Here is a 57,671-nt window from a genome sequence, read left to right on the forward strand (position 1 = left end):
GGGGGCAGGTTTGGGATTAGCAATCCATAAGAAACAACCCAAGTTGAATTATGCTAAAATGTAGTAAATGTATAATGTAGATATCCCTCATGAACAAAGGAGAACTGAAAATGAGAAAACTCGTTCTATTTCTGCACGCATCGCTTGACGGTTTTGTAGAAGGGCCGAATGGTGAAATGGACATTRGCTGGGTTTCCTACGATRCTGATTTGGAGAAACACGCGAAAGAAATTCTGAGTACTGCCGACACTGTCATTTGGGGGCGTGGGACTYATCAGATGATGCACAGTTACTGGCCATCTGTGCCTTCGAACCCATCAGCTTCGCAGCATGAACGGAATCATGCCGAGTGGATCGAAAAGACAGCCAAAATCGTTTTTTCCACGACGCTGGAGAAAGTCGAATGGAATAATTCCAGACTCGTGAATGAAGATGTCGAGGAAGAGATCAATAACCTCAAACAGCAGCCAGGCAAGGATATGGTCATCCTCGGCAGTCCTAGGTTCGCACACCACCTTATGCAGCTTGATTTAATTGATGAGTATAAAATTACGGTTTCTCCYGTCCTGATCGGTAAGGGATTGCCGTTATTCCAAGGTCTCAAGGAGAAGATCAATCTTAAGCTAATCGAAAACAAGACCTTTGATTCTGGAGCCATAGGTCTCGTTTACCAGACGGTAAGATGACTTTGTCACTTAAGGTGATTACGCTAACGAGGAACGATAGTTCAATTAACATTCTAGTGAAGACTGTCGAAAGAAAGGTGGACTTATGAAATACACTTGTCCTTGTTGTGGCTACAAATCATTAGACGAAGAACCAACTGATACTTATGAAATCTGTAAGATATGCTTTTGGGAAGATGATGGTGTTCAATTTAGAGACCCTGATTATGAAGGGGGAGCAAACGAAGTTTCTCTAAGACAAGGTCAAGTGAACTTCATAAAGTTTGGTGCTTGTGAGGAACGTTTTATTGAATTTGTAAGAAATCCAACAATCAACGATATAAAAGACCCTGATTGGAGACCGTTATAAAGAATTTGTCGTTCAACTAACGGGAAATGATAACGTAACAACAAAAGCAGGTTTGGTAGAAAAATGCCGATTTACAGTAATTTATTCGCCAAAGCTGGAAAAGCAAGACCATGTATAAAATTGGTTATACAGGGAATTTTAATTCAATCCGTATACGAAGGAGCTGAAGTAAAAATATGATCCATCCCAAAGACGACTACGGGGTATTAGGTAATAAAATCGAAGTTGATTCGGATGTGAACGAGGATCGTAATCGAGAGGAGCAGTTGGATGACTCCTTTGAGGCCTGGTATGGGAATATAAACTACCAGGTGAAGCAAAAGCTAGATCTAACGAGCGTTCCGCAGGACAGTGTATTTGATTCAGCCGTCGGCATGGATGAGGATCCATCCCAGGATTCAGAGCTCAACAACCATAACATTGAGTCTGCCACTGAATGAAGTTCCCCCCCGTCAAGTAGACATCTTTAAGCCACAGCCTCCGTTCGGTATTCTACTGGGCTAAGGTTGTTTAGCTTTTTTAACTGCTTAAGATTCTGACTTTTCACGGATATTTATTACACAACGGAAACGATAGTTCAATTTCCAAAAGGCTGCCATAATAATGGCAGCCTTTTAAGCTATACCAGCTAATAGCTTGTCAAGATTACCAGTAAAGTGAATCTAAATCATATGGTATAGTTAAAATAAGCATGCCAAATAACCCTCCAAGTTAATATGTATATTGGAAGGTTATACCAGTACTATTTTATTAAATCGTACGAAATGCATTTTTACTTTTCAAGATGGCATGGAGCCAATGGACCAGCTTATTTGCACATGCAACCAAAGCTACTTTATGCGGCTTTCCTTCTGCTCTCTTGCGATCGTAAAACTCTTTGACTCGCATATTGCGAGAACGGATAAGCCCACACTGGACAGCTAAAACTAGCGCATAACGAAGTTGCCGAGAACCACGTTTGGTGATTCGATTTCGGGTTGCCGTAAACTTACCTGAAGCGAAGACACTCGGGTCGATACCCGCAAAGGCGACCAGTTTTTTTGGATGATCAAATCGGTCAATTTCTCCAATTTCCGATAAAATTGTTGCCGCAGTTTTATGGCCAATACCTGGGATTGACTGTATTAAACCAAACTCTTCGATTTCTTCAGCCAGGGCATTTATATTCTGTTCCAACGCAGCAAGATGCTCCTGGTACTGAAGAATAAGGGTTATGAGAACTCTTAAATTGATCAAGTGGCTAGCGTACATGGTTTGCTCGAATGGGTTTTGCTTTGCCGCATCTAGGAGCCGCCTTACTCGTTCGTTAATCCAGCCCTCTGAGCGACCTCGTCTTGTCGAAAGCAATTCTTTAGTTTTGGCGTTAAGCGTTTCTTTGTCCGTCTGTAAAACCAAATACGAGGTTGGGAATTCATTTAAAAATCGTAGCGAAATACCTGAATACATAGCTCCAAAGACACCTTTGTAAGCAGGAAATACCTGATCAAGAACAGCTTGGAATTGCAGTTTAGTCTATACACACATCTTTGAAAGAGACTCATATTGCCTTGTTAGATAGCGCAGGTTGAGTAGCTGCACACCCCTTTTCTTAAAAGGCTCAAACTCTTCTTTGTAGTACAAATCTCCCAAAAGGTAAGCGTCAGCAGCATCTGTCTTTACTTTACGAAGCTGAGACTTCCTAAGCCGATTTGAGATGAGTGGATTAATCACAATGTAAAGATAGTGATGTTCCTCTAGGAACTGAACAACGGGGCTTTGGTAATGCCCAGTTGCTTCTAGAATAAGTAAAGGACGTTGTCTGGATGCAGACTCGACTTCCTGTACGACTTGAAGTAACTTCGCTAGACCTTCTCGAGTGTGCTCGAAATGAAACGTCCCTCTGAATGGCTTACCACGCTCTAAAAAGGCTTGTCCATGGCTTTCTGCTTTAGAAATATCTAGACCGATAACTGGATTCATTAAATCTCTCCTGTTTTTGTAGATTTACCGGCAGCCCCTACGGTTTCTTCTTGTCGCTCCATGGCATCGCTTGTTATACGGGATCTAGCGTCCCAACCAGCCTCAATCATGGTCATGACAAGTAGGGGTGAACATTATAGCGCTCGGGATCATGTCCCACGGGCAGGTACGTTCGACCAGGCTACCTTAATCCTCTATGCAAATGAAAAAAGGATCAACCAGAAAGATCTGGTTGATCTCATAATACGAACGGGCAGATTAATTCAAGAGTGAGTCTATCATTTCTCCTAAAATTAGGTTATTATTGGAAGAATTATTTGTGAGGAGAGATGCAGATGTCGGACATACAGGCAATTGTATTAGACTTGGACGGAACATTGCTCGGCAGTGACAAATCCATATCACATAGAAATTATCAGACTGTTAAAAGATGTTTTAATTCTGGAATTCATATTATTGTTGCCACGGCGCGACCGCCTAGAGCGGCTAATCAATTTGTGAAGAATTTTCCTTTTGTAGACTACTTGGTTTATTACAATGGTGCTCTAGTAACATGCAAGTCTAAGCAAACTCAGCGGCACATTAGTATCCCAAATGAGATTAGCCAACAGATTAACAAATTCATCGAGTTACATGCTCCTCAATCGTTAATTTCATACGAGGTTAATGATTCATGGTATGCGTGTAAACCAGTTCACGACTCGCAGCGTGCTCAATTCGGTCTCCGTTCGAATGATCCGAAACCCCAGGTTATTGATAACGATTTTATTAGTTCACTCTCCCCAACCAAAATATTGGTTCAAGGTTACAGCACATGGAGGGATATAATAGAGCAATTCGGCGACCATGTGAACGTAATCGCAACCGATGGAGGGGTACTGGTTCAAATCATGCAAAAATCAGCATCAAAAGAAGAAGCCGTGCAATGGGTGCTTAATGATATCGGGGTGAAGTCAGAAAATGTAATGGTATTCGGGGATGACTTTAACGATTTAGGACTATTCCAAATGTGCGGATTTCCGATCGCAATGGAAAACGCGATAATTGAGCTGAAAAATTGTGCAAAACACATTACCGAATCAAATGATAATGATGGTGTTGCTGTTTCTCTTGAGAAATTTGTGCTGTGAATCACAAGTTGATAATGATTCAACTAACGGGACACTTTAGCTCAATAATCATCAGGAGAAGGCTGCCGTCAGCAATGGATCGGCAACCTTCTCAGCTAACTGGCAGTTTTCGCTAGCAGGAGATAACAAGCAGTTATAGAACATAATGGCATCGACTTGCGAAATCTATGTTATGGAGTGACGTCAAGTATTTAAATTGGTACGACAGTCTCGATGCAAGGAGCTCTCTCATGACAAACTAGCAATATAGATTTGAATACGAGGAGGACCTAAAATGGATGAAAGCTTATCCCAATCAACCAGTCCACTGACTACGTTGACCGCAGCACAGGTGCTTGCGCTTAATCATGTTAAATCGAGCGCAATGCTAATGCGATGTCGCGCGCGTGAGTCAGCGGAGAAAATTCTAGTGCGTACTGGCGTGACCCACGTGACTTTTGACGATCTCCTGTCGGGCATCGGTATGCACGCTCGTGTCACATTGAACTTCCATCCGGACCGAATTCTGCCCAGCGGTCTCACCGTTGTTGAGGGCTTACTGCGAGATGGAACCTACCATAGCCAATTTGTGACCGGCGTTTCCAACGGAAGTCGCACAGCGTTCTTAGGCGGGGATCGCGATCGCTGGGAGGAAAAGCTTTTCGGTGGAGTTTACCAGTCGGACGGCGTACGAGACTACGAGCGACCGAAATATGGTGCTCTCAACCTAATGAATTATGTGGATGGTGCATCCCCACGCTTTGGCTCATGCTACCTTCGACTGCGCCCTCATATATTGAGCCGTTGCACATTTACATTCGGCGATAGTCATACCGATTGGAAGCATATAGGGACGATCGATATATTCGATACTGTGCTAGCCGAGCTGCTAGGAAACACCGACATCACCCACGAAGCGCTTGGCTCTCCAAATATTGATGTCCCTACGTTTGTAAAACGTCTTCTCAAGCTACACGAAGTCACACCCGACGATGCTTGTTCTGTTCTTGGACGATCACTAGATGACTACATTGAGACTCAAGTCCATGGAGACATCAAAATGTCCAGGGATGTCGAGGCTCTAGTCGCGGACTCGTCGTTTAAAGAGACTCAGATTGGTGATCAACTTGAAAACTTATGCTCTAAATACAATGTAAACCTAGCTTGGCATCCTGGTTTCAGGCTTTCGGCGCAGGCTGTGCCGGACGATTTTCGGGGTCCGGCGATGCCTCCTTTTGCAGAACGTGTGAATCGGGGGTTCGCTATAAGACCAGGTGAGTTAGACGCAGCCACCTTGGGCAGGGCAGCAGCAACTCTCCACTATAATCCAGAAAGTTGGCAAGACTGGGGCACCCCTAACGAGACATCCCAGCACCTCAAACAGCTGTGGCACATCCTTGTGAGATACGGACGACCTGTATATTGAAGAAATCATATTTCCGACATAAGAAGCCCAATAAAGCGCCTCATTATTGAGCTAACAGGACACGTTACTTAAATAGGATCGCCGGCTGTCGAGCAGTCAGACGATCCTTTTTCTTTGCTGAAGTAAAGGTCAGAAGTTGAATAAGAGTGTATTGTTTACATAGTTACGAATTCTGCTAAAATATATAAAAAGGTTAGTTTGGTTATGTTGGGAAAGATAGTGGAGGAATCTAATGCAAATCAATTTATTGAAGTTTCAAAAAATGGATTTTGATTATTATTTCTGTCTTGTATCTAACGAAGAAGTTATGGCACAAATCACAGAACGTTCTATTACTTTTGAGGAAGCCCAATTAAATTTCCAAAAATTATTAGAACGTAATGAGAAATATGAAAACTTTGGTTCATATAAAATCTTCGATAGTTCTAGAAAAGAATTTATTGGCCTGGGGCATTTAACTTTGAACGAAGGTTTTATTGATGTAGCTGAAATTGGTTATATGATAATGCCTGAAAACTGGGGAAAGGGTTATGGGACTGAGATTGCCAAAGTATTAATCGAAAAAGCTGTGAAATCAGAATTAAAGATACTAAAGGCCATTATAGACCCCGGAAATATTCCATCCAGGAAAATTTTAATTAACCAAGGTTTTATCTCCGAAAAGGTTTGTGAAATAGACGGCTTACCAGGAGAAATTTTAAGTAAAAATTTATAATTCATTTCTCTTATAGAACTATAGGGCGCAAGTGCTAAAGATCAAGACTGCTAATGAGCAATCTTTTTTGTATGCAGTTAACGGTCTGGATAGTTGAACACTATTAAAGCAAAAACGGAGAACGCTAGATCAATTTAAGATCCAGACAAGGCTGTCGAGTAATCGGCAGCCTTTGCTCAGCAAATGGGCAGTAGAATACACTCAGAATGAGCTCGTTGAGGAAGTAATTTAAGCCGATAATGTCTATCTCCTCGAGAAAATAGAATACTTAACTTTTGTTTGAGATCATGCAGGTACTTGACAGCCGTATGCTATATTAATTAAGTGATTTTACGGGTAACCATGTATAGGAGGCATCTAATGTTTCAGCATAGCAATCAGAATTATACAGAAGTAAACTTTGGCACTCAAGATTTAAGGTATGGTGAGTTAAAAAGTTGTACATTTAACCGTTGCTCGTTTGCTAACGGGTCACTTGAGGAAATTACATCCAACAATTGCCGTTTCATTGAGTGTGATTTTCGCGGTGCATTGTTAAATGGCTCCATTCATAAAGAATCCGCGTTTGAGAATTGTAACTTTAACGGAGCTAATCTATTTGTTTCGAAATTTGAAGAATGTAAAATGACGGGTTCAGATTTTTCTGGCTCTAATATGGATGGGATCACAATTGTTCAAGGCGATTGGTCATATACAAATTTGAGACAAGCTAGACTAGTTAAACAGAACTTACGTGGGATCAAGTTTTATGAAGCAGACTTGTCAGGAGCCAATTTAGAAAAAGCCGATTTAAGAGATTGTGATCTGACTATGGCGTTACTTTCAAAAGCGAAGTTGCAAGGTGCTGATATAAGAGGGGCTAAAATGGAAAGAGTGGATTTCAAAACATTATCTGTTATAGGTGTGAGAATGGATAGAGAGCAAACTGTATTGTTTTCTCTTTCTCATGGAGCCAAGGTAGATTAAAGGGATAAAGGAGATGAATGATGAACTCAGTGTCTGATCAAAAACCGTTAGATTATGTAAGACAAATTGAAGAATCCGAACTCGCCATATTACAATAGGATTAAGGGTTTTAGTTCTCAAGATATTCCTATTTTAGATAAGCTGCTGAGCTACTATGAAAATTCCTATCCATGTTTTGATATGCCCCTGTTAGTGGTTGTATAAGATACGGAGAAAGCTAATACCATGAAGAGAGCTATACTTATTTTTGACATGTTCAGCACCTCATGGTTATGTTGCTTTTTTTGTAAAGAGATTTATGTACTAAATTTCCTTAATCTAATTTTAACTTGAATATTCCTTTACAGGAATATTCCTAATGTGGTATATTTAATTCATCAAATAAATACAAACACGAAACGAAGGACGCTTACCATTACAGCAAGAGAACGGATGATGAACATGAATGCTAACATCATGAGTGCCCTAGCTGAGCCTAACCGCATGCAGATTGTTGATCTTTTGCGCGAACGTCCGCTTACCGTAGGTGAAATCGCTGAACGGCTGCAACTACGCCAGCCTCAAGCTTCCAAGCATTTGCGTGTACTAAGTGAGGCTGGTATCGTAGAGGCCGAGGTGAACGCGAATCGCCGAATCTACAGACTGCGACCGGATCCTTTTCGGGAGCTGGACGAATGGCTGGAGAGATACCGTATTCTCTGGGAGGAGCGGTTCGACCGCCTTGATGACTATTTGCAGAAGCTACAGAACAAGGAAACTCGACAAGAGCAGCCAGATTGAGCTTAGGATCATAAATGAATGTTGTGCAAACGTGGCAGAACAATTTGACCAAGTAATAAAATCGAGGAGGATGTTAAAAATGACAAATCAAATGGTATCTAAGGTAGAGGATAATGTGCTTATTCTGGAACGTGAATTCAATGCTTCTCGCGAGTTGGTGTTCCAGGCGTTCACGCAGGCGGAGCATCTAAAGCATTGGTGGGGGCCGAGAGGATGGACGCTTCCGGTATGCCATGTTGATTTTCGCGTAGGCGGGGTTTGGCATTATTGCATGAAGTGCGAGGATAAGAACCAGGGCGATTTCTATGGCATGGAATCATGGGGCAAGAGTGTGTATCGTGAAATCGTAGTGCCGGAGAAGATTGTGTATGTGGATTATTTCTCCGATGCGGATGGTAATGTGGCGGATAATATGCCTGAAACGATTGTAACGCTGACATTCATCGAAACAGATAATGGGACAAAGGTCATTAACCGCGGGGAATATACGACAGCTGAAGGACTGCAGCAGGTGCTGGATATGGGCATGATGGAGGGTATCACAGATACCTGGAATAGATTGGTCGAGCATCTGGAGTCGATTCAGAAGAGCGGTTGAGTGGAGAATGTCTGGCGGAAGCACGAAGTTACAGACATCAATAGACAGAGAAAAAGGTCATTCCTCTTAGGGGATTGATCTTTTTTTGATGTATGTGTAATAAGCGGGGGGGACGCGCGCGAAGATTACGAAACTCAAACTTGAAACTTCCATGACTAACTTACTTCTAGCTGGAGATTGTATTTTATACAACTTATAATTCAACTCATATTAGTTAAAAAGCTTTATTTATAAGAAATCGAAACATATATTGGAAATTTAGCGTCATGAGTTAATAAGATAACCTTGCAAGGAATTGAAGGAAAGATAGGGATTCTGAATTCAAAAGATTTTATTGCAAATAAAGGCAACAAATATATGTGGCATTTCTGGGGTAAGAAAGATGAAATAACTGCAAGTAAAACACTAAAGGTAGTAGCAATTGAACTTAAAACAAATAAAGAATTTCCTGCATTAATTGAAGGGGCGGGTACCGAGAATAAAAAGCATGTTTGGGAGTATAAAGGAATAGGTGGTCCTGTAAATGGAGCAATTGCACATGTACCTTCAATTATGGAGTTATCAACAAAAGGGCTTTGGCAATTAAATGCATTTCTTGATGGAGTCTTGTTTGGGAGTATTCATGTAAACGTAGAGTAACCTGGAGGTATGGTATGAGATTAATAGCTTGCGTTTTGATATTATGTCTATCTTTAACAGGATGTGTAGCAGAATCAGAGAAACTCGATCCACAAAGCAAAGAAGAACCAGCTGAAATAACTCTGACCCCTGTTGACCTATTCAAAGGCGATGGAGCAAAATTCAAACATTTCTTAGGCGCCATGTCCGGATCATTCAGATTACGTTATGAAGGAAAGAAACCAAATGCAAACTTAGATATTGATATATGGCAAAATGGTAAGAAAGTAGCCTCATCCGGCTCCATTGGCGATTTGTTCTATAGTTCGGACGATCGGGCAAGACAGGAAATAGAAATCATCATATCTATTGATACAGATTACAGTGAGTCTCAGGACAATTTTATGAAGATTAAAGTAGGAAGTATAGACGACTCAGGTTCTAGCCTTAGTACCTTTACCATTCCATGGGATAAAAAATTTACTACACTAGGATCGATCTCTAATAATGAACCCCGTAAATTTTCCACTGATGAATCTGTTCATGTATGGGGAATGCAAGCAACGAGCACCAATAGTATGATTACTGCGGACCTTTCACCGGAATCGCTAAGCAGACTCGAACGAGCGATCATTTTCATGTTGCGTTTTAAAGATTAATTATAGAAGTATAATAATCTGATTTTTAAAATTTTTAGTTATCAATTATTCAGGAAGATATTACAAAGAGGGGGAGTCTGAGAATGTTTCAAACTTTAACAGGACAACTCGCCTAAAAGATGATTTAAGAAAGGACCCCAATCATGAATAAAAACTTAATGATCCTGCTTTTTGTTTGTTTTATTCTAGCGGGATGTAGCTCTGATAAAATCCAAACACCTCGCTTCGAGGGTCAAAGCTTAGTTATTGGCGTTATAGGTGATGCTTCGAATATAAGAGAAAACAATGTGATCTTCAGAAGCTTAACCTTCAATCAATTAGAGGCTCAAAAGCTTTCACCTGATTTTGATGCTATTTTCATAATGAAGGAACATCTTACTGATGCAGCCAATCCAAAATATGCAAAAGTATATCAAAATGCAGGTATTCCTTTTTTCTTTATAGAGTCTAAGAAATCATATCTCCCTTTTATAAATGAAGAAATGTCTTACGATGATGTTCCTGAACTTACACCGGATAACTATGCCACAGGCTACTTTCAATTTGGTAAGGAATATCAATATTGGGGTTATGGGTTATATAACGATAAAGCAAACGAAACCAATATTGAAGATGTCTACACGCGAATTTTTACAACAATTGATTCCTTGAAGTAGCTGTTTAAGTGTAGCGATGAAGCTAATAGGATGACTTAGCCTAATAAGAGCAAATAGAAGTATATAGTGGAATTATCGTAGACGAGATTGGATTAAGCGGAGACCCTGTATCGTTTTACATATTTTTAGCAATTACGGGTATTGGGATAATCAATCTTATTATGTATTTTGCTACACAAGGAAAATCAAACAAATAACATAATATTCTACATAAGAAATTATTTACGAAGTTAGTGAATAAGACGTTCTGTGACATACCCAAAAACACGATAAAACAAAAGTAAGCGCCTAGTTATTTGGCGCTTACTGATTAGTAAATTCGAATAAATTCTTAACGATTACTTCAAGATCATCAGGGTGTAGACTATCGATATACTTCGTATTATCTTCTTCGAGTGGGAAATGAGCGTACCAGATATCGCCAAGTTGATATTTCATTCTTTATCTTCAACTGAGTGGATTGTAGTTTCCCAATCTAACTCTTCCCGAATAGGATCATCTTTTGATATGACAGTGAGTCCTTCTTTATTTTTCACTGTATTTGCTTGGGCTATCTTTTTAATATTTTTAAGGTTAGATTGTAATTGATTCTCAAGAGTACTCATTTTACTTTCCTCCCGGTTATTTACCATGACTCCACCCACCATCTAATAGGCAGTGTACTCACGAGAGATCATTTTCATACTTATTTACATACCGATATTTACTAAATTATATCATAAATAGAAGGAATAGAGTAAGAATTATAGAACATAAGTTTGCAAGAGATTTCGAAGATGTCGGGTACATCATATAACAACGAGTTCACGCATCGGGGGGGCGAGCCCACTCGTGATGAATGGATTAGCAAGGTACCAATAAAACCAATTGCTCGATTAGAGGTTGGTCCAGAAGATTTCTATTTTTTTGATAGGATTACTAAACATAAAACCAATGAACCCATAATAAAAACCTGGATTCTATATAGATGGAGAAAGACTGTTGCGAGTAGTTCAATGAGGACTGGTAACAGCGAATAACAACGCATCTAAGCTATGAGCTTTGCCCTTTGTTGAGCTGACGAGCAGTTTAGTTGAGCAATTATCAATAACTAGAAGGTATGCAGGTAGAACTGAGACTTTCATCAAAAAAAAGCCTTTGGATTAAAATCCAAAGGCTATTTGTATGGCTATTTTTTTCAAGACCTTATTCAACATCATAACTAATCATAAACAAAAAGTCTATACTTTTTGTTGGATATTATTTACTATTATGATGCCGGCAAAACATAAAAAATGGAGTGTTGTTCAATGGATATTACTTGCCACCTCGATCAGGCTGATTTACAAGATTATATAGGGAAGGTTTTTGGAACCGCTTATTTAGTTGCTAGTGTATCGAAAATGCATGGTGGTGCACAAAAGGTGGTCTACAAGATCGAGTGCAGTAATGGATTTTCCTGCGTTTTGTATGTGTGGGATCTTTCCATGAATTATTTTAAAGATGAAATAGCAAATGATGATATAAATAAACATTCCTATGGAAGTGATCTATTTGAATTAAACAACAAGTATTTAACACAACATGGAATTCAGACCCCTTCTCTTTATGATCTGAATAATGATAGAAAGCGTTACCCTTTTGATTATGCCCTCGTTGAATATGTAGATGGACATAAAGCAGAAACCTATTTTCATCATTCCGATTCACGAGTTCAAGATAAAGTGTTTCAGCGGTTGGGGGATATGCTTACTGGCATGCATAGCAACGAAAGGCATATCTTTGGGAAAGCGAATCATAGCGAGATCAACAAAGAAAGTTGTCATCTTTTACAATTGGAAAATGCGAAAGTGCAGTTATCTTATGCCTCACAACATATTGAGAATATTGGGGCCAATCAGAGCAAGCTACTTGATATTTTGTATGTGCTTGAATCAAGAATTAAACCTAGAACGCAGTACGGGTTCATTCACGGTGAACTGGGTCCTGACCATATTCTGGTTAATGACAAATTAGAGCCCTTTTTGATCGATATCGAAGGGGCTATGTTCTTTGATATTGAGCAGGAACATAGTTTTTTAGAGTTTCGATTTGGGGATTTCTACCGGTATCTAAAGAACGATACTCTCGATCCTAATAGAATGTTGTTCTATCGATTCCACCACCATATATCGTTAACTTCGGGTGGTTTGAAGCTGCTTCAAAGAGGATTTCCGGATCAACAATTTGCAAAAGATTTAGCCGATTATCATTCAGAGTGCGCCATGCGGTTTATTGAAGGGTATAACATAAAATAGCCGTAAACATGCAGGAGTATACTCCTGGTCGTTCAACTAACGAAGAACGATAGTGGCGATAGTGGAGGAGCTTGCCAAGTGGCAGATCCTCTTTTCTATTGAAGTAAAGGGTAAAGGGAGTTTAGTTGAATTGTACTAAAAGGAAATTTTAACTGGTTGAAAATCAGGAAGAACCTCTAGGGAAATGGCCGAATAGTTGCACTCGACCCGTTTGTAGAGGCTGATTACTGTAAAACGCGCGAAGCACGGGTCATGAGAGCCATCATAAGCGCATTGATAACCCAGATAGCAACTAGTGAAATAGTTACAATCACCCCAAACGTTAAGGCAAGGTAGGGAAGGGAAGTAACTAGGGCTGGTACAAAAAATCCGGTTACTAAAAGGGTTTGTGTTATGAAAATGCCGAGGAACCACTTCCAACGCTTCATTGCTGTCTTTGCTAGGTCAGATTTTCCCCTGTTCATTGACAGGTCATGGATTCCTCTGCAGATTTGATAGATGAGTATTGCATTGACAATCAATAGACCTGTGTTCAAAATGAAACCAAGAACATCGAGTAGCAAAGTGGCATATCCGGCGGGCGGCTGATAGAACATGAAGAACGAAAGAATAAGGGCAATAATGGCCAATGGCCTGCTGGCCGAGAAGTAAGAACCATAACGCTGCAGATCATTAAGCCCCAGCAGAATCAACAAATAACCGATCGTATCCGGCAGGATGTCGAAACCGCTAAATCGATACGTGAATAAAAATAAAAAACCCCACATCATTTTATGAAAGCCCATTTCAATACCTCCATAAATTCAACTTAGGAACAGTATATAGTAAAGGATACCATAATTATCCTTTTGACGTCCTGAACTTTTTTCAGGTGTTTTCGTTAGTCATAGTTGTCATTGTTGAATCTAACTGAGAACGATAATTGAATAAACTGATTTATGTCTTAAACAAGTTATATCTCGCAAACAGCAGCAAAAGGTTTCATAGGTTTCGATTGTTGGAAACAAAAAAGCCGCCAATAATACAGCGGCAGGTGAACATTATATTTATGATTCTAGAATCTCATTAAGAACTATGGTAATTTCTTAATGAGATTCAGTAAGAATACGAACAATCAGTTTGCTGTCTTCTTCTCTGTAAACGTGTTCATGATAATGGGGTTGGTGGATGTCTATCCATCCCTTTTCAACGGCCTTCTTGTAGTAATATTTTGCGCGTTCCTTCTCACCAATCAGATAAAACATACAAGCTACGTTCCAATACAATGCAGCGTCTCCATTCCAATCCCAGCCTTTATCAAGTGCTTGTGCATAACTCCAAGCTGCGCGGACATAATCTTTTTCCACGCCATACTTCATATCACCACGCATATAATGGTTTCCGTTGACAAGGAGGTTGTTTAAAGGACGGTTCCACCCGAACAGAACTGGGAAATCCGCAAGTAGCTTGAAGCCTACAAGTAGCGCTGTTCGCTGGGAGCCTATATTGTTGGACCAGCACTGCCAACCAACTCTTTTTATGCCTCGCTGTTTTGCGAGTGAGAGTGCGCCTAATGCTGTTTTTCGCGCCCATCCGTTACCTCGATAGCTTTCTTCCGTTTCAATGCCTAATTCACACTCATTTTCAACTACCCAATCAGTAAGGCACCAGCTAATAATTGTCGGACCTTCATCCGTATCTTGAATAGCAACACATCCAAAGCCATTGTCTTCGTAAGCTTCTAATGAGGCCAGCCTTCTAGAATTTCATGTATAACATCATCAAGCCCAATTAAATCTTGACGTTTCAACAAGCTGCCATTTACCGGGACAATACTTTTATCAGTGTGGTCGTCTATATTGCTCAAGTCATGAGTGAAGGTCATTCGCCCGCTTCTCATAGGCAACAGATCTTTCATAACTACTTCGAGAGTACCTGCCCACCACTTCTCATCTGAGGGATAGAACAGTACATAGTCTAACTCTCCATCAGACGCAAGTTGTGGCAACAACTCCTCTTTGAGCAACTTATTAGCTTCTTCAAAGAACAGACTATTATCTGGACTGCCTCCTAGAAAAATACCCTGAGGATTTATCAACAAAGCTGTTGAATAGTCGTTAGACACAAAAACCCTTCCAGAAACAGCACCTGAAATAACACCTTTGATTGATAAATGATGCTTCAACTCTTCAAAAAGACTTTCTACTTTATAAAAATTTTCGCTAGTTAGTTCAATACCTTGAACCATGTTCTTAGGACAAGTCATGTCCACATTCCTCCCATAGGCTTATGAGAGGTGTTTATTCAACTATAAATATAGACCTCTCATATGCTTGTCGATTTGTTTGTTCGTATTCAAACACCATCACTCCTTTAAACGTATTAGAGGATTAAACTCTAAGGTGATTTTGCACTTGATGCCCCAAATTAATTATGGATAAAAAAACAGATTAATCAAGGGGTTATCTGAAACATCAATTTCTATCGAGCAGATCAAAGCGATGGGGAATCTGAGTGAAAAGACGCTCAGGACAGTGCAAATTTTCGTGGGTGCATTACCTATTATGTTAGTCTATCGTTCTTACAAAAGTATTTTGTTAAAGGAATAACGGTAGGTAGTGTCAAAGAATAACTATAGGCACATCTGAGAGGGGAAGGACTATTTATGAAGAAGGTTACAGTTGCGTTAATGTGTATTTTCTATTTGCCATGTACTTAGGTATACCAATTTCTTCTCTACGATAATAGAGCTGTTACATAACGATGCGATTGGGAAGTTAATGTCCATCCAACATAATGAGAATGTAGGATACTGGCATCAAGCTCATCGCTTCGTACGTGGGAATTGGCGGAGAGCGGATGAATCCAGTCCAATGATTCTAGCCAAGTCCTGCAATGATTTAGATATCTTGTCTTGGCTTGTAGATTCAGCATGTGTTAAGGTTTCATCATATGGTTCTTTATCTCATTTCACTGCTGAACAAGCTCCAGAAGGAGCGCCACTTCGCTGCCTCGATGGATGCCCGGTTGCAGATGAATGCCTATACTATGCTCAAAACAATATTTAACAGATAATATCTATTGGCCTACGTCGGCTATAAGTAATGATTTGAGCTTTGAAGCACGTCTTAAACATCGGCCAATCATTCGGTTCAAAGTCATTTTATGGCTTTTGTTGCGGAACAATCCAGAATGGAGGGCAATAGCATTAATTTGAAAGATTATGCACAAAGTATTCGATCATGAAAGGGTGAATGAAACGATGAATCAAAGCCCGCAATTCAAGACGATGCTTAAAAGCTCGTTGACAAAGGTATTTGTAGATGAATTACCGAATAAAGTCACCTATAGTTCGGCATCCGCACTTTATGGCGAAACGTTCTCATTTCAAGTTGCTTATACCTCGGACTCGCTCCTCAAGAGCATAGCTGTTGAAGTGGATTCATCTCTTGCAGATAATGCGAGGATCAGATCTGTCGGACTTGTTCCTTCGGAGATGCCATGTACCAAGAATCATGACGTTGATGTATTACGGACCACACCTGGATTATATCCGGATCCATTATATGAACTTGATCAGTATGGTATTACATCCATTCCAGGGCAATGGCGCTCGGTATGGGTGAGCATTACACTCGATGAATCGGTAACTGCGGGTGTTCATTCGATCCAAATCAACTTTCGATCAGCTGAAGGAAGCGTGTTAGGGGTATCTGGTATATTCGAACTGCAGGTTATCCCTGTGAGTTTACCTCCGCAGAAGTTAATTCATACGGAATGGTTTCATGCTGATTGTCTTGCAACACAGTACGGCGTTGAAGTTTTTAGCGAAGCACACTGGACGCTTCTGGAACGCTATGCGGACACGATGGTCAAGCATGGCATGAACATGATATTGACACCACTGTTTACTCTACCTCTCGATACTGCTATAGGGGGAGAACGACCAACAGTTCAACTTGTTGATGTTACTGTCGTGGGGGAAGATAGCTATGAATTTGGATTTGATAAACTTACACGATGGGTGACAATGTGCAAGAAGCTTGGTGTGCAATATTTTGAGTTTTGCCACTTATTTACACAGTGGGGAGCGAAGTGTGCGCCGAAGATCATGGCAACGATTCAGGGAGAAGAAAAGCAACTGTTCGGTTGGATGACGGATGCTACCTCAGACACTTATCGCAGCTTCTTGGATCAACTTCTGCCTTGTCTCGATCGCTATTTGAAGGAAAACGGAATCGATCACCAAAGCTGGTTCCATATTTCAGATGAGCCCGGTCTAGAGCATTTGGAAACGTATCAAGCTGCAAGTGAGATCATTCATAAGCATCTATCCGATTATCCGATTATGGACGCTTTGTCAGATTTCAAATTGTATGAGAGGGGTCTAGTGAAGAGACCGATTCCAGCGAATAATCATATTGAACCATTCCTAGAGCATCAAGTTCCTGATCTCTGGACTTATTACTGCGTTTCTCAGAATCAACAAGTATCGAACCGCTTCTATAACATGCCGTCAGCCAGAAATCGAGTGATCGGGTTGCAATTATATAAATTCGGATTACAGGGCTTTCTGCACTGGGGATATAACTTCTGGTACTCCCAGTTTTCTATACATCAGAATCTAGATCCTTTTCGGACAACAGATGCGATGAATGCCTTTCCATCGGGTGATGCTTATTTGGTTTATCCGGGTAAGGAAGGTCCGATTGAGTCTATTCGACTGGAAGTTCTCTATGAAGGATTACAAGATTTGCGTGCACTAGAATTGCTTGAACAGAAGATTGGTAAAGAAAAGACGATTGAGTTAGTGGAAGAAGGCTTGTCAGAGCCGTTGACATTCAAAGTCTATCCAAGAGGCAGCGGAGAATGGTTGTTAGCGATAAGAGAGCGAATCAACCAAGCGTTAGCCATTCATTACGCTTTAGAGACCAAATAGTAGATGAGGCAGGGATAAACATGGCTACACGAGGTTCAAGTGAAGATAGAGCAGTGGAAATGAGGGGAATCAATATGAAGAAACAATTACAATTTGGTGAGGATGGTACATTCACAATTGTCCAGTTTACGGATATTCATTGGCAGACTGGCGAAGATCAGGATCAGGAGACACGAGCTCTCATGGAGCTTGTTATTCAATCAGAACAACCTGATTTGATTGTTTTTACAGGCGATGTAATTTATAGCGATGGCTGTACGGATCCAGAACAAGCGTTTCGAGATGCTGTTGAAGTAGCCGAGCAAAGCGGTATTCCTTGGGTAGCTTTATTCGGGAATCACGATTCGGAAGTAAATATTTCACGAGAACGATTGCTAGAAATACAGATGGAGCATCAGTTTACGTTAGCAGAACGAAATCCAGAATTAAGTGGATTTGGAAATATGGATCTTCAGGTAGTAGACAGTACAGGGCAAGTGGCTGCAGTACTCTACATGCTTGATAGTGGAGATTACTCAACACACCCGCAAGTTGATGGATATGCGTGGATTCAGAATGATCAGATCGAGTGGTATAGGGCTAAATCTAGGTCTTTCACTGAGCAGAATGATGGTGAACCTATTCCTTCCTTGGCTTTCTTTCATATCCCTTTGCAGGAATATCAAATGGTTTGGGATATGGAAACTTGTTACGGTCAGAAGGGAGAGCAGGTGTGTTGCTCGCGAATCAATTCAGGCATGTTTGCAGCGATGCTAGAGATGGGCGATGTAATGGGAACTTTTGTCGGGCACGACCATATCAATGATTTCTGGGGTGTTCTTCATGGCATTCGGCTCTCTTACGGACGAGCAACTGGATATAACACATATGGAATGTTTGGGTTTCAACATGGAGCTCGTATTATCCGATTGCGTCAAGGAGAGAGAGAGTTTGAATCTTGGCTACGCCTTGATGATGGTTCCGTTGTCACGATCCAACCAGAGCATCAACCGGGTTAATGAATGAAGAGACAATATGATCAGAGTATGAAATTGAGGTACTTCAACTTGTTTGAAGTGCCTGTTTTTAACTTCTCTTACCGGGAAACACAGGTGAATGTTATTAGTAGAACAAATTTATATTACTATCGATCAAATTATTTTAAAAACTGAAAGGAAGTAATTATGTGTTAAACAAAAAAATGAAGAGTTTTATTATTTGTGCAGTAATACTTACATTTATCTTTGGAGGAAATGCGGTAGCAGAGGATATAAAACAGACGATAGAAGTCTATTTTAATAAAATACATATAGAAATAAACGGTAAGCGCTTAGCTGTGGATAATATTACCTATAAGGATACTACCTATGTTCCATTAAGAAAAGTCGCTGAAATGTTTAATAAAAAGGTTGGTTGGAACGAAGATACGACTACAGCTAGTATCGATGACTCTGAGCGTATACCCAATATAGAAATGACTTATGAACAATTAATCAATGAAATCTCTGCAGGTAAACAAAGGGATGTCCTTAACAAATTAGATAAAATGAAAACAGAAGACCGTAGTAAGTTATTTCTTTCAGTAGTTAGTAATATGTATACCTTTAGTGATACGCCAACACAGACAACATTAGAGAATGTATTAGAATCCATGTTAAATAGTCCACTGGATATTAATATCCAGGACTCCTATGGTTTTACACCTCTTCTTATTGCAGCCCAAAGGTCTACATATCTTGTCCCGTTAATGCTTGAGCATGGGGCGAACGTTAATATTCGTAATAAAGAAGGGCACTCACCATTGATGATGATTGCATCAAAACAAGATTATAATCTTTTTAAGCTACTTATAGATAGAGGAGCTGACCCGCTTGCAATAAGCAATGACGGTTCTAATGTGCTAATGTGGGAATTACTCCCTTTTATTAACATGGGATTTAATGAAGATTCTTTCAAAATTCAACAGATGCTAGTTGATTATAAAATAGATGTTAATCACAGAGAAAATGATAACTACAGAAACACACTGACATTAGCGGTACAAGGTGGCCAGCATGAACTTATTAAGCTCCTACTTAAGGGTGGAGCAGACCCGAACATAAGCGATTTTAATGGAACTACTCCTCTATTTTATGTAGCAGCCGTTAATACATCGTATAAAGATGAGCAAACAGCAATCGATACGATGAAAATGATGCTAGAAGCAGGAGCAAATATAAATGCATCGAATAAGGATGGCGACACAACCTTACATTACATCATGCGTCTGAATAATTCTCATGATATATTAACTGAGGATCTAATAAAGTATATGTTATCTCAAGGTGCAAATAAAGATGTAGCCAATAAGGAGGGAAAGACTCCTTTGGATATAGCAAAAGAATCAAACAAAGCTAGATTAATCAAGCTATTATCATGATCTGAGTTTCATATACATTCATTGATTAAGATGTAGTCAGTACTCGAATGTCTTTGTTATTATTGGTACCAAATTTTAATGTGCAGATTGTGTGCTTTTTATTTCATTAAGTTGTAAAATAAATGTTAGATTAATTTTAATTAAGAAAATAATTACATTATTTGAACGAAGGAGGCCAACCAAATGGATAACAGTAGAAGTAAATTAGGTTTTGTAATAACTGCACTTTTGTTAGGAATTTTGATGTCTGCAATGGATAATACAATTGTTGCTGCTGCAATGGGAACCATTGTATCTGATCTTGGAGATTTCAATAAGTTTGTATGGGTGACCTCCGCATATTTAATAGCCAGTGCAGCCGGGATGCCGATTTTCGGTAAATTGTCTGACATGTATGGACGCAAACGTTTTTTTATTTTTGGGGTAGTCGTATTTCTTATTGGTTCAATCCTATGCGGTACGGCGGATACGATCGTGCAATTGAGTATCTATCGTGCGATCCAAGGAATCGGCGGCGGGGCTTTAATGCCGATTGCATTTACAATTGTATTTGATATTTTTCCACTGGAGAAAAGAGGAAAAATTACTGGATTGTTTGGAGCAGTCTTTGGTACATCTAATCTTTTTGGTCCACTACTAGGTGCCTACATAACACAGTACTACCATTGGAGTGGCATTTTTTATGTGAATGTGCCAATCGGAATTATCGTTCTTATATTTATTAGCATGTTTTATCATGAATCCCTAGAACATTCCAAACAACGAATTGACTGGTGGGGTGCAGGCACGCTTGTCAGTGCAATCGTAAGCTTAATGTTCGCTCTTGAATTAGGTGGGAATACGTATGCTTGGAATTCAATTCAGATCATTGGCTTATTCACTGTATTTGTACTCTTTACTAGTTTGTTTATTGTAATTGAAAGGAAAGTAGCAGAACCGATCATATCTTTTCAAATGTTCACCAAAAGATTATTTGCTACAAGTACTTTAGCTGGATTATTCTATGGGGCAGCTTTTATAACAGCTGCGATTTATATCCCGATTTATGTGCAAGGCGTACTTGGAGGGTCAGCAACTAACGCAGGTCTAATTCTATTGCCCATGACTCTGGCCTCCGTAATAGCAAGTCAAGTCGGGGGACTTCTCTCAACCAAGACGAGTTATCGTAATATAATGCTTTTCTCAGGTATTATTTTTGTTATAGGAATTAGCTTGTTAAGCACATTGACACCAAATACGAGTCGCATGATGCTAACGACATATATGATTATTACAGGTATTGGAGTCGGATTCTCTTTCTCTGTTTTAAGTATGTCAGCTATTCATGGTATTGATATGAGACAACGTGGTTCAGCGAATTCAACGATGTCGTTTGTTAGAACAATTGGAATGACACTTGGTATTACGATTTTTGGCATTTTACAGAAGAATAGCCTAAGTGGAAATATGACGGATGCATTCGCTGGTTCGGGTGGTGTTCCACAAGGCGTTAATATAGGCGATCCACGAGAATTATTGTCGCAAGCAGGTCGGGCGGGGCTTCCCCCAGATGTTCTTGATCATATCATTGGAGCGTTATCGTCCTCAATCGGGCAGACATTCTTGTGGGCAGTTGTACCAGCTGCACTCGCATTTATTTCTGTATCTATGATGGGCAGCACTAGAATTAAACCAGCTATTAAGGTACAAGAAGCGTCAATTCAAAAGTAAATTGAAAGGGTAGTTTATATGGTCAATAAATTACGAATCAACCACTGGGTATGGGATTGTAAATTTCGACGACGGGAGATCACACACAGTGTCAGTAAATCATGAAAATTCAAGTTCTATTCTAAGCAGAAATGACCCTAGTTTGAGAGCTGACTGCGAGAACTGCTTCGGCTTGTGTTGTGTCGCATTACCCTTCGCAGCTTCAACAGATTTCGCCATCGATAAAGACGCTGGACAGCCATGCCCTAACCTGCAATCGGACTTCCGCTGCGGCGTTCACAATAACCTCAGGCAGCTGGGCTTACGTGGTTGCACTGTTTATGACTGCTTCGGCGCGGGGCAAAAAGTTTCTCAAGTTACCTTCGGTGGACGCGACTGGCGGCAAGCCCCTGAATCTGCAAAGCATATGTTCGAAGTGTTTCCTATCATGTGGCAACTCCAAGAGCTAATTTGGTATCTGACCGAATCGCTGACGTTGCAACAAGCCCGTCCGATCCATAGTGAGCTTAGTTCCGCGCTCGACGAGACTGAACGACTCACTGAGCTAAGTCCCGAATCTCTTATGAAACTGGATGTGGCAGCACATCGAGCAAATGTCAATGCTCTGCTTCTTCGGACGAGTGAACTCGTGCGAGATGAAGCTATTCGCTCGCAGAAGGGTTCTTCAGGTCGTCGAAAAACCTACGGCCGAGGTGCCGATCTTGTCGGAGCCAAACTGAGAGGTGCCGACCTTAGGGGCGCCAATTTGAGAGGGGCATACCTAATTGCCGCTGACCTTAGAGGCGCTGACCTGAGAATGGCTGATCTCATCGGGGCTGATTTGCGAGATGCTGACCTTAGAGGTGCCGTCCTTACAAGTAGCATCTATCTTACCCAAGCACAGATTAACTCGGCAAAGGGCGATGATACGACAAAGTTGCCATCATCACTTACTCGCCCGTCGCACTGGTCCACCTTCGAAGGATAGAATGAGAGGGCGATGGTCGTCTTGCTTCGGTCCACAAAAAGTAAGCTATTCGAACATATAGTCCATGACTAATATGTTCAATCAGCTTACTTTTTTAATTGCTTATTCGATTAAAGTTTTCTATTAGCTTACTACCCCATAAGTCTATCAATAGGACTTCTCAAAATGATGACAACTGATTCGCATCTTCCTGTTTAGATAAAAGCGATGAGCATCATGTCTTTGAACCCCTGAATCGAGATGCATGGCTGAACAATGATTCTTATGTAATTCCTCATCTAACCAATCAAATAACTCATTCGCATATCCTCTTGAACGGCTGTCTTGATCTGTGATGAGATCATCCACATACAAATATTTTCCCCAAGCTAATGAATGATTTATTCTGTAACCTGCAGCTGCTTTTGCTTCCTCATTTTCAAATATAACAATTAACTTATAACCGTATTCCAACTGTAGCTGTTTGATTTGACTTAAATAAGTTTCTTCTTCAAGATGGGGGCGTAACTGTTTCATCAAAGTATAGGTTGCGAGTATTTCTTCATCTTTATTAGCAATTATTACAGGCATGTGCAAATTCCCCTTTGCTACCTTTTCTATATAACAATGTTAGTAGTTTCCCTCTATGAAGATTCGCTACCCGCCTCTTAAAATCCTTGCTTGGCTGCATAATTCCCCCAATGTGGTTTACGTCCATCAATATCGGTAAACCCGTAATCATCTGATAACCCCCAACTACTTAGTGTACTGCCAGTTTTGAGAAATGCATTCGGATCTGCGGCAAAAGCAGCAATTCCTTTCCCGATAAAGTAGGGTGTCTCAGATTCGATAAAATGGGGATCTTTATTGACAGCGTTACGCCAATTATGCTCGTTCACTCCAAAATGATCGAGCATCGCTTCAGAACGCAGAAATCCCGGTGTCACAGCCACCACGGTTATTTGATGTTGTCGTAGTTCTTCCGCCATCGCTTGAGCAAGGTGAATTACAGAAATCTTGGCTAAACTATAATACAAATTACCTCGGAATCGATAGTCAATTCCATCCGTAATTTCAATAATTAGACCCTCTTGACGGGCTACCATTAAAGGTGCGGCATAATAGCTTGTAATCATATGAGAATGAACAGCACGTTGTTGCATGAGTAAGCCATTTGATAGGGAGTGTTCCCAAAATGGTTTATCCCATTCCGTAAGTGAATCGCCACCCCAAACATCATTCACGAGGATATCTAGCTGTCCATTCTGTTCATCGCTCACTCTTTTAAATAAAGCTTTAACCTCATTTTCAACCGTATGATCGGTTTTCACTGCAATACCGATACCACCCTGAGCAGTTACTAGATCAGCGGTATCTTCAATTGTCTCTAAGCGACCTAAACTAGATGGATTCCCTCTAGTACTTCGCCCAGTGCAATATACGGTTGCGCCAGCTTTACCTAACATAACCGCAATTCCTCGTCCTGCTCCTCGTGTTGCTCCTGCAACAACAGCAACTTTACCTTGCAAAGCCTTCATCTATTGTCACTCCCCTAATTTTTGATTTTATCCTCTTAACCTTTATTTCCAAACGATCATGGTAAATAATGTTACACTACTCCCTCTTTTATGAAAACACTTTACGACATGTTTTCATAACCAATTTTATACATTAAACCAATTTAATCTAATAATGTTAAATTAATTTAAAATTGTATATATTAATTAATTAATCCTATATTTAACTATATTATATAAAATTATAAATTTTACAAAAGTATAGGCATTATTACTTATAATAACTAAAAATGATTAAATTATAAAATATGATATATTGATCCAGTAGAAGTGCTGAAATTCGACCTGCAGAACATACGTTCGAGTTCAAATAAAGGGTCAATAGCGTTAAAAGCGATCAAGAAACGGAGTAGAAGAGGATCGGGATAGGATCAGAACAGATCAAGATACCCGTGAAATGGTGTTAAATCATTATTTTTGGTTTTTGGGGTTAGTATTTAGGCTATTTTGCTTCAAATATGCTATAATTTACTTAGAAATAACAGCGTGAAATACATATTTCACGCTGTTTCATTTTAGAACAACGAAATAGATTTAATTCAACCAAGATTACACCAAGGGAGCTGACGATTTACGATATGAATAGGGAAGATAAATACGATAACGATCATTATATACATACATTCAAAGTTTGGATGCAGGATGCGGGATATACCGAATCGACTCAAAAGGCTTATTTACATACGATTAACCTGTTTTTGAATAGCGTTGATAAGCGAGTAGAGGATATCACCAAGCTCGATATTATGTCCTTTTTGACTGAGGCTCGTAAGAATGGATGTAGTGATATTACGCGTAATCGCAAGCTTTTTGCGATCAGATCCTTCTATAAAGGCCTTAAAGATATGGAAGAAGTGCAAAACAACCCTGCAGCGGACGTAAAACTATCCAAAACAGAACGAAATCACCTTCCTACATACTTAGAAGAGAAGCATTTGAACACATTTCTTGAACAAGTTGAGGGTTTATATAGTTCTAGGAACATTGCTGTATTCCTACTAATGGCTTATGCTGGATTGCGTGTTGGTGAGGTTCATCGACTGAATTTAAGCGACTTTTTTCCTAGTCGTAATAGCCTACATGTAAGCGGTAAAGGGCGTAAATGGCGTGCAGTACCACTACCCGAGGCGTTAACGGACATGCTTCAGAGCGTAATTGAGGAGCGCAGAGATCCGAATCGGAGTGTTGAAACAGCTCTTTTTATCTCACAAAAAGGTTATCGATTGTCCATTAGACAAATCCAAACCATAGCGCAGCAAACCTTTGAGAAATTACAGGAAGAAGACGAATCTCTTCGTGATCTCAAGCTTTCTTGCCATAAATTAAGACATTCCTTCGCAACTTTGCTGCTTAAACAGGGAACGGATATTCGTGTTGTGAAGGAATTAATGGGGCATGAATCGATTGAAACAACGATGATCTATACGCATGTTAACGATGAACAGAAGGAAAAAGCGATGCAAAAGATCAAATTGCCTAAAATTAATTTTGCTGCTAAATAAATGAATGTGTAACTTTTCGGACTCTCGCACGTGGATATGATGAAGGGGGGAGCGAATGAAAAGGCAAACAATCGATAGTATTTATCGATCCTATTTACAGGATATATATCGCTATTTGCTCTTCCTGAGTCATGATCATCATTATTGATTTTACGCGTACGCAAAGTCGCCATTCAGTGAACTCTAATGACTATTTTGAACGAATTGCAGATGCGCATAACACCGAGGATTTGCTGCTAAAACAGGAATTTTGTGAATTTATCGAGTGAGGTCACGTTTTCTTATAGAATGAAATTATATGATGATTTGAGAAAGCAAATTGGAAACTCTTACATAACATTCGGCCAATACTCACAAACCATCTTACTTGGTTTACTTGGAAATCCTAAACGACTCACTATACCGAACAAATTGGTAATAGTAGTATGCTATATAAGCATCCGAATAGTAAGTACGACATAGGCAATGACGATTGGTCTGTACTGGATAAGCTACCTGAAGGAACAGTATCTGAAGCTTATTTATCTTTGGACCAACTGTTTACAACGGATGAATTACTGTTGAAACTAAAGGATTTTGGCAAGATTACCCACACTTGGTTAGCGGTCGATATAGGTCTGAATAAATACGGTGAACCTTTTACACAAGCTATTGGATTTCCGTATCAAACGAATTGGCTCCGTAGCGAAATGACTGTGGTTCAACTGGAAGAAAAGAAGTTGGGTTTGTTCCGAAAAACATCCACAAGTTCAATTTAATATCCAATTATTGAAGAATATGGTATCTGTGATATCCGAGATCAGAATTTCATGAATACACTTCGTTTTTTTACATAAATAAAAGAGAATTTCCAATCAAGTTTCAAAAAGGGTCTTATGGGGCATTGACCGGGAAATTCAGTACCTGGAAACGAATGGGATAAAGCTATACGGTGTTGTCGTTACATGTCCAACTAAAGAACTACTCAAGCTTAAGGGTCAAAAGTGGATTTCGAGCATGAGAGTAGGGGAAACAAGGTTGTGGAATTGAGGGAGTATGTAAATGTACAAAATGATCAGTTTGCTGTTTGCTTTAATAATCCTTAGCGGCTGTAAACAAACGGTTCAAGCTCAACTGCCTGAGGATTTTGTTAAAGGGTTTTCAGGTAATAATTATAAGATCGAAACGATTCATCGATTTATTCAGTCCATTAATCTTAAGGATTCAATAACTTATCGTTCTTATCTCTCTACCAAAGTAAAGGCTACTGAAGTTCCGAAAGCAAAGATTGTATCGGCAAATTTTCAGATGATGGGTTATGGTGACATTACAGATACAGCTTTACTAGAGCTTACAACGGACACTCAACAAGCGTTATTGTACAGGTTAGATGAAGTTGTCATTGAATATGAGCCAGCGCCCATTCTTGTATTTACGCCAGTAGAGCTTAGAAAACCAGAATATATGGACGAAAATCAGTATGTTGGAAACGAACGTGATGTTGTTCGGATCTTGAATATGTTTATGAAATATACTAATTTGCGTGATGTTGAATCTCGTCTAAACCTCTTAAGTGATAATAATTCACTTAATCAAGATTACCTTTATCCAATTATTCTCGGAATGAAAATTCGTAGCTTTGAATTTAAAGATAATGATCAGACGGCGATTGTTTATACAACCATGGAGTACGAAGGAGGAAGCGATTGGAACCCCATGTTTGTACTATTGAAGGAAAATGAAGAGTGGAGGATCGGGATGATTGATTAAAAAAGTAAGACAACCCGAAATTGATGATTCGAGGTGACCTCATAAAGAAGCTGGATAGAGCAATCAGAAATTATATCTGAATCTCTATCCAGTTTTTTCATGTGTTTATTAAGAGTTTTGCTCCAAATGTTTAATGACCTGTTCTAAATTCATTTCACTCATGGAGTTAATTCTTAAATCATATTTTCCAAACTTGATAGATTGGGTTACTTCATTAGGAACGATCACACATTTTAGCCCTGCTGCAATTGCTGCGGCTGCGCCATTCGCTGAATCTTCGAAAGCAACAGCTTCATAGGCATTTACATTCAAAGCTTCTATTGCTTGTAAATATAAAGCAGGATCTGGCTTGACTTTGTCTACTTGGTCGCCTGTCTTAATAACCTGAAAATAGTCATAGATTTGAAGCTTTATCAAATAATCTTCCACCCATTCTCGAGAGGAACTTGAAGCCAGCCCGATTTTTAATCCTAATTGTTTGGCAGTAGATAAATATTGTTCTACACCATCTCTTATTTTCACACTCTTCATTTTGGATTTGTGGCTTTCTTTTGCTAGTTTTCTAATATTTTCTCTGGAGGATTCTCCTAGCTTTTCATCGATATACTGATTCAATACGCCATTATCAGTTCCAATACACTTAGTAAATACCTCTATAGGAAATTCTACATTGTAATTCTGAAATACTTCTTCATAGGCTTGAAACCATACGGTTTCAGTATCAATAATTAATCCATCAAAATCAAATACAACTGCTTTAATCAATTTAGAACCTCCTAGTAAATTATTGATATCCTCTTAAATATAATTGTACCATAGATTAGGTGAGTAGGAATGGGGAAAGGACCACCATATCATTTGAATAACCATCGCACACATGTTGAGTAAATAATTTGACTATTATCGAATCTTTGTGATTTAATTCACTTATTAGTAATCGAAGTATGTGATAATATTCACTTGAATTGATTAGTTTATTATACATTAGGGGGATAATTATGAAAAAAACGTTATCTATTTTAGTCGTATCGACGATGATTGCTGCCATGCTTGCAGGTTGTTCTAAGACTCAGGAAACTGCAGCACCGACTACAGCACCGCAAGAGACTGCAGCAGCTACACCAGCAACTACACCAGCAGCTAAACCAGCAACATCCACTGAAGCAGGAATTGTTAAGATTGGACTTGGTCAGTCTACATCTATCGCGAAATCTGTGGATATGGGTAAAGACAAAGATGGCAAGGTAGTGCCTGCGAAGGGTCAAGTGGATACAGTGATCGTAGCAGCTGCTTTTGACAAAGATGGCAAGGTTGTTAAAGTTGCTATCGATAGCGCACAATCCAAAATCGAATATAAGGAAGATCTTCAAGTAACCACTGATCTGAAAGCTGAGCAAAAAACAAAGGTTGAGCTTGCCGAAGGTTATGGCATGATTAAGGGTTCCAAAATCCAAAAAGAATGGTACCAGCAAGCAGATGCGCTTGGTAAATGGATGATTGGCAAGACAGTTGATGAGATCAAAGGAATGAAGACGAAGAAGGTAGATGATGCTCATCCTTCCGTTCCAGATGTTGCTGAGCTTGCATCTTCTGTAACAATTACAGTGCAGGATTATGTTGGAGCTCTTGAAGAAGCATATAAAAACGCTGTAGAAGTTGGCAAAGGCGCTGAGAAGCTTGGTCTTGGTCACAACATCACGATAGCTAAATCCAAAGGGCTTGGAAATAAGGATGGCAAGGAAGTACTTCCGACAGCTCAAGTAGACACAGTTATGATTGCAACAGCGTTTGATAAAGACGGTAAAGTAGTTGGAACATTGATTGACAATGCCCAAACCAAAATTAATTTTGATAAAGAAGGTAAAGTAACTTCAGATAAAAACGCAGAACAAAAAACAAAGGTTGAACTTGGCAACGAGTATGGTATGATCAAGGCTTCCAAAATCCAAAAAGAATGGTTTCAGCAAGCGGACGCATTGGCTAAATGGATGGTAGGCAAATCGGTAGATGAGATTAAAGGGATGAAAACGAAGAAGGTAGATGATGCTCATCCTGCTGTTCCAGATGTTGCAGAGCTTACATCTTCGGTAACCGTTTCGGTGCAAGATTACATCGCTGGTCTTGAAGAATCCTTTAAGAATGCAAAATAATAAATGATAATATCGGTTTGATAATGATAAAACTCCTCCATTCGCAAGTGGGGGAGTTTTATCTGGATAGGGCGTGATTTTCTATGAATAAAAGGGGAAAATATTTCACTTTGTTGTTGGTGGTGACACTTTTATTATCTGGCTGCCAACATAAGCAAGATATCGAGTTCAGCAAATATCATAAATACAGTGATAGCTTCTTTGATTCTTTTGATACACTGACGCAAGTTGTTGCTTATACGGAAACCGAAGAGGAGTTTGAGCGATATTTTGAGAAGGCTCGTGAGCGATTTCGAGATCTCCACAAAAAATATGATATTTACAATGATTATGATGGTGTGAACAATATCAAAACCATTAATGATCAAGCCGGGATCAAGCCAGTTGAAGTCGATCAAGATATCATTGACTTGATTCTTTTCTCAAAGGATTGGTATCAGCGCACTGGTGAAGAGACGAATATTGCGATGGGAGCTGTTCTTCAGATTTGGCACGATTATCGGGAAGAAGGTATAGATGATCCAGAGAATGCCAAACTCCCTCCGATTCAAGAGCTTCAGAAAGCCGCCGAGCATATTGACCTCGATAAGGTTATCGTCGATAAGGCGAATAGCACTGTATACTTGGCTGATGAACGAATGAGTCTTAACGTTGGAGCGGTTGCCAAGGGATTTGCTACAGAACTGGTGGCAAATGAGCTACAGGAGGAAGGGTTAGTGTCTGGTATGATCAGCGCTGGCGGTAATATTCGTGCTATTGGCCAACCGCTGGATGGTGTTCGTCAGCGATGGGGAGTTGGCATACAGCACCCCGATAAGTTTATCGCTATGGAGCAGGAGAATCTGCTCGATACCGTGTTTCTTAACGATGCTTCCGTCGTCAGCAGTGGAGATTATCAGCGGTATTATGTCGTGGACGGGAAATCGTATCATCATCTGATCGATCCGAAGACACTAATGCCAGGACAATATTATCGTGCCGTCACGATCGTGACAAGAGATTCGGGAGTAGCGGATTTTATATCGACAGCTGCTTTTCTTATCCCTTTTGATCAGAGCTGGTCGCTCGTGCAAAGCAAGGATGGAGTCGAAGCTGTATGGGTGATGCCCGATGGAACAGTTGAAGCGACCGACGGGATGAAGGCCATGATGAAAAGCCATGGGGCATCAGGGGCGAAATTAGAAGGTAAGAGATGATGAAAAGAATAATAAACATGGGTTCTTTTATTCTCTCTTTACTCTGCATCGTTTAGTTCCTTATGGCTGCAGCATCCACAAGATTTATGTTATTTGCGACTAACATATTAGGTATACATCCATTGTATCTCGTCTTGTATACCACGTAATTCGTACTATTACTTGGAGTAATGGGCCTGCATGGTGTTGTGAATACGAAGTCATTCTTAAGGAGTATGATAACGATCCTACTTACTTTAGGGTTATCTCCTGCATTCCCGTGAAATTATAACGAGGAATGAGGAAAAATCTTGTAACGACAGGCTTTCTGGGCGAAAATGGCTCGCCAAATCTCTCCAATTCACGCTATAATTATAACGTGGATTGGAGAGATGACAGCATGGCGTTGGTCTATTTGAAAAACAAAACTAACGGAATTACATACGTCTACGAGTCCGAAAACTACTGGGATAAATCAAAACAGCAATCACGCAGCCGCCAGGTTTGTATCGGCAAGTTAGATCCACAGACCGGTGAACTAATTCCGTCCAAGCGACTTGCCGCGACGGAGCGTTCATCCAAACGCGGCCCAGTTCCTGCAATGGAAGCCAAACGCCTATACGGCGGCGCAATGCGTTTTTCAAAATGGGCCCTCACCCATCGGCATCCGTACGGCAAAGACATTCCTTCCAAGCGCAGCAGCGATTTCTTTGCTGCGATTACGGAAGAAGCCCGGGAGCAAGGGCGCCTGCAAGGAAAATAGATAAAGCAGTACAATGCTTTAAGGGCTTGATAAGATTCATATTCAATCACTCCTTCTAAAATAATTAAACGCAAAGGAATCCATTTGGTTTCGCTTTCAAGTTGGAAAAAGGAGCTGGACTTATGTACAAAATATTCATTGTCGAGGATGATGCGAAAATCTCCAGCCTACTGCACTCTTACATGTCCAAGTATGGATTCGAAGCGAGGGAGGTAGTCGATTTCAATCATGTGCTGGAGGAGTTCCAGGAATATGGAGCGGATCTGGTGCTGCTCGATATAAACCTGCCCAAGTATGACGGCTTCTACTGGTGTCGACAAATCCGTACGCATTCGCATTGCCCGATTTTATTTATATCCGCCCGGGACAATGAGATGGATCAGGTGATGGCGCTGGAGAACGGGGCGGATGATTACATAACCAAGCCCTTCCACTATGAGGTCGTCATGGCCAAAATACGCAGCCATTTGCGCAGAGCTTACGGAGCATACGCTTCAAACCAGGAAGAGAAGAGGCTGGAGTCCGGCGAGCTAATCCTGTATCCCGAGCGTTACGTCGTAAGCTACGCGGGCCATGGAGCTGAGCTGACTGTGAAAGAAAGCCAGCTGCTGGAGGCGCTTATGCTGAAGCAGGGAAGGGCAGTGAGCAGGGAGAAGCTGCTGGACCTGATGTGGGAAGATCATCATTTTATCGATGACAACACCTTAAATGTGTACATTACAAGGCTGCGCAAAAAGCTGAAGGAGCTTGGCTCTGAAGATCGGGTGGAAACGGTCCGGGGAGTGGGCTACAAGCTTGCGGTAAGGCGGGAGGACCTGCAATGAAGCTGTTCTGGAAGGAGCATGTTCCTTTGCTGCTGTTTTATTCGGTTCAGGTTGCATTAGTTCCTTTGCTTTATTGGCTTGCCGGAGAGGGACGGCCTTTTGCGATCGTCTTATACGGCTTCCTGCTAAGCACGGTTGTACTTGCATTATATTTGATTTACCGATACTACCAGCATCGGGAGATGTATCGGCGCTTGGAAGAGCCGCATGCTGCACAGGAGGAGTTGCTACAGCCTATGGATGAGGCGCCACTGTCCGATGCGGTCCATGAGCTGCTGCGCAGCTACGACCGGCATTTCAAGGACCAGCTGCAGCAGCAGCAAAGCGGAAACGAGCAGCATCTCGTTTTCATGAACCGCTGGGTGCATCAGATGAAAACGCCGATCTCCGTCATTCAACTGCTGCTGCAGGAGCTAGAGGAGCCGGCTGCCGACTGCATCCAGGAGGAGCTGGACCGGCTGCGCAAAGGGCTGGAAATGGTTTTGTACACCGCCAGGCTTGACCGGTTCGAGCATGATTTCTCAGTCGAAGCCGTAGATCTGCGTCAGATCGCCAATCAGGTTGTTGCCGGCAACCGCAAGCTGTTTATCCGCAAGGGTATTACCCCATTGCTCCAAATCAGGGAGGGGTTGAAGGTGTACTCCGATGCGAAATGGCTGCGATTTTTGTTGGATCAAATTGTGGTCAATGCCTTGAACTACACCATCGGGACAGGCAAAATGATTTCGATTTCAGCGGAAGAGCTGGGTAAATCGTGTAAACTAACCGTACAGGATCAAGGTATCGGGATTGAAAAGGAGGATTTAAATCGCGTGTTTCATCCTTACTATACAGGGGAACGCGGGAGACAATATCACGAATCTACCGGAATGGGCTTGTATTTGGTTAAAGAGGTGTGCGGACGACTCGGACACGAGGTTGTACTGCAATCAGAGCCGGGAGCAGGTACGACCGTAACCCTGTTGTTTCAGCATCGCACATAGTTTTGCAAAAATATTTTATGAAAGGAATGCTGATAGGAGCCATTAAGGGTTGAAACTCCTCTGATTTGGTTTAAGAAGATAGCCTGACTGCCATATGGGCAGGAAAAGAAGTGCAGGAAACTTTGATTGTTCCTGCACTTCTTTTCCTGTCTGTTTAGTAGAACGGAATGAATTTGAGCAGGCTACCGAACGTAAAGGCGAACATAAACTTAACTGTGATGTAAGCTATAATTAAGGTAAATCGATAGTTCCCACGCCGCTGATAAGGTACATTAATAGAGAAAGTACCAATGATCCGCATCTTTGAAAGGAATGAAAAGCATGAGTATTTTGCAAGTGAAAGCTCTTAATAAAGTATACCCGGGAAAAGTCGTGACACATGCATTAACGGATATACATCTGACCATCGAGCAAGGGGAGTTTGTAGGTATCATGGGACCGTCAGGCAGCGGAAAAACAACACTGCTTCATATGGTTTCCACGATTGATGAGCCCAGCTCCGGCGAGGTGCTAATTAACGGTAGCAATCCTTTTCAGCTAAGAGCAAAGGAACTGGCATTATTTCGTCGCCGGCAGCTTGGCTTTGTATTTCAGGATTTTAATCTGCTGGACACCCTTACTGTCGCAGAAAATATTGTTCTTCCACTGACGCTGGACAACTATCGACTGTCGGAGATGGAAGAGAGGCTGGGGCAAATTGCCGAGCGTTTGAACATTACATCGATATTAAACAAACGGACGTATGATATATCTGGAGGGCAGCGCCAGCGGACTGCCATAGCCAGGGCGGTGATCGCGGCCCCATCGCTGCTGCTCGCTGACGAGCCCACAGGAGCGCTGGATTCAACCTCTTCGAAAGTTGTCATGGAATCGCTGGCCGACATCAATGAACAGCAGGGCACTACGCTGATGCTGGTCACTCATGATCCGCTCGCAGCCAGCTACTGCCATCGGATTGTGTTTATTAAAGATGGGCGTTTGGCTGCGGAAATTCACCGCGGGGAAAATCGGCAAACCTTTTTTCAGAAAATCATCGATACTTTGTCTTTCTGGGGAGGGAATATGAATGAATTTTCCTCAGTTCGCGTTTAATAATGTCAGGCGCAACGGCCGTGCTTACATGGCTTATTTATTAAGCAGCGCATTTATGGTGATGATTTTTTTTACGTTTGCCGTTTTCATCTATCATCCTGAAATTCGGCGGGCGCCGATGGGCGTATTGACGTTAATCAGCATGCAGGTTGCCGCTTACGTGGTGTTTATTTTTGCGATCTTTTTTGTGCTCTACTCGATCAGCGCTTTTTTGAAGTCCCGCAATAAGGAGTTTGGGATTTTAATGATGCTGGGCGCACAGGCAGGACAAATTAATCGCCTGATTTTTTTGGAAAATATGATCATCGGCACAGTTTCCATTGTCACCGGAATCGCCGGCGGGCTGCTGTTGTCCAAGCTGTTTTTGCTGTTCAGTACAAAAATGATCGATATTAACGAGCTGGCCTTTTATTGGCCAGTGAAGGCAATTGTACTGACGGCGAGCTGCTTTGTTGCTTTATTTATGGCGATATCGCTATTTACGCTGCTGTTTATTCGCAAAAACCGGGTGCTGGAGCTTTTGAAGGGCAGCAGCAGACCGAAGCGGGAGCCGAAAGCTTCGATTTGGCTTTCCATATTGGGCGCAATTTTGCTGACTATTGGTTTTGTGGTCCTTGGCAAAGGCACTCTATCTCCGGAAGTTCTGATTATCGCCGCTTTTTCCGGCATTTCCGGCACCTATTTCTTTTACTCCCAGCTGTCAGTTCTCATCATTCGTTTGCTCAAACGAAATCGAAAGCGTGTATGGCGCGGCACTAATTTGCTATGGATTTCCGAGATCAGCTATAAGCTGAAGGATAATGCCAGAATGCTGTTTCTGGTGACGGTTGTTACTTCGATCGCTTGCATAAGCGCAGGCTTCGTACTGGCCGTTGATCAAGACAACAAGCAGCAGTTTTTGAACAATAAATTTGCTTTCAAATATGACGTATTTCAGCCAGAGCATATCGATGCGGAGCTGGCGACTATTGAGCAGTCAATGCAGGAAGCGGGCATCGCTTTTGAGCGGTATCGGATAGACTCTATTGGCGCCATGCTGCGGAATTATGCCCACGACCCAACAACTAGTAGCGATGTAGAGATTGTTCGGGCAAGCCAGTTTAATGAACTGGCAACTTTGCTGGAGGTAGCGCCGTTGCGGCATCTGCCTTGGCAAACGGCTGTGGCGGTTTATCCGGGCTCAAATCGTTTGCCAAGGCAGCCATTAAAGCTTGAGGGAACCGAGTCCAGCATTACGATTGTGCAGGAAATCAGCATGCCCCAGATGGGAGGCGTTAGTAATGCAGGGGTTATGCTCATTGTTGAAGATGCTTTCTTTACCCAATTAACAGCTGATTTACCTGCCAGATCACGGTATTTCTATCATGTACCTTCCTGGACACAGCTTCCCTCACAGCAAGATGAGCAATCCAAGATCGGCAGAGAGCTGTACGCATGGAATCAGAAGCAAATGGACGAGAACCGGGGCAGCGTCCCAGGCTGTCCAAATTGTGCTAATCATTTGACGGTTCGTTCCGACAAATACTGGAGCACGAAAGATACGACCTCAGTGTTCAGCTTTATCGGGATTTTTATCGCCTTGATCTTCTCAATTTCGACGGCAAGCTTTTTGTACTTCAAGCTTCATACTGAGCTATCCGCCGACAGCCGAACGTACCATGCACTTTCCAAGATCGGGCTGAGCAGCAGAGAAATGAGCGCGGCGGCTACGAAGCAAATTGCTTTTATCTTTTTTATTCCGATTCCGATATCCACGATACAAACGTTTGTGGTTTTGAAGCCTGTACTGGGATATATGAAGATCTCATATGTCAATTCGGCTACTTTTACAGTAGCACTGGCTTTTCTGGTCGCCCAGACCGTCTACTTTGTCATTGCGAGATCACGTTATGTGAAAGCTTTACAGAAAATGATGGTATAAACAGCTGCCAGGCCTTTGACCGTATTGTGGAATGCGTTCAAAGCCGGATATACGGCGGCAAAAAACAATCCGTAGCTGAAGCGTAAAATGCCGAAGCCGATCAGGTTGTGCGTCGCAAGCTCCAGTAGATTGCCGATACCGCCCCCCAGTAGTCCAATCATCAGCATTTTACTATAACTGAATCGCTGGCCTAGCTTTCCCCAATGGGGTGCCATATCAGAAATAGTAAATTCTTCTGAAGTAGATAGCAATTCAAATACTTTCAGTCTTTCATTAAAGAACCTGATCTTCACTCTATTATTCTTAAAACTCCATTTAATAGACTCGTTCGAATTATACGTATAATACAACAATTCTCGAATAATATAGTAGTTGTTTAAGAAAACCAAAGTGTTCATAAGTTTATTTCGCTCATGATGTTTAACAGAACTTTGTTAAGTATTAGGTTTGTCGATAAGGTAACATTTTCCTCATTCCTCGTTATAATTTCACGGGAATGCAGGTTATCTGCCATTATAACCGTAATCATTGTGATCGGTAATTTGTTTGATTTCACTTAGTTTTACATAATATAGAATAGAAGAAGCCATCCAAGGTATCCTGGATGGCTTCTTTATAGAGTAATTCGAGTATCAATTCTATGAATTTTAACCAGATAACGTGTCTTTTACGTTAGCAGCACTCTTGCGATCTTTCATTTTAAGCGTACCAGCCGTAGTGAGTAGTAGAAGACCATTAAGTACAAAAACAAGTGGGATCGAAATTGCGCCAGCTAATGCGCCTCCTGCGATCGGACCAGCGAGAGTGCCTAGCTGGTTAGCAGATTGATTAAGACTAAAAGCTCTACCTCTAAATTCAGGGGTTGTTGCTCGAACAATCAGTGCGTTCAAGGATGGATAGACCGCTGCAAAAAATAGACCATAGATGAAGCGTAGCACACCAAATCCAATTAAGTTATGGAAGAAGATCTGCAGGATATTACCGATTCCTCCGCCAAGCAAGCCGATCATGAGGGTATTACGATAGCCGATTCGCGCGCCAATTTTGCCCCATTGTGGTGCAGCGATAACGGTGGCAATACCAACGGCTGAGAAGATGATACCTGAGCTTAGTGAAGCGTCACTCTTGGACACACCCATATCAAGCACATAAAGGGCCAGTAGAGGCTCGATCAGCATGATGGAGGCACTAATAATCATGACAACAATTAGCTGATTGAACAACGGGCGGTTGGCAGAAGCTTGCTTCAGATCATCAAGTACATGAGAACGAACTCGACTGCGATCAAATTTCTCTTCTTTTATGCCAAAAAGCGCAATTAAAGCCGAGATCAACACGACAGCACCAGATAGCAGGAAGGTCATTCGAAAACCAAAATATCCGCTGAATATACCACCAACCATTGGACCAATGATGCTGCCAGACGCACTTGCAGTTGCCATAATACCAAGTGCATAACCAACCTTGTTCTCAGGTGTATTCGTTTCGTTCCGACAAGTGCGATTGCTGCAGGGACGTAGCCAGCCAGAAGTCCTGATAATATACGGACAGCTATAAGTTCATAAGGATTATGTACGAAGGAAGTTAGCACATAGATCGCGCAGAGTGCAAATCCTGAGCGAAGCAGCATCGGTTTACGTCCATATTTATCCGACAGCGAACCCCAGAAGGGCGCAATTAATGCGCTAGCTAGAAATGTAATGCCGAAGGATACACCTGCCCACAGAGCTAAATGCGTCTCAACATGCAATTCATCACTAATAAATAATGAGAGAAAGGGTACAGACATTGAGAATGCCATACTACAGAAGAAAACCCCTGTCCAAAGTACATACAGATTTCTTTTCCATGATAAATTCATGTTTACACATCCATTACAATGTCTTAAGTACAATTGATGCTTAACATTCTACCACTTTGCTTCGACAAAATGAATGTAATTATCTGTATTATTAAATAATTTATGACTCACCTATTGTTAACCTTCAACTAATTTATTGGTTGACAATAAAATTGTATTCGTAGATACTATAAAAGTAAAAATCAAGTAGGGGAAAGGTGAACATGATCTATCAATATCAACGTGGTCAATCGTTTTTTCATCGGATAGATCCACTTTCCAAATTTGTTTGGTTAGTTTGTGTATCGATCTTAGCACTAGTTTTCGATACGGGCCCGTCACAGCTTAGCTTATTACTTGTTATCGTTGTGATAGGTAGAGCATTAGCAGGATTAACCTTGCAATCGATGTGGAGAGGCATGCGAATTCCATTCTGGTTCGGTGTACCGTATTTCTTTCTTCAATTGCTATTTCTTCCGGGAGAAACGGTCATTGTTAAGCTGGGGTCGTTCATGCTTACAACTGAAGCATTGAATTATTCAGCTGCTATAACGCTAAGGTTTGTAACACTTGTATTAGCATCCTTGCTGTATATCACATCTACAGATCCTAGGCATGTCGTGCTGGCTCTAGCTCAGAAGCTGAAAGTACCTTATCGATTCGCATTTGCGATCAGCATTGCTCTTCGATTCCTGCCCATGCTCGAATCAGAGGCAGCACTTATCAGGTCGGCACAACGAATGAGAGGAATGGGTAAACCCGTAGGGCTGCGAGATCGTATGTATTGGTGGAAACGATTTGTTGTATCCGTATTTATACATGCAGTACGCCGCGTAGGGCAGACGGCCGATGCGATGGATAGCAAAGGCTTTGGCACCTATCGTGAGCGATCCTATATTCATACTTTGCACATTTCAACAATGGCAATTATATTCACTTTATTGAGTGTGGTTGTCACAATTGGCGTCATTGTATGGTGGGTAATTTAATTAAGTAAAGGGGAATATTCAGGTGAACATTAAGAAAACTTTTACCACATTAGACATCGTGTTAATGGCACTACTAGCAGTTGCAAACGGTGTGATGACGAATTACATGGCATTTCTCAATAAATTTCTAACGACAATAGGTGGGCCGATCGCGACATCGACAATTGTTGGTTTGTATATGATTTATGGCGTACTAGCCATCTATATCATTCGTAAGCCTGGCTCTGCGATGATTACCTTTCTTATCGGAGCTACTGTCCAAACCTTACTTGGTATCAGCTATGGTATGGCTTCAGCCTTTATTGCAGCAATCTGTTATGGACTGATGGTAGAACTTGTCTTCTTCTTATTTAGATACAAAAACTGGGGTTACATAAGCATCATGTTAGCAAGTCTTTGTGCTGTACCATTGTGGTTTGTATTTGCAGCTTATATGTATGGCTATTATAAATGGGATACAAGCGTCATCATCATCACTTTAATTGTTAGATGCCTGAGTGGTGTAGTGCTATGCGGTATGTTAAGTAAATGGATTGGTGATGCAATGGCTCGAACGGGATTGCTTAAAAAGTTTGAGATAGGTAAGCGAAGAGGGGTGTAGTTAAGTGGAGGAAGCTATAGATATTCAGTTTCATAACGTGAGTTATACCCACGAAGGGGAATTGAAGCCTTCACTTCATAAGATTAATTTCTATGTTAAACAGGGTGAATGGGTATCGTTAGTTGGTCCAAGTGGTTCGGGAAAAACAACTATTTGTCAGCTAATTACAGGTCTACTTAATCATCAGTCTAATTCGGCTATTCAACTCGATGGTGAGATTTGGCTTAGTGGAGCTGGAGATAAACTGAGGGATGCAGGAACCTTGCCTGTCTTACCTGTCTTACCTGTCTTACCTGTCTTACCTGTCTTACACGCCGTGCCTACCTTGTCAGCTTCTTCATTCGGAATCGTGTTTCAAGACCCAGATGCACAGCTTATTCACGCTATTGTGGAGGATGAACTGGCATTTGGTCCAGAGAATTTGCTCGTTGATCCAGCAGAAATTAGGATTCGCATTAATGCTGCACTTGTAGAAGTTGGTTTATCCGATATGCGAAATCGACAAACGAATCTATTATCTGGTGGTCAAAAGCAGCGTATAGCTATAGCTTCTGTGCTCACGATGCAGCCTACTATTCTTATCTTTGATGATGCAACTGCCAGTTTAGATCGTCCTGCAGCAGAACAATTCATTGCAACATTAGTCAAATTACATAAGCAAGGTCATACGATTCTAACCATGTCAACAAGACTCGAGAAGGCGGTAGTCGAGTTAGCTGAGCGATTAATTGTGCTTAACGAAGGTTCTATTATAGCGAATGGTTCGCCTCAAGAGGTGCTTGAAGAACATAAGCATAGCCTCATCCAATTAGGGTGCTGGCCATCTGAAGAGCATTCTAAAGAGCAATCTAAAGGGCATTCTGAAGATCATGTAAGCAATATGCAATCAATCGATCAATGTTCCCCAAAGAGCGGGAGCTGCCCACCATTATTAGAAGTTCGGGATCTATCCTTTCGTTATTCATCAAGTGATAGCCAAGTTACTGAACCACTCCATCTATTTAATGATGTTAACTTTAAAGTATTTGCAGGTGATTTAATCGCTGTACTTGGGGCTAATGGTTCTGGTAAAACTACGCTAGGTAAGCTTATAGCTGGGCTGTTACCCACAGGAAAGGGGACAATCATGTTCCATGGGCGAGATCAATCTACATGTTCAACCTATGAGTTAGCCAAGTTTAGGGGTTATGTATTTCAAAATCCAGAGCATCAATTTGTTGCTGAAACCGTCATTGAAGAATGTGTATTTGGACTCAAAATGATGAGTGGTCTGAAGCCATGGCAGGAGACGCCATTGTCTATTCTGGCTCAAGGTGAAAGCATATTAGAACAATTCGGATTACTTGAACATCAACATAAGCATCCTCTTCTTCTAAGTACGAGTGAGCAAAGATTACTTAGCGTTGCATCTACAGGTCTTATGAACCCTGATGTTATCATTCTAGATGAGCCCACAGCCGGTCAAGACTATCGTAGTATGGAGCGTCTGATGGTATGGTGTTCCGATTATGTGAAGCAAGGCAAAGCGATTCTAGTGATTACACATGATGCTGAGCAAGTATGTAGATGGTCAACTGATGTACTGAGGTTAGATGGAAGGTTATAGCAAATGTCGCTTTATGTCGAAAATTTAAGCTTCCCTTAAGGTTCATACAGTAGTATGAAACTCCGGGAGGTTTTTATTTTGACTAAAACACGTACATTGTGGACCAGACCATTTGTAGTGTTTTCTATCCTTCTGCTGTTTAAAATCTATTTTAGTTCTTATATTATTTTTGATTCAATGCTTGGTATTAGACCGTTACTTACGGGACTGCCCACAATTTGTGTTTTTATTCTATTAGTAGAGCTGCTAGTTCGTAAGCGTAAATTACTAGCTTACATGATCCTGAATGGTTTGGTAACCTTTATACTCTTTGGTACTGTTATGTACTATAAGTATTACGGAGTGATTGTTACTCATCATGCTTTCAAGCAAATTGGGCAATTAGGTGATGTGAAATCTAGTGTATTTGATATACTCAAGCCGTATTATTTGATCATTTTTGTAGATATACTAATCTTACTTATCCTAATTGTATCTAGCCATAAGGTGCGTAACTGGGGGAGAACTCGAATACGAGTCAAGCCAGTTTATATTTGTGGTGCACTAGCAGTAGTATTATTCATGTCTTTGGCTACTATTCTGACTAACAAAAACATCGTAAATGAGCTTAAAATGGCAGAACAGATGGGAACTCTTAATTACCAGCTCTATTCAATTATTGCTAAACCTACGGTTGCTAAACCTACTCAACATAAAGTAGAACCAACTACTGTAACGCAAGACAAGGTCTTAGCAACTAAGCAAATTACGAATTCGGATATTCCTGAGCATATGGGTGAAGCAGCAGGGAAGAATATCATTATGATTCAGCTAGAATCGTTTCAGGATTTTCTGATCGGTCTTAGCATTGGGGGTCAAGAGATTACACCTGTGCTGAATGATTTACTAAGTGGGTCGTATTACTTCTCCAATTTTTATCAACAGATTGGGCAAGGGAATACATCAGATGCTGAATACTTAGTGAATACGTCTCTATATGTGCCACCAGAAGGCGCAGCTTCACAGACTTATAGTGATAGACAGCTTCCTAGCTTACCTCGATTGCTTAAAGATGTTGGTTATCGCTCTTTAACGTTTCATGTGAATGATGTTACATTCTGGGATCGTGATAAACTATATCCTGCATTAGGGTTTGATCAATATTATGATCGGGACTTCTTCGGTTCCAAGGATCAGATAGGTATGGGTTCTTCTGATGAGGTTCTCTTTGCCAAAACTGCAGATGAGCTTGCTAAGCTACAAGACGATAATCAGAAGTTCTATGCGCATGTGATTTCGATGTCGAATCATCATCCGTTTGAACTGCCTAATTCTAAGAATCCCATTCCACTACCTAATGAATATGACGATACGCTTGTAGGTAACTATTTACAAACGGCTCATTATACAGATTATGCGTTAGGAACCTTCATCGATAAGCTCAAGGAATCAGGTGTTTGGGAGAATAGCATGGTGGTCATTTATGGCGATCATGTTGGACTTCCAATGAACTCACTTAAAGCCAATGAGAAGCAATTGTTAGCGGAACTAACGGGTAAGGAATACAATTACTCTGAAATGTTTAATATTCCTTTAATGATTACAGTACCTGGTGTATCAAATGGTGCAACATTTGAACAGCTTGGTGGACAAGTTGATGTCATGCCAACGATTGCGAATTTAGCTGGTTTATCTCTACAGAATCGCATTTATTTTGGACAAGACTTGCTAAATCATGAGGAAAACTTACTGCCCATGCGTTATTACTTGCCGACAGGCTCATTCATTAATGAGGAAGCGGTGTTTGTTCCAGGGAAAGATATTCAGGATGGAACTTCCTATTTATTGAAGCAACCATCTGCATTCACAGAACAGCATCAACTTGAATTTGATTATCAAAGGGCATCCCAATTACTACAAATGTCGGATAGCTATGTACGTAGCTTACCCTTCAGATAGATTTATCAGCATAGACATACTAACTGGTCCACATGATGGAAAAAACAATGACTGAGGAGATATTCCTGCTTCAAGTAGGATATTTTCTCAGTTTTTGTTTTATTATGCTAAAAAATAAGGTGAAATAGGCAGTATGTAGATGATGTTATTTTCTCAATACTGAGAAGAGATGTATTAGTTTTCATTTAACCTATGTTAAAATAGGAACCTGTGAGATAATGAAGAGAGAATAATCTTTATTGACATTGCTTAATCATGCTGGAATAAGCACACAATAACAAAATATGATGTAAAAAGTGAGGCACTATATGACAAAAACATTTGCCGATATCGGCATTGGATCAGAACTAACTACAAAGCTTAAACAATCTGGCTTGAATATACCAACCCCAGTTCAGGCACAAGCAATTCCTAATCTGCTTTCGGGTAAAGATGTAATTGCTCAAGCTCAGACGGGAACAGGAAAGACACTTGCGTTTGTACTTCCAATCCTTGAGAAAATAAAGCCTGAAGTCTCATGTGTTCAGGCACTAATCATTACGCCAACCCGCGAATTAGCTATCCAAATTACAGCGGAGGTTAAGAAGCTGGCTCCTATTGTTGGTGCGAGTGTATTAGCGGCTTATGGTGGACAAGATGTAGAGGCACAAATTCATAAATTAAATAAACAGAAAGGCTCTCCTCATATCGTAGTGGGTACACCGGGTCGAATCCTAGATCATATCCGCAGAGAAACGATTAATTTGTCGAGAGTCACGATGCTTGTTCTAGATGAAGCTGACCAAATGCTACATATTGGCTTCTTAGCTGAGGTTGAGGAGATTATTCGTCAATTGCCTTATAAGCGCCAAACGATGCTATTCTCAGCAACGATGTCAGATCAGGTTCGTAGGCTAGCCGCTGACTACATGCGCAGTCCTATAGACATTCATATTCAAGGTAAAAAAATTACGCTTGAAGGCACAAAACAGTATGTGGTTGAAACATCTGATCGTGATAAGCAAGATAAATTGCTTAGCTTGATTAAAATTCACCAACCATTCTTAGCAGTTGTATTCTGCCGTACCAAGGTACGCGCGAAGACATTAACTGCAGCGCTTCAAGATAATGGATACGATGCTGATGAGCTGCATGGTGATTTGACACAAGCGAAGCGGGAGAATGTAATGAAACGCTTCCGTGATGCGAAATTGCAAATTCTTGTGGCGACAGATGTTGCGGCACGTGGTCTTGATGTGGAAGGCGTATCACATGTATATAACTACGATATTCCACATGACGTAGAAAGCTATATTCACCGTATTGGACGGACTGGTAGAGCAGGGCAGAGAGGGATTGCGATCACTTTCGCAGCTCCTAAGGATCGTGCTCATTTACAGGATATAGAACGTGGAACTAACTCGACATTAGAACAGATGGAAGCAGAAACAGGCAACCGAATTGCTCGAGTTGGCAGCGGTAGAGTCGAAAGAAATGACAGAAGCTCAAGCAATAGAAGAAATGGACAACGTGGCGAACGAGGTTCATCCGATAGAAACTTTAGATCAGGTGGCAGATCTGACCGTGGTCCGAAGGCTGCAACTAGAGGTGAATCAAGAACGAAGGACAGCAGAACTGACGCAAGAGCTAAAGACAGTAGATTTGATTCGAGAGCTGATGACATCAGAGTTGATTCGAGATCAAGTGCAGGCGGTAGAAGCGACGCAAGATCCACAGGTAGAGGGGACAATAAACCTCGTACTGGTGGAGCTGATTGGGGCGCTAAGGGTTCCAGACGAACTACTGGTACGACTGGCACTAGAGCAGATCGTGGTGCTTCAGGCAAACGGAATGATTCAAAGGTAAGGGGCGAAGGAGATTTAAGTGTAGAAAGCCGTCCTTCAAGACCTGTTCGCGGAGCGCAAGACAGTAATAATCGAAGAGGCTCACGTGAAGGTGCTGAACCAAGAGCTAAAGGAGCAGCAACAGATCGATTTAATCCAAAAGGAAATCAAGACAGAAGATTCTCATCAGCTGGGCCTGAGCGTGCTGAACGTACAGGTCGCGCAGATCGTTCTGAGCGCAGAACGACAACTAATAGCTACAAGAGCGATTCGAAGCCGTCTGGCTCGTTCTCACAGCGGGATGGACGCGGGGCTTCAACTCGCAATAATAAACAACCAGGCGGTAGACGCGGCCGTTAATAATTAATCGACCTCCCCAGTATAATACAATGAGTTCAGTTGTATTAGGGGGAGGTCGTTTTTTATGGAAACGATAATCTGGCAAGGGAAGCCGTTTCATTTCGGATTTCCTAGTTTCACCAAATATACAATTTCAGATAGTAGACTGATTGTGGAGAAAGGTTTCTTCACCAAACGCAGGGATGAAATCAGACTTTACCGTATTCGAGATATTACTGTGACGAGGAGCTTAATCAAACGTATGTTTGGAATCGGAGATATTATTGTCTTTTCCACTGACACAAGCAGCCCTCAATATATCATTCATAACGTTCGTAAGACAGCTACAGTTGCAGATTTGCTAGGAGAAGCTTCTGAAGCAGCTCGTCTCAAGTTCAAAGCATTTGAATTAACAGAAGTCTAAACAAGTAGAAACGACTTAACACGGACAAAGCCGATGGAAATCCAGCGGCTTTGTTTATTTTATTTGATTGACTATTTAGCAGAATTATTATACATTAATAATGAACGGGGGTTTATTATTATGCAAGTACTCAAAGATGAGATTAAAGACATGATTCTCAAAACAGCTGGGCAGGCTTTTCTAGAATACGGCTTTGAGAAAGCATCCATGAAGGATATTGCTAAGTTTGTAGGTGTTTCAACAGGGAACCTCTATCGCTACTTTGCGAATAAAGAAGCTTTGTTTGATGCTGTAACGATGCCGGCTTATCAGAGCTTACAAGTTCTGATTCAATTGCATGAGCAGGAGGAGCGGGCTACTACTGAGATTCCTGTAGAAATGAACATGATTGATCAACTAGCGTTTGTATTATCTGAACTGTTGAAGGAACATCGAGAAGGTTTGCTTATCTTGCTAGATGGAAGTAAAGGTACAGCGCGGGAAAGAGCCAAGGATGAGCTATGTCAACTGTTAGCTACTCATATAGAGAGTCACATCATCCCGTCTCAACATACACCTATCGAGTTCGGAGAAGAGAAGCTGACATTTCACAAGGGAATTGCGAAGCCAATAGCTGTTGCTTTCTTTGAAGGGTATTTTAAAATCATTCGTCTATATGCGGATCATACCCAAATACAGAACATGACCAAGCAATACATAGCACTATGGTTCATGGGTCTGCAAAAGCTAATGTGATTTTTTTGACCTGATTATGAGCCATATTTTTTTGATCTAATAATGAACCGTCGTTTATTATTGTAATCTTTATTAAAATCTTATATTAAAGGAGAATTGTGCAATGATCACAGTAGAGAAGGTACGGTTTACTTACCCAGGTCAGAGAAACCAAGCTATTCATGGTATTGATTTTCAAATAAATGAAGGACAGATTTTTGGATTTCTAGGTCCATCAGGAGCGGGTAAAAGCACGATTCAAAAAATACTAATCGGGATTCTTAAACAATACGAAGGAAGTGTTCGTGTACTGGGCCAAGAGTTAATGAACGTGAAATCAGATTATTATGAGCAAATAGGTGTTGGATTTGAGTTTCCGAACTTCTATAGTCGATTCACAGCACTTGAGAACCTTTCATTGTTTAGATCTTTGTACAAGACAGATACGGAAGATCCTAGTAAGCTACTAGCTATGATGGATTTAGAGAAATATGCTAAAACCAAGGTTTCAGATTTTTCCAAAGGAATGAAGATGAGACTCAATTTATGTAGAGCTTTACTAAATAAGCCAAAGGTATTGTTTCTAGATGAACCTACTTCGGGACTAGATCCCGTTAATACAAAGTTAGTGAAAGACATCATACTAGCGAAGAAAGCAGAGGGTCAAACAATCCTCATCACGACCCATAACATGCATATAGCGGAGGAAATCTGTGATCAAGTCGCTTTTATTGTTGATGGTAGAGTATCCTTAATTGCTTCTCCTAGAGAATTAATGCTTAGCAAAGGTTCCAGGCAAGTACGTGTAGAGTATCAGGAACCAAGTGGACTATTGCACAAGGACTTCGCATTAACGGGGTTACATGAGAATAAGGACTTTCTAAGTCTCCTGCAGCATAAATCAATCGAGACCATTCATACCCAAGAAGCGTCGCTTGAAGATATATTTATCGAAGTAACTGGGAGGGGCTTGGTATGAGATTGATGTCCGCATTCTTATACGATATTAAGCTACAGATCAGACATGGATTTTACTATGCGTACTTATTCGTAACTATCACCTATATCGTCATTTTGAGACTTCTTCCTGTACACTTAAGAGAGATAGTAAATGTCGTATTGACCTTCTCAGATCCAAGTGTGATAGGCTTCTTCTTTATCGGTGGACTTGTGCTCCTTGAGAAAGGGCAGAACATATTTGATAACTTATTTGTTACACCTTACAGGCCTGGAGAGTATATTTGGTCCAAAACACTGTCATTATCTTGTTTATCCGTCATAACGAGTCTAGTTATTCATATAAGTGCTTTTGGTAAAATATCGAATGCGTTCTTGTTTACAAGTGGCGTGCTGCTAACTTCCATTTTTTTCACACTGGTAGGATTAGGTGTCGCTGTTCGTTGCCGTACGCTAAATTCATTTTTTTTACAATCGAGCGTTTATTCATTCGTATTTGTCATTCCATTAGCTGAAACCGTTGGTTTGTGGAATAGTCCATTGTTTGGTTTACTCCCTTCCAAAGGATCCTTATTGTTGATCAGTTCAGCATTTAAGCCGATTGGAGTAATCGAGGGGATATATGCATATCTCATTTTGATTGTGTGGATTTGCCTTGCTTATATATGGGCGAGTAGTTGTTTTAGAAAGTTTATCACATTAAATATTAATGGGGGTAAATAATAATGAATCGGATCCTACATCTCATTAAAATGGATATTAGACAGATTAGTCGCGATTCAATGCTAGCATTAGCTATTATGGCTCCATTATTGCTGCTTGTAGTTGTTCGGTATGGAATTCCAATCCTTACAGATCAATTGAATCGGAAATTAGCCTTTGATTTGACATTGTACTATGATCTGATGCTAACCTTTGTGATTGTTCTGATTCCGCTATTACTTGGAGTCTTAACGGGGTTTATGATGCTAGACGAACGTGATGAGAATATTATCCAATATTATGCTGTAACCCCGCTTCAGAAGTCTGGTTATTTCTTATACCGTCTGACCATGCCCGTTGTATTGTCTATCTTGTTTACTTTCCTGCTTATTCTATATGGGGATATTGGATCACCAACTGTAATCACGATGATTCCAACTGTACTCTTATTAGCGCTTGAGGCACCTATTCTAACACTAGTTCTTGTTGCTTTTGCTAATAACAAAATAGAGGGGCTTGCTTTATCCAAAGGTCTCGGAATTATCGTATTTATCCCGGTGATCGCTTACTTTGTTCCATTCCCATGGCAATTGTTAGCTGGCTTTGTCCCAACGTATTGGGCTTCACAAACCTTTCTACTCGGACTTAAAGGAGAATGGGGCCTTAGCTTGTTCTTCGCATTTATTGGTTTAGCAGTGCATGTTGGCATGCTGCGCTACTTGTATATTCTCTTTTTAAGGAAAGTGGATTAAACTAATTCATATCTCAGTTGAAAGAAGGTAGGAATGTGATAATAAAAAAAAGACCTATTTTTCTATTAGGTGTAGTATTCTCTTTAGTGATAATTGCCTTTATAAGTTTTAATCTGTTTGAAGATAGGTATGATTCTAGTATTTTTGGTCAATTTCAAGCGTTTACCGTAACGATAAATAACCAATCAGACAACGATATTGTTTCGATAGAGACTGGATTAATAAAAGGGACTTCAAAGGATACTTATACAAAAATAATTAAAAGCGGTGAAAAGACCAAAATTAAGCCTGAGCTCAGTTTAAGTGGTGAAGGAGCAGTATATATCAAATATACTGATTCAAAAGGAAATACCAAAGAAAAAACGGTATGTGGGTATACAGAATCCCTGTCGGGGAATTCAAAGGTAACAATTGATAATAATAAAGTAACTGTTGAAGAAAACTGCATGTAAATTAGTGCAATTGGTGTAACGTGGATAACCACGAGGGATCGAAGCACCTATTGTTCCTCATTAAAATTAGCTTTTGAATTAGCATTTATCTTTAAAGTGGATTTGCACGAGGTTGCTTTAATATATTTGTTGTGAAACTAATTGAACGAATATTGCGTCAAATACATATCGAGAACAGAGTGAGAAAGGTGAGGTTGATTTCTGTGAGAAAGAAAATCGTTTTATATGCTGTTTTGTTAACTCTTAGTTTGAATTTAATATTGCCTCCTAAGGAAAGCATCGCTGCAGATTCTAATGTAAAAGTTACATTGCCAAAGTTTCCTATTAAGCTAAATGGAAATAAGGTTGAAAATCAATATCGAGAATATCCGCTATTAGTCTATAAGGACATAACCTATTTCCCCATGACATGGTACGATTCCAGACTTTTGGGATTACGAACGGAATGGACACAGAATGATGGACTTAAAATTGTGAAAGGGAATGTGACATCATCTTTTGTCCCTGACAGAACAAGTCATACAAATTCGAGCAGCTACAAGGCAACAGTACCTACCTTCGAGATTACAATAAACGGAGGGACAGTAGACAATTCAAAAGAAGAATATCCACTTTTAAATTATAAAGATGTTATTTATTTCCCTCTAACGTGGAAGTTTGCACATGTTGAATTTGGATGGGATTATGTGTGGAGTGACTCGGAGGGACTCTCGATCACTTCTAATAACCCACAGGTCAAAGCAGTGAATCTTCCAAAGTCTGCAGGTGACAATGATGTTGCTGTGTTTAAAGAGTATTATTACTTTACAGAAACGGTAGAGAATACGAACCAAGTCTACAGAGTACCTGTAAATAACACCTTACATAAAGAACTGGTATTGTCTTATGAAATGGATTCCAAATACGGCTTTAATAAGAATTTGAAATTTGAAATAAGAGATAATGAACTTTGGTTTTCTTATCATCATGGTGGAGCTACAATGGGCTCTGATGTGTATGGTAAGATAAACGACCAAGGCAAAGCTTCAATAGAACATCAAGGATATCTCGATTTCAAAAATACGCCTAATGGAACCTTAATCATAAATCAATCTGTACCTCCAAGCGGTAATAATCTTTTATTGGTACCATCCGGGCAAGAGGTTATTAATGGCAAAGCCATAGGAAATCCCAAACTTATATACGGATGGCACTCATCAGCTAACGGAACGGGCGCAAGTCTCGGCACTGATAAATCCACTACAATAATTGGAGACGATGTTTACGTACTGGCATCATCGGTTGCTGCTGAACAAAGAGATCCAAATAAAGTCTACAAAATAAACTTAAAGACGAATGAAACGGTAAAGATCATAAATTCTGAAGTAAGTAATTTCAAAGTTGTAAATAACAAGCTTTACTATGTAAAAGATGCAGATCAGTTGTTATATTCATCGAACATGGATGGAACAAATGAGCAACAATTATCGGATAACAAGGTTGCCAATTGGTATGATGAAATAGACGGAAATGTATACTACACAATGGGAAATACAACGGGACAATACAAGCTTTACAAGGCAGAGCCATCTAAAGAAGACACTATACTATTTAAAGAGCCTTTAGAAATCGTCCAAATAGTGAATGACAAATTAATATGCAAGCTAGTAGCGGGAGAAGATTATGGTGTTAAGGTCTTGGACAAATCAGGAAATCTTCATTTAGCCATTACAGATCAGGTTTCAAACGTATTTGCATATGGTGATGACATTCTTATCGTGACTATAGATGATAAATCAATAAAGTTGGTCAAATAAATAACGTTAGCCAAGAGAGGAGTCTGTAAGCGCAGCTCTTCTTTTAGTTGTGTTGAATCTCCTGAGATTCTTAAGGCTCAACACCAAAATCAGTACTTGAAAAATTGTAATGGTGCCGATAGATGACCGCTGTGTGGCCGGATTGTCCATATGATCGCTGCCCACCCCCAGATTTCTTGATCATATACCGCTTATAGCGGTAGAACTGATTATGATTCAGAGCTATTCTTATTTTATATTTAATGAATATTTCAAAGAGCAACGAGCAGTTGGTCTTTTTTGATTCGTTCGTGAGGGATTATGAATAATGTTAACGTAGTCATATATAGAATGAAATGGTATTTGAGGTGTTAGGATGAACATAACAGAAGATAATGTGATTGAAAGATTCAAGTTGCATGATCCTGATGCTCTTCAGTATATAATGGATAACTACGGAACAAGTGTTCTGAATCTTGTTAAACGAATATTAATATCAACGTGTAGTAAAGAAGATCAAGAAGAATGTGCAAGTGATGTGTTCATTGCCGCATGGAATCGTATTGAAGAATATGAAGATTGTAAGGGAACTTTCAAGACATGGCTATATATGCTAGCCAAATACAAAGCACTTGATTATCGACGCCAAAAGCTAGGGAGGCACCAAACAAGTGATTTATACGCCGATGCAGTCGATGCGTTGGAAACGGAACAAATTGTTTTGGACAAAGAGCAAAAACAAGAAATCATTCAATTGATTAATTCTTTTGATGAGATGAATCGAAGCATATTTTATCGAAGGTACTTCTGGTATGAGTCAATTGAATCTATTGCGATTAGCATGGGTTTAACATATAAAGCGGTTGAGAATCGCCTAAGCCGATCAAGAAAAATATTAAAACAGCAGCTACAACCTGAGATCCAGGAGGAATTGTTATGAGAGATCGGGATAATCAAGAAATGTTCAATTGGATAGATCATCTGGATATACGTCATAGTTCAATTGAGTTAGACGAAATTAAAGAAACTGAATCTGGAAATTGTGATCAAGAAGCGTTAGAAAGGATCAAAGCTGTTACAATGACGAAACTTGGTCTTCATGCTTTGAATGTGAAGGAACCTAAATCCATTTTTTTTAGAAAATATAAAATAAGACTGTCATATATAGCAGCAGTTATTTGTATAGCTGTACTTATCTCAATTGTCGTTAGGACTCCAGATGTGAAAGCACAGCTTCAGAAATGGTTGCAGTACATACCAGGTTATGCGACTGTGCAAGAAACAGATAAACAGAACGTTCTGTATGTGTTAGAGTCACCTATCAAACATGAGATTGGTGCTCGGGTGCTTGAGATTAGGGAAGTAGTCATCGGAGACAAAGACGCTAATATAGCCGTTACGACTAAGGGAATGGATCGGATTGATCAATTTGTATTAAATAATTCGTTAGGGGATTCGTATATCTTTTCCTATCAATCTTTGGGGAGTTCTACTGGTGGATGGTCGGGTGATTTTCACTATGACGGTGAGATACAAATAACCGAAGACATGAGCCTTTCTATAGAGGAAATGGGAGAAATAATACCGATCAAACTTACAGTAGCAGACAAAGTGAATCGAATTGAAGAGCTTGGGGCTACAATGGTTCGTAATGGAATCGGTTTAACTGCCGTCATAGGTGCTCAAGATGCGAATAAAGTGCGTGTTACTATACTTCCAATTCTAACGCCTAATATGCGTATTCAGTCCTATGGGTTCGCTAGTATGGATCATATTCCTGGGGCAAAATTGATGACAGATCAGAATCAGGTTGTTCCTTTTGAACAGACAGAGCTTTCTCCTAGCCCAAATGAAATCTATTTCCAGCGAAATCAATCTGGTACAAATGGATTCAATTTAACTATTCCTGCTTTATCCATACAACAGAAGCTAGATAAGCCAATTAAAATATCCATTCCAATTCCTGCTGAAGGTACGAAGATATTAAATGAGCAGATACTACTAGGCGGAATACCCGTAGATTTAGTAAAGGTTGAGCGAATTCCAGAAGATAGAGCATCAAATCAAATCCGAATTTATTTAGACACTCACTATGATGCAGATGAGCCTAGAAATATCATGTACTTTGGTCCTGATTATGGTTATGAACACAAGGGAGGTGGTTATAGCTTTAATAGAAATGAGACATCTTGGGCAATTGAATACTTAGATATTGAGATTGAATCCAACGACAAATTGGCTACGTTCTTTATCACAGAAGGAAATTTTCTTTACAAGGGTCCATGGGAATTTAATTTAAAGGTAAATTAAGGAAATAACTAGTTTTATAATATATAATTAATGATATTATTTTAAATAATCGTAATGGAGTGATAACTATGCAAGAAAGACTGAAACGCTCAGATGTACCTGTCGAGTTAACATGGAATGTGGAAGACTTATTTGCAACGACAGAAGCTTGGGAAGCTGAATTGCAATCTATCCAGAAGAGTGTTCAAACCGTTTCGGAGTACAAAGGATTGTTGGCAAATGGTGCAAGTACGTTACTTGCATGCTTAAATGCAGAGGAAGCACTCTATGGACGTCTAATGAGAGCATATGCTTATGCGAGTCTACAAATGTCCGCAGATGGTACAGACACGAGAAACCTACAACTTGCTGGAGAGGTTGGTCGTATCGTTTCAGAGATTAATTCAGCACTATCGTTTATTAAATCAGAAATTTCGGAGCTGCCAGATGGATTGATCGAGCAATATGTAGAAGGGGAGCCTGAGCTTGCTGTATACCGGAATAGTTTAATGGATTTACTTGATACGAAACCGCATAAGCTAACTGCAGAGACGGAGCAAGTACTTGCATCACTAGGAGAATTACTCGGTTCACCTTATAAGATTTATCAGCGCGGTAAGCTTTCAGATATGACATTTGAATCTGTTGAAGATGAAGCGGGAACGAAGTGGCCCGTATCATTTTCACTCTATGAGAATAAATTTGAAGTGTTACCAGATACACAGCTACGCCGTGCAGCTTTTCAATCCTTCTCTAATACACTAGAAGTGTATAAACAAACGTTTGCCGAGACGTATGCGACTGAAGTGAAGAAGCAGGTTGTCATGTCACGCGTTCGTAAATATGACTCTGTTACAGATATGCTGCTACAGCCGCACAAAGTAACTCATGAGATGTACAACAATATTCTCACAATTATTCAGGAAGAGCTTGCTCCTCATATGCGCCGACTAGCAAAGCTTAAGAAGCGGGTACTTGGACTCGATAAGATGTTATTCTGTGATTTAAAAGCACCTCTTGATCCTGAATATAATCCATCTATCAGCATCGATGAAGCGGGACAATTAATTTTGGATTCGTTGCAAGTCCTAGGGCCTGAATACAGTGAGATTATGAAGTCAGCTCTATCAGATAGATGGATAGATTATGCAGATAATGTTGGTAAATCAACGGGAGCATTCTGCTCAAGTCCGTATGGAGCACATTCCTATATCTTAGTCTCATGGGCAGATAATATGAGAGGTGCTTTTACACTTGCGCATGAGCTTGGTCATGCAGGTCATTTTATGCTTGCAGGACGTAATCAACGATTGACGAATGTTCGTCCATCTATGTACTTTATTGAAGCACCTTCGACGATGAATGAGATGTTACTAGCTCGGCATATTTTGAACCAATCTCAAGATGTTCGAATGAAACGCTGGGTCATCATGCAGTTACTGGGCACGTACTATCATAATTTTGTAACCCATCTCTTAGAAGGTGAATTGCAAAGAAGAGTGTATGACGCTGCAATGGCTAATAAAACAATTACAGGCGATTACTTATCGAACCAAAAAGGCGATATCCTTCAGAACTTCTGGGGTGATGATGTAGTAATCGACGCTGGTGCGAAATTGACTTGGATGCGTCAGCCGCATTATTACATGGGACTATATCCGTATACATACGCTGCGGGATTAACAGCATCAACAGCTGTCTCTCAATTAATATTCGAGGAAGGTGCCCCTGCGGTAGAGCGCTGGATTCACGTGCTTAAGGCAGGAGGATCGTTACCACCGCTTGAACTTATGAAGCTTGCAGGGGTTGATATGAGTGATCCTAAACCAATTAGGAGTGCTGTTGCTTATGTTGGTTCATTAGTTACTGAGTTAGAAGAGTTATTCTAGGTAAATGGAAGTTAATTATCAATATTTTTCCAATAGCCTATTATCTGCTCCATCATGTATACTACAATTGATATTTCAATCGTACTCGTATAATGGCGGGAATTGGCCTGCTAAGTTTCTACCTGATCACCTGAAATGATCGGACTACGAGAAGATAGAGTAGTGTATATGAGTTTATATCTGTCAGCTTCTGGCATGATTATTTCATATTACACTTACATTTGTGCGTCTTTTCAACAAACTGGTTGATAGATGGTTATGTGTGAATGTGACTCGAGCTTCTTGTTTCTGATTTATAAGAGACAAGAGGTTCGAGTTATTTTAGTTATACAGAATTTCTTCTTGTTGCAACCGTTCTTATGTGAATTTGTACGAGCAGATTATTGTAGTAACAGAACTAGATGACAAGTACTAGATGAAACGGGAGGAAATAGGTAATGAAATTATTAGAGGATAAGATTTTAAGTGAAGGTATTGCCTTGAATGAGCAGGTCTTGAAGGTGGATTCATTCATGAATCATCAGGTTGATGCAAAGCTAATGCAAGAAATTGGACGTGAGTTCGCTAGACGTTTCAAGGATCATGGAGCTACTAAGATTCTAACAATTGAAGCTTCCGGGATCGCACCAGCCATGATGGTAGCTCTTGAGCTTGATATTCCGTTAATCTTTGCAAAAAAACAAAAATCAATCACTCTTACAGATGAACTCATTGTAGAACCGGTCTACTCCTTTACGAAGCAGATGACGAGTCATGTTGCTGTATCACGTAAGTTCCTGGATAAGGATGATCGTATCCTCATCATAGATGATTTCCTTGCCAATGGAGAAGCCGCACTTGGTCTAGGACGAATTGTGGAGCAAACTGGCGCAAGCGTCGTAGGTATCGGCATTGTAATTGAAAAATCGTTCCAACCTGGAAGAGACAAGCTACTTGAGGCTGGTTATCAGGTAGAATCTCTTGCTCGCATTAAAGCGTTATCCAAAGATTCCATACAATTCGTAGATTAAGGGAGACTAGTGATCAAATGCAACCTAAGAATCCATTACAGACGTTTTCACTAGGATTACAACATGTACTTGCTATGTATGCAGGAGCTGTTATCGTTCCTCTCATTGTGGGCGCCCAATTAGGTTTAACAGAAACTCAATTAACGTATCTAATTGCAATTGATCTTTTTACTTGTGGAATAGCGACACTACTGCAAGTATGGAAGAACAAGTTTTTCGGAATCGGTCTTCCGGTTGTACTCGGCTGCGCGTTTCAAGCTGTTGCTCCGATGATCGCAATCGGTCAGGAATATGGAATGACCGCCATTTATGGTGCTATTATCGTGTCAGGCTTGTTCGTTGCCGTGTTCGCTGGTTTCTTTGGCAAAATGATTCGTTTCTTCCCGCCCGTTGTTACAGGCTCAGTCGTTACAGTGATCGGTGTAACGCTCATTCCTGTTGCCTTAACAGATGTAGGTGGGGGACAAGGAAGTCCTGATTTTGGTAGCCTGGAGAATATAGGATTAGGCTTTGGCGTGTTGATCTTCATTATTCTGATGAATCGATTCGCGACTGGTTTCTGGCGTGCGATTTCAATCTTGTGTGGATTAATCGTGGGAACTATAGTTGCAGGGTTTATGGGTAAACTAGATTTTAATCCTATCCAGAATGCTGACTTGATACACGCTGTTAAGCCATTTTATTTTGGGACACCAACATTTGAAATTTCAGCGATTTTGACAATGGTGATTGTGGCTATTGTCAGTATTGCAGAATCAACTGGTGTATTCATGGCACTAGGCAAAATTTGCGACCAAGAGCTAACATCCAAAGACCTTGCTCGTGGATATCGAGCTGAAGGACTTGCAATCATGGTCGGAGGTATATTTAACTCATTCCCTTACACGACTTATTCACAGAATGTGGGCTTGGTTCAAATGAGTAAAGTGAAATCACGTAACGTAATCGTCGCAGCAGGAATAATACTTCTTGTAATAGGTTTAGTCCCTAAGATCGCAGCATTAACCATTTTGATTCCAACATCAGTTCTTGGTGGTGCAATGATCGCCATGTTCGGCATGGTTGT

53 protein-coding genes, 7 pseudogenes and 1 riboswitch (1 of these 61 running past the window's edge) are annotated in these 57,671 nt (G+C 40.5%); of the genes and pseudogenes, 48 read left to right on the forward strand and 12 right to left on the reverse strand.

Annotated elements, in window-relative coordinates:
- The first annotated feature begins 110 nt into the window (after positions 1–110).
- The 3 genes from AC1DOK_RS12185 to AC1DOK_RS12195 all read left to right on the forward strand — a co-directional run bounded on the left by AC1DOK_RS12185 (position 111) and on the right by AC1DOK_RS12195 (position 1,475).
- The gene (locus AC1DOK_RS12185) at positions 111–686 is read left to right on the forward strand and encodes a dihydrofolate reductase family protein (protein WP_477554560.1); all 576 of its coding nucleotides are present in this window, start codon (positions 111–113) and stop codon (positions 684–686) included.
- An 85-nt stretch (positions 687–771) separates the two neighbouring features.
- Entirely contained in the window at positions 772–1,035 is a 264-nt protein-coding gene (locus AC1DOK_RS12190; RefSeq protein WP_477554561.1) for a CPCC family cysteine-rich protein, read from the forward strand.
- Positions 1,036–1,211: 176 nt separating this feature from the next.
- The gene (locus tag AC1DOK_RS12195) at positions 1,212–1,475 is read left to right on the forward strand and encodes a hypothetical protein (protein ID WP_477554562.1); all 264 of its coding nucleotides are present in this window, start codon (positions 1,212–1,214) and stop codon (positions 1,473–1,475) included.
- 310 nt (positions 1,476–1,785) lie between these two features.
- On the opposite strand, the pseudogene AC1DOK_RS12200 reads toward AC1DOK_RS12195, so the two are convergent.
- Positions 1,786–2,994 (reverse strand): annotated as a pseudogene (locus AC1DOK_RS12200) (IS110 family RNA-guided transposase).
- Positions 2,995–3,329: 335 nt separating this feature from the next.
- Between AC1DOK_RS12200 and AC1DOK_RS12205 the strand changes: the two are divergent.
- The 9 genes from AC1DOK_RS12205 to AC1DOK_RS12245 all read left to right on the forward strand — a co-directional run bounded on the left by AC1DOK_RS12205 (position 3,330) and on the right by AC1DOK_RS12245 (position 10,521).
- Entirely contained in the window at positions 3,330–4,124 is a 795-nt protein-coding gene (locus tag AC1DOK_RS12205) for a Cof-type HAD-IIB family hydrolase (protein WP_477554563.1), read from the forward strand.
- A 274-nt stretch (positions 4,125–4,398) separates the two neighbouring features.
- Positions 4,399–5,529, forward strand: a complete 1,131-nt coding sequence (locus AC1DOK_RS12210; protein WP_477554564.1) for a DUF3626 domain-containing protein — start codon at positions 4,399–4,401, stop codon at positions 5,527–5,529.
- A 232-nt stretch (positions 5,530–5,761) separates the two neighbouring features.
- Complete coding sequence (locus AC1DOK_RS12215) at positions 5,762–6,244, forward strand: GNAT family N-acetyltransferase (RefSeq protein ID WP_477554565.1); 483 nt, start codon at positions 5,762–5,764, stop codon at positions 6,242–6,244.
- A 360-nt stretch (positions 6,245–6,604) separates the two neighbouring features.
- Positions 6,605–7,210 carry a pentapeptide repeat-containing protein gene (locus AC1DOK_RS12220; protein WP_477554566.1) on the forward strand — a complete coding sequence of 202 codons (606 nt, stop codon included), beginning with the start codon at positions 6,605–6,607 and terminating at the stop codon, positions 7,208–7,210.
- Positions 7,211–7,651: 441 nt separating this feature from the next.
- Positions 7,652–7,990, forward strand: a complete 339-nt coding sequence (locus tag AC1DOK_RS12225) for an ArsR/SmtB family transcription factor (protein ID WP_477554741.1) — start codon at positions 7,652–7,654, stop codon at positions 7,988–7,990.
- A gap of 79 nt (positions 7,991–8,069) precedes the next feature.
- The gene (locus AC1DOK_RS12230; RefSeq protein ID WP_477554567.1) at positions 8,070–8,588 is read left to right on the forward strand and encodes an SRPBCC domain-containing protein; all 519 of its coding nucleotides are present in this window, start codon (positions 8,070–8,072) and stop codon (positions 8,586–8,588) included.
- A gap of 285 nt (positions 8,589–8,873) precedes the next feature.
- Complete coding sequence (locus tag AC1DOK_RS12235; protein WP_477554568.1) at positions 8,874–9,227, forward strand: DUF4871 domain-containing protein; 354 nt, start codon at positions 8,874–8,876, stop codon at positions 9,225–9,227.
- Between the two features lie 14 nt (positions 9,228–9,241).
- A complete protein-coding gene (locus tag AC1DOK_RS12240) occupies positions 9,242–9,865 on the forward strand; it encodes a hypothetical protein (RefSeq protein WP_477554569.1) in 624 nt (207 codons plus the stop codon).
- 143 nt (positions 9,866–10,008) lie between these two features.
- On the forward strand, positions 10,009–10,521 hold the full coding sequence (locus AC1DOK_RS12245) for a hypothetical protein (RefSeq protein ID WP_477554570.1): 513 nt from the start codon (positions 10,009–10,011) through the stop codon (positions 10,519–10,521).
- 303 nt (positions 10,522–10,824) lie between these two features.
- On the opposite strand, the gene AC1DOK_RS12250 is transcribed toward AC1DOK_RS12245, so the two are convergent.
- Together AC1DOK_RS12250 and AC1DOK_RS12255 are read right to left on the reverse strand one after the other, a co-directional pair.
- Positions 10,825–10,959 carry a hypothetical protein gene (locus AC1DOK_RS12250; RefSeq protein WP_477554571.1) on the reverse strand — a complete coding sequence of 45 codons (135 nt, stop codon included), beginning with the start codon at positions 10,957–10,959 and terminating at the stop codon, positions 10,825–10,827.
- The gene (locus AC1DOK_RS12255) at positions 10,956–11,126 is read right to left on the reverse strand and encodes a hypothetical protein (RefSeq protein ID WP_477554572.1); all 171 of its coding nucleotides are present in this window, start codon (positions 11,124–11,126) and stop codon (positions 10,956–10,958) included. Before AC1DOK_RS12255 ends, AC1DOK_RS12250 begins: the two co-directional genes overlap by 4 nt.
- Before the next feature lie 729 nt (positions 11,127–11,855).
- Here AC1DOK_RS12255 and AC1DOK_RS12260 point away from each other — a divergent pair.
- Positions 11,856–12,797 carry an aminoglycoside phosphotransferase family protein gene (locus AC1DOK_RS12260; protein ID WP_477554742.1) on the forward strand — a complete coding sequence of 314 codons (942 nt, stop codon included), beginning with the start codon at positions 11,856–11,858 and terminating at the stop codon, positions 12,795–12,797.
- 224 nt (positions 12,798–13,021) lie between these two features.
- Here AC1DOK_RS12260 and AC1DOK_RS12265 read toward each other — a convergent pair whose 3' ends face one another.
- From AC1DOK_RS12265 to AC1DOK_RS12280, 4 genes and pseudogenes are all read right to left on the reverse strand, one after another.
- Entirely contained in the window at positions 13,022–13,582 is a 561-nt protein-coding gene (locus AC1DOK_RS12265; RefSeq protein ID WP_477554573.1) for a hypothetical protein, read from the reverse strand.
- Positions 13,583–13,882: 300 nt separating this feature from the next.
- Positions 13,883–14,167 (reverse strand): hypothetical protein, encoded by a 285-nt coding sequence (locus tag AC1DOK_RS12270; protein ID WP_477554574.1) that lies wholly within the window; start codon positions 14,165–14,167, stop codon positions 13,883–13,885.
- Positions 14,168–14,287: 120 nt separating this feature from the next.
- Positions 14,288–14,530, reverse strand: a pseudogene (locus tag AC1DOK_RS12275) (GNAT family N-acetyltransferase); the annotation flags it as partial.
- Entirely contained in the window at positions 14,518–15,042 is a 525-nt protein-coding gene (locus AC1DOK_RS12280) for a hypothetical protein (protein WP_477554575.1), read from the reverse strand. The pseudogene AC1DOK_RS12275 and the gene AC1DOK_RS12280, both read right to left, overlap by 13 nt.
- Before the next feature lie 205 nt (positions 15,043–15,247).
- On the opposite strand from AC1DOK_RS12280, the pseudogene AC1DOK_RS12285 reads away from it, so the two are divergent.
- The 7 genes and pseudogenes from AC1DOK_RS12285 to AC1DOK_RS12315 form a co-directional block, all read left to right on the forward strand.
- Positions 15,248–15,408, forward strand: a pseudogene (locus AC1DOK_RS12285) (carbohydrate ABC transporter permease); the annotation flags it as partial.
- Positions 15,409–15,469: 61 nt separating this feature from the next.
- A pseudogene (locus AC1DOK_RS12290) lies at positions 15,470–15,903 on the forward strand (Gfo/Idh/MocA family oxidoreductase); the annotation flags it as partial.
- Positions 15,904–16,038: 135 nt separating this feature from the next.
- Entirely contained in the window at positions 16,039–17,715 is a 1,677-nt protein-coding gene (locus tag AC1DOK_RS12295) for a DUF4091 domain-containing protein (RefSeq protein ID WP_477554743.1), read from the forward strand.
- Between the two features lie 74 nt (positions 17,716–17,789).
- The gene (locus tag AC1DOK_RS12300) at positions 17,790–18,713 is read left to right on the forward strand and encodes a metallophosphoesterase family protein (protein ID WP_477554576.1); all 924 of its coding nucleotides are present in this window, start codon (positions 17,790–17,792) and stop codon (positions 18,711–18,713) included.
- A gap of 167 nt (positions 18,714–18,880) precedes the next feature.
- The gene (locus AC1DOK_RS12305) at positions 18,881–20,113 is read left to right on the forward strand and encodes an ankyrin repeat domain-containing protein (RefSeq protein WP_477554577.1); all 1,233 of its coding nucleotides are present in this window, start codon (positions 18,881–18,883) and stop codon (positions 20,111–20,113) included.
- Between the two features lie 183 nt (positions 20,114–20,296).
- Positions 20,297–21,823: an MDR family MFS transporter gene (locus AC1DOK_RS12310; protein ID WP_477554578.1), complete on the forward strand. Its 1,527-nt coding sequence runs from the start codon at positions 20,297–20,299 to the stop codon at positions 21,821–21,823.
- Positions 21,824–21,911: 88 nt separating this feature from the next.
- On the forward strand, positions 21,912–22,790 hold the full coding sequence (locus AC1DOK_RS12315; RefSeq protein WP_477554579.1) for a pentapeptide repeat-containing protein: 879 nt from the start codon (positions 21,912–21,914) through the stop codon (positions 22,788–22,790).
- Positions 22,791–22,937: 147 nt separating this feature from the next.
- Here AC1DOK_RS12315 and AC1DOK_RS12320 read toward each other — a convergent pair whose 3' ends face one another.
- Both AC1DOK_RS12320 and AC1DOK_RS12325 read right to left on the reverse strand, forming a co-directional pair.
- Entirely contained in the window at positions 22,938–23,360 is a 423-nt protein-coding gene (locus AC1DOK_RS12320) for a GNAT family N-acetyltransferase (protein ID WP_477554580.1), read from the reverse strand.
- Positions 23,361–23,437: 77 nt separating this feature from the next.
- A complete protein-coding gene (locus AC1DOK_RS12325; RefSeq protein WP_477554581.1) occupies positions 23,438–24,307 on the reverse strand; it encodes an SDR family oxidoreductase in 870 nt (289 codons plus the stop codon).
- A 617-nt stretch (positions 24,308–24,924) separates the two neighbouring features.
- Here AC1DOK_RS12325 and AC1DOK_RS12330 point away from each other — a divergent pair.
- The 4 genes from AC1DOK_RS12330 to AC1DOK_RS12345 all read left to right on the forward strand — a co-directional run bounded on the left by AC1DOK_RS12330 (position 24,925) and on the right by AC1DOK_RS12345 (position 27,597).
- Positions 24,925–25,848: a tyrosine-type recombinase/integrase gene (locus tag AC1DOK_RS12330; protein ID WP_477554582.1), complete on the forward strand. Its 924-nt coding sequence runs from the start codon at positions 24,925–24,927 to the stop codon at positions 25,846–25,848.
- A gap of 425 nt (positions 25,849–26,273) precedes the next feature.
- Positions 26,274–26,606 (forward strand): anti sigma factor C-terminal domain-containing protein, encoded by a 333-nt coding sequence (locus AC1DOK_RS12335; protein WP_477554583.1) that lies wholly within the window; start codon positions 26,274–26,276, stop codon positions 26,604–26,606.
- Between the two features lie 88 nt (positions 26,607–26,694).
- A complete protein-coding gene (locus tag AC1DOK_RS12340; RefSeq protein WP_477554744.1) occupies positions 26,695–26,877 on the forward strand; it encodes an anti sigma factor C-terminal domain-containing protein in 183 nt (60 codons plus the stop codon).
- Positions 26,878–26,889: 12 nt separating this feature from the next.
- Positions 26,890–27,597, forward strand: coding sequence for a hypothetical protein (locus tag AC1DOK_RS12345; protein WP_477554584.1), 708 nt, complete (start codon positions 26,890–26,892; stop codon positions 27,595–27,597).
- A 108-nt stretch (positions 27,598–27,705) separates the two neighbouring features.
- Here AC1DOK_RS12345 and AC1DOK_RS12350 read toward each other — a convergent pair whose 3' ends face one another.
- Positions 27,706–28,359, reverse strand: coding sequence for an HAD family hydrolase (locus AC1DOK_RS12350; protein WP_477554745.1), 654 nt, complete (start codon positions 28,357–28,359; stop codon positions 27,706–27,708).
- Between the two features lie 236 nt (positions 28,360–28,595).
- On the opposite strand from AC1DOK_RS12350, the gene AC1DOK_RS12355 reads away from it, so the two are divergent.
- The 7 genes and pseudogenes from AC1DOK_RS12355 to AC1DOK_RS12385 all read left to right on the forward strand — a co-directional run bounded on the left by AC1DOK_RS12355 (position 28,596) and on the right by AC1DOK_RS12385 (position 36,505).
- Positions 28,596–29,747 carry a hypothetical protein gene (locus AC1DOK_RS12355; protein ID WP_477554585.1) on the forward strand — a complete coding sequence of 384 codons (1,152 nt, stop codon included), beginning with the start codon at positions 28,596–28,598 and terminating at the stop codon, positions 29,745–29,747.
- An 83-nt stretch (positions 29,748–29,830) separates the two neighbouring features.
- Positions 29,831–30,943 carry an FAD:protein FMN transferase gene (locus AC1DOK_RS12360; protein ID WP_477554586.1) on the forward strand — a complete coding sequence of 371 codons (1,113 nt, stop codon included), beginning with the start codon at positions 29,831–29,833 and terminating at the stop codon, positions 30,941–30,943.
- Positions 30,944–31,322: 379 nt separating this feature from the next.
- Positions 31,323–31,682, forward strand: a pseudogene (locus AC1DOK_RS12365) (IS1634 family transposase); the annotation flags it as partial.
- A gap of 125 nt (positions 31,683–31,807) precedes the next feature.
- The gene (locus AC1DOK_RS12370; protein WP_477554587.1) at positions 31,808–32,509 is read left to right on the forward strand and encodes a response regulator transcription factor; all 702 of its coding nucleotides are present in this window, start codon (positions 31,808–31,810) and stop codon (positions 32,507–32,509) included.
- Positions 32,506–33,492, forward strand: coding sequence for a sensor histidine kinase (locus tag AC1DOK_RS12375; RefSeq protein ID WP_477554588.1), 987 nt, complete (start codon positions 32,506–32,508; stop codon positions 33,490–33,492). The genes AC1DOK_RS12370 and AC1DOK_RS12375 overlap by 4 nt, the downstream gene beginning before the upstream one ends.
- A gap of 321 nt (positions 33,493–33,813) precedes the next feature.
- The gene (locus AC1DOK_RS12380) at positions 33,814–34,584 is read left to right on the forward strand and encodes an ABC transporter ATP-binding protein (protein WP_477554589.1); all 771 of its coding nucleotides are present in this window, start codon (positions 33,814–33,816) and stop codon (positions 34,582–34,584) included.
- Complete coding sequence (locus AC1DOK_RS12385; protein ID WP_477554590.1) at positions 34,559–36,505, forward strand: FtsX-like permease family protein; 1,947 nt, start codon at positions 34,559–34,561, stop codon at positions 36,503–36,505. The genes AC1DOK_RS12380 and AC1DOK_RS12385 overlap by 26 nt, the downstream gene beginning before the upstream one ends.
- 32 nt (positions 36,506–36,537) lie before the next feature.
- Here the strand turns inward: AC1DOK_RS12385 and AC1DOK_RS12390 are convergent.
- Positions 36,538–36,717: pseudogene (locus tag AC1DOK_RS12390) on the reverse strand (MFS transporter); the annotation flags it as partial.
- A gap of 435 nt (positions 36,718–37,152) precedes the next feature.
- Positions 37,153–38,366, reverse strand: a pseudogene (locus tag AC1DOK_RS12395) (MFS transporter).
- A gap of 203 nt (positions 38,367–38,569) precedes the next feature.
- Here AC1DOK_RS12395 and AC1DOK_RS12400 point away from each other — a divergent pair.
- The 17 genes from AC1DOK_RS12400 to AC1DOK_RS12480 all read left to right on the forward strand — a co-directional run.
- The gene (locus AC1DOK_RS12400; protein ID WP_477554591.1) at positions 38,570–39,334 is read left to right on the forward strand and encodes an energy-coupling factor transporter transmembrane component T family protein; all 765 of its coding nucleotides are present in this window, start codon (positions 38,570–38,572) and stop codon (positions 39,332–39,334) included.
- Positions 39,335–39,398: 64 nt separating this feature from the next.
- The gene (locus AC1DOK_RS12405; RefSeq protein WP_477554746.1) at positions 39,399–39,935 is read left to right on the forward strand and encodes an ECF transporter S component; all 537 of its coding nucleotides are present in this window, start codon (positions 39,399–39,401) and stop codon (positions 39,933–39,935) included.
- A 4-nt stretch (positions 39,936–39,939) separates the two neighbouring features.
- Complete coding sequence (locus tag AC1DOK_RS12410; protein WP_477554592.1) at positions 39,940–41,541, forward strand: ABC transporter ATP-binding protein; 1,602 nt, start codon at positions 39,940–39,942, stop codon at positions 41,539–41,541.
- 78 nt (positions 41,542–41,619) lie between these two features.
- Complete coding sequence (locus tag AC1DOK_RS12415) at positions 41,620–43,479, forward strand: LTA synthase family protein (RefSeq protein ID WP_477554593.1); 1,860 nt, start codon at positions 41,620–41,622, stop codon at positions 43,477–43,479.
- A 308-nt stretch (positions 43,480–43,787) separates the two neighbouring features.
- Positions 43,788–45,662 (forward strand): DEAD/DEAH box helicase, encoded by a 1,875-nt coding sequence (locus AC1DOK_RS12420; protein WP_477554594.1) that lies wholly within the window; start codon positions 43,788–43,790, stop codon positions 45,660–45,662.
- Positions 45,663–45,726: 64 nt separating this feature from the next.
- Positions 45,727–46,065, forward strand: coding sequence for a PH domain-containing protein (locus tag AC1DOK_RS12425; protein WP_477554595.1), 339 nt, complete (start codon positions 45,727–45,729; stop codon positions 46,063–46,065).
- Positions 46,066–46,185: 120 nt separating this feature from the next.
- A complete protein-coding gene (locus AC1DOK_RS12430; protein WP_477554596.1) occupies positions 46,186–46,800 on the forward strand; it encodes a TetR/AcrR family transcriptional regulator in 615 nt (204 codons plus the stop codon).
- Positions 46,801–46,903: 103 nt separating this feature from the next.
- A complete protein-coding gene (locus tag AC1DOK_RS12435; RefSeq protein ID WP_477554597.1) occupies positions 46,904–47,758 on the forward strand; it encodes an ABC transporter ATP-binding protein in 855 nt (284 codons plus the stop codon).
- Positions 47,755–48,459: a fluoroquinolone export ABC transporter permease subunit gene (locus AC1DOK_RS12440; RefSeq protein WP_477554598.1), complete on the forward strand. Its 705-nt coding sequence runs from the start codon at positions 47,755–47,757 to the stop codon at positions 48,457–48,459. Before AC1DOK_RS12435 ends, AC1DOK_RS12440 begins: the two co-directional genes overlap by 4 nt.
- A gap of 2 nt (positions 48,460–48,461) precedes the next feature.
- Positions 48,462–49,190, forward strand: a complete 729-nt coding sequence (locus tag AC1DOK_RS12445; RefSeq protein WP_477554599.1) for a hypothetical protein — start codon at positions 48,462–48,464, stop codon at positions 49,188–49,190.
- Between the two features lie 35 nt (positions 49,191–49,225).
- On the forward strand, positions 49,226–49,642 hold the full coding sequence (locus AC1DOK_RS12450; protein ID WP_477554600.1) for a hypothetical protein: 417 nt from the start codon (positions 49,226–49,228) through the stop codon (positions 49,640–49,642).
- 203 nt (positions 49,643–49,845) lie between these two features.
- A complete protein-coding gene (locus AC1DOK_RS12455) occupies positions 49,846–51,438 on the forward strand; it encodes a DUF5050 domain-containing protein (RefSeq protein ID WP_477554601.1) in 1,593 nt (530 codons plus the stop codon).
- 355 nt (positions 51,439–51,793) lie between these two features.
- Positions 51,794–52,357: a sigma-70 family RNA polymerase sigma factor gene (locus AC1DOK_RS12460; RefSeq protein ID WP_477554602.1), complete on the forward strand. Its 564-nt coding sequence runs from the start codon at positions 51,794–51,796 to the stop codon at positions 52,355–52,357.
- Complete coding sequence (locus AC1DOK_RS12465) at positions 52,354–53,727, forward strand: hypothetical protein (protein WP_477554603.1); 1,374 nt, start codon at positions 52,354–52,356, stop codon at positions 53,725–53,727. The genes AC1DOK_RS12460 and AC1DOK_RS12465 overlap by 4 nt, the downstream gene beginning before the upstream one ends.
- A gap of 68 nt (positions 53,728–53,795) precedes the next feature.
- Positions 53,796–55,595: an oligoendopeptidase F gene (gene pepF / locus AC1DOK_RS12470; RefSeq protein WP_477554604.1), complete on the forward strand. Its 1,800-nt coding sequence runs from the start codon at positions 53,796–53,798 to the stop codon at positions 55,593–55,595.
- A gap of 65 nt (positions 55,596–55,660) precedes the next feature.
- A riboswitch (purine riboswitch) is annotated at positions 55,661–55,762 on the forward strand.
- Between the two features lie 270 nt (positions 55,763–56,032).
- Positions 56,033–56,605, forward strand: coding sequence for a xanthine phosphoribosyltransferase (locus tag AC1DOK_RS12475; protein ID WP_477554605.1), 573 nt, complete (start codon positions 56,033–56,035; stop codon positions 56,603–56,605).
- A 17-nt stretch (positions 56,606–56,622) separates the two neighbouring features.
- On the forward strand, positions 56,623–57,671 hold the 5' portion of the coding sequence (locus AC1DOK_RS12480; protein ID WP_477554606.1) for a nucleobase:cation symporter-2 family protein. 250 nt of this gene lie beyond the right edge of the window; the window shows 1,049 of its 1,299 coding nt (coding positions 1–1,049); it begins with the start codon at positions 56,623–56,625; its stop codon lies beyond the right edge, outside the window.

Source organism: Paenibacillus sp. P5_B5, from assembly GCF_056400365.1.

What these genes read in the sequence shown, in the direction of transcription:
- AC1DOK_RS12190 (WP_477554561.1), top strand. Translation starts at nt 772, where the DNA reads ATGAAATACACTTGTCCTTGTTGTGGCTACAAATCATTAGACGAAGAA.
- AC1DOK_RS12195 (WP_477554562.1), top strand. Translation starts at nt 1,212, where the DNA reads ATGATCCATCCCAAAGACGACTACGGGGTATTAGGTAATAAAATCGAA.
- AC1DOK_RS12205 (WP_477554563.1), top strand. Translation starts at nt 3,330, where the DNA reads ATGTCGGACATACAGGCAATTGTATTAGACTTGGACGGAACATTGCTC.
- AC1DOK_RS12210 (WP_477554564.1), top strand. Translation starts at nt 4,399, where the DNA reads ATGGATGAAAGCTTATCCCAATCAACCAGTCCACTGACTACGTTGACC.
- AC1DOK_RS12215 (WP_477554565.1), top strand. Translation starts at nt 5,762, where the DNA reads ATGCAAATCAATTTATTGAAGTTTCAAAAAATGGATTTTGATTATTAT.
- AC1DOK_RS12220 (WP_477554566.1), top strand. Translation starts at nt 6,605, where the DNA reads ATGTTTCAGCATAGCAATCAGAATTATACAGAAGTAAACTTTGGCACT.
- AC1DOK_RS12225 (WP_477554741.1), top strand. Translation starts at nt 7,652, where the DNA reads ATGAATGCTAACATCATGAGTGCCCTAGCTGAGCCTAACCGCATGCAG.
- AC1DOK_RS12230 (WP_477554567.1), top strand. Translation starts at nt 8,070, where the DNA reads ATGACAAATCAAATGGTATCTAAGGTAGAGGATAATGTGCTTATTCTG.
- AC1DOK_RS12240 (WP_477554569.1), top strand. Translation starts at nt 9,242, where the DNA reads ATGAGATTAATAGCTTGCGTTTTGATATTATGTCTATCTTTAACAGGA.
- AC1DOK_RS12245 (WP_477554570.1), top strand. Translation starts at nt 10,009, where the DNA reads ATGAATAAAAACTTAATGATCCTGCTTTTTGTTTGTTTTATTCTAGCG.
- AC1DOK_RS12250 (WP_477554571.1), bottom strand. Translation starts at nt 10,959, where the DNA reads ATGAAATATCAACTTGGCGATATCTGGTACGCTCATTTCCCACTCGAA.
- AC1DOK_RS12255 (WP_477554572.1), bottom strand. Translation starts at nt 11,126, where the DNA reads ATGAGTACTCTTGAGAATCAATTACAATCTAACCTTAAAAATATTAAA.
- AC1DOK_RS12265 (WP_477554573.1), bottom strand. Translation starts at nt 13,582, where the DNA reads ATGGGCTTTCATAAAATGATGTGGGGTTTTTTATTTTTATTCACGTAT.
- AC1DOK_RS12270 (WP_477554574.1), bottom strand. Translation starts at nt 14,167, where the DNA reads ATGCGTGGTGATATGAAGTATGGCGTGGAAAAAGATTATGTCCGCGCA.
- AC1DOK_RS12280 (WP_477554575.1), bottom strand. Translation starts at nt 15,042, where the DNA reads ATGACTTGTCCTAAGAACATGGTTCAAGGTATTGAACTAACTAGCGAA.
- AC1DOK_RS12295 (WP_477554743.1), top strand. Translation starts at nt 16,039, where the DNA reads ATGAATCAAAGCCCGCAATTCAAGACGATGCTTAAAAGCTCGTTGACA.
- AC1DOK_RS12300 (WP_477554576.1), top strand. Translation starts at nt 17,790, where the DNA reads ATGAAGAAACAATTACAATTTGGTGAGGATGGTACATTCACAATTGTC.
- AC1DOK_RS12310 (WP_477554578.1), top strand. Translation starts at nt 20,297, where the DNA reads ATGGATAACAGTAGAAGTAAATTAGGTTTTGTAATAACTGCACTTTTG.
- AC1DOK_RS12320 (WP_477554580.1), bottom strand. Translation starts at nt 23,360, where the DNA reads ATGCCTGTAATAATTGCTAATAAAGATGAAGAAATACTCGCAACCTAT.
- AC1DOK_RS12325 (WP_477554581.1), bottom strand. Translation starts at nt 24,307, where the DNA reads ATGAAGGCTTTGCAAGGTAAAGTTGCTGTTGTTGCAGGAGCAACACGA.
- AC1DOK_RS12330 (WP_477554582.1), top strand. Translation starts at nt 24,925, where the DNA reads ATGAATAGGGAAGATAAATACGATAACGATCATTATATACATACATTC.
- AC1DOK_RS12335 (WP_477554583.1), top strand. Translation starts at nt 26,274, where the DNA reads ATGCTATATAAGCATCCGAATAGTAAGTACGACATAGGCAATGACGAT.
- AC1DOK_RS12345 (WP_477554584.1), top strand. Translation starts at nt 26,890, where the DNA reads ATGTACAAAATGATCAGTTTGCTGTTTGCTTTAATAATCCTTAGCGGC.
- AC1DOK_RS12355 (WP_477554585.1), top strand. Translation starts at nt 28,596, where the DNA reads ATGAAAAAAACGTTATCTATTTTAGTCGTATCGACGATGATTGCTGCC.
- AC1DOK_RS12360 (WP_477554586.1), top strand. Translation starts at nt 29,831, where the DNA reads ATGAATAAAAGGGGAAAATATTTCACTTTGTTGTTGGTGGTGACACTT.
- AC1DOK_RS12370 (WP_477554587.1), top strand. Translation starts at nt 31,808, where the DNA reads ATGTACAAAATATTCATTGTCGAGGATGATGCGAAAATCTCCAGCCTA.
- AC1DOK_RS12375 (WP_477554588.1), top strand. Translation starts at nt 32,506, where the DNA reads ATGAAGCTGTTCTGGAAGGAGCATGTTCCTTTGCTGCTGTTTTATTCG.
- AC1DOK_RS12380 (WP_477554589.1), top strand. Translation starts at nt 33,814, where the DNA reads ATGAGTATTTTGCAAGTGAAAGCTCTTAATAAAGTATACCCGGGAAAA.
- AC1DOK_RS12385 (WP_477554590.1), top strand. Translation starts at nt 34,559, where the DNA reads ATGAATTTTCCTCAGTTCGCGTTTAATAATGTCAGGCGCAACGGCCGT.
- AC1DOK_RS12400 (WP_477554591.1), top strand. Translation starts at nt 38,570, where the DNA reads ATGATCTATCAATATCAACGTGGTCAATCGTTTTTTCATCGGATAGAT.
- AC1DOK_RS12405 (WP_477554746.1), top strand. Translation starts at nt 39,399, where the DNA reads ATGGCACTACTAGCAGTTGCAAACGGTGTGATGACGAATTACATGGCA.
- AC1DOK_RS12420 (WP_477554594.1), top strand. Translation starts at nt 43,788, where the DNA reads ATGACAAAAACATTTGCCGATATCGGCATTGGATCAGAACTAACTACA.
- AC1DOK_RS12425 (WP_477554595.1), top strand. Translation starts at nt 45,727, where the DNA reads ATGGAAACGATAATCTGGCAAGGGAAGCCGTTTCATTTCGGATTTCCT.
- AC1DOK_RS12430 (WP_477554596.1), top strand. Translation starts at nt 46,186, where the DNA reads ATGCAAGTACTCAAAGATGAGATTAAAGACATGATTCTCAAAACAGCT.
- AC1DOK_RS12435 (WP_477554597.1), top strand. Translation starts at nt 46,904, where the DNA reads ATGATCACAGTAGAGAAGGTACGGTTTACTTACCCAGGTCAGAGAAAC.
- AC1DOK_RS12440 (WP_477554598.1), top strand. Translation starts at nt 47,755, where the DNA reads ATGAGATTGATGTCCGCATTCTTATACGATATTAAGCTACAGATCAGA.
- AC1DOK_RS12445 (WP_477554599.1), top strand. Translation starts at nt 48,462, where the DNA reads ATGAATCGGATCCTACATCTCATTAAAATGGATATTAGACAGATTAGT.
- AC1DOK_RS12460 (WP_477554602.1), top strand. Translation starts at nt 51,794, where the DNA reads ATGAACATAACAGAAGATAATGTGATTGAAAGATTCAAGTTGCATGAT.
- AC1DOK_RS12465 (WP_477554603.1), top strand. Translation starts at nt 52,354, where the DNA reads ATGAGAGATCGGGATAATCAAGAAATGTTCAATTGGATAGATCATCTG.
- pepF (WP_477554604.1), top strand. Translation starts at nt 53,796, where the DNA reads ATGCAAGAAAGACTGAAACGCTCAGATGTACCTGTCGAGTTAACATGG.
- AC1DOK_RS12475 (WP_477554605.1), top strand. Translation starts at nt 56,033, where the DNA reads ATGAAATTATTAGAGGATAAGATTTTAAGTGAAGGTATTGCCTTGAAT.